The organism is Haloarcula sp. K1, from assembly GCF_001647155.1.
GTDB lineage: Archaea > Halobacteriota > Halobacteria > Halobacteriales > Haloarculaceae > Haloarcula > Haloarcula hispanica.
Genome location: NZ_LRHL01000034.1, coordinates 1 through 54,808 on the forward strand (window position 1 = coordinate 1; position 54,808 = coordinate 54,808).

The window sequence follows — 54,808 nt, forward strand, 5'->3', positions numbered from 1 at the left end:
AAACCGCCGTGCCTCACTCTTCAATCCTTATCTGAACACTACGCACAGGCCTTGACGAACATTTATATTCAGGACGAAGTAAATGAGTAAAAATGGGGTCAAACTCCGACTCCCCCTGCTATCAGGCGACTCCGGAGGACCAGATCGGGGAGCTGTACGCGGCGACACGCCGGCTGATGACAGCCGAGAACCGGTCCGAAGTCGCGACTATCGCAGTCGAGACTGCGACAGCGATTCTCGACTTCCCGTTCAGTGTCTTCTGGGAGGCCACTGACAGCGGACTCAAAGCCGAGGCGATCTCTGAGCCGCTTCGAGAGCACGTCGAGGTCCCGGCCGAGCCGGGACGGAGAATGCGACACGAACGCGGGAGTTGGCTGTGGGACCATTACGAGAGTGACGAGACACAGCGGGTCCTCGTTGATGAAGAGAAAGCGGCGTCCGATGCACCCCTTCACGGCTGTATCTCCGTTCCACTCCCGGAGTACGGGCTCTTGACAGCCGGGACGGATGAACGAGCCGAACCGACCGAGCGGGAGACGCAGTTGGCCGACATCCTCGGGAAGAACGTGCTCTCGACCCTCGAACGGATCGAGCGCGAGCGGGAGCTGAAACGGCAGCGTGACAACCTCGATCTCTTGAACCAGATCGTTCGTCACGACCTTACGAACCACCTGCAGACCATCAGCGGCCGGGCGGAACTGCTCCGGGACCAGTGTAGCGGTGACGCCCTGGAACACGCCGACGGTATTCAGGAAAGTAGCCAGGCAGCCGCGGAACTGCTCGAAACGGCTGGAAACCTTGCGACGGTAATGCGACAGACGGACTGGGAGACCGAGCCGGTCGCCCTCGGACCAGTACTGTCCTCGGTGTCCGAGGATATCGCAGCGACGTACAGCGACGCACAGGTCACTGTCCCGGACGAGTCCCCGTCGGTACGGGTGCGGGCCGACGAACTCCTGTCCTCTGTGTTTCGGAACGTCCTCACCAACGCCATCCAGCACAACGACTCGGCAGTGCCGTCGGTCGTCATCGACGTGATCGACGATGGCGACGTGGTCCACGTCACTGTCGCCGACGACGGACCGGGAATCCCGGACGAGCAGAAACAGGCGGTGTTCGAGCGCGGGGAGAAACGCCTGGACAGTGACGGTACCGGGGTCGGCCTCTACCTCGTCCGAACGCTGGTCGACGCGTACGGCGGTGACGTGTGGGTCGAAGACAACGAGCCGACGGGGACGGTAGTCGGAGTCACGCTGCGGAAGGCAGCGGGCGACGCCTGAGGCGGTTTTTCCACCGGGCGGTCACGCTACTGCTCTACCAGCCCGTCCAGTAGATGTATCGCGCCGTGTTTGTCCAGTGGGTCGTTTGCATTCCCGCAGTGGGGCGACTGCACGCAGGCCGGACAGCCGTCGGCACAGTCACACGAAGTCAGCATCGACAGCGTGGTGTCCATCAGCGGCCCGATGTCGTGGTAGCCGGCCCGCGTCAGACCGATGCCGCCGGGGTAGCCGTCGTAGATGAAGATGGTCGGCTCGCCGGTGTGGGGATGACGCGGCGTCGACAGCCCGCCGATGTCGCCACGGTCACAGAGGTACTCGAAGGGGAACATCGAAATCATGGCGTGCTCGGCGGCGTGGATGGATCCCGGGAAGTCACCGGGTTCGCTGCCGCCGTCGGTCGCTGCATCGCCGTGTTGACCGCCGCCCCCGCCACCGCTTCCGCTCTCGCTCCCGCCACCGGAGTCGCTTTCGGCTCCGTACGCACCCTGCCGAATCTCGCTTTCTATGTCCGATGGCACCGTATGGTACAGCGCCTTCGTCTCCAGCGTCGTCTCTGGTAGGTCGAGCGAGCGCTGTCCGAGGACCTCCCCTGAGGAGCCGTCGCGGCGCTCGTAGCCGGTAATCTGCTTGCGCATCGTCACGGACGCGAAGCGGACCGGCACGTCTTCGCGGGTCGGCAGTCGCCGCTCCGCCAGGTCCGCCTCGACGGTGATGGTCTTGTCGTGCAGGACGCGGGTGAAGTAGTCGGCCCACGTCCGGTCGAGTTCTGCCACACCCGCGTTGAGGTCGAGGTCCGTCACCTCGTAGCGCCGGCCCTGATGATGGTAAATCGCGCCGGGGTGGGCGTCCCGCAATGCGTCCTCGACGGAGAGTTTCGCTATCACGTCGCCTTTCGCCACCAGTTTCACCTCGCCGTCGTCGACGGTCCGCAGGTTCATCTCGTGGTGCGGGCTGCCGTTGCCGAGCCAGCGCATCCCCTGGTCGGTCTGGCGGCGGTCGAGCTTTCCGGCAGATTCGAGATCGCTGACCACGTCGGGGAACGGCTCGCCGAAGTGGCGGTCGTCGTCCGGCGAGAGCCAGTTCTCGCAGGCGGCCGCGTGGACGTGATTCGGAAGCAGTTGCTCGTTTTCGGGGTTTGTCACGGCCTGCTCGGCTCCCGTCTCGAACAGCGCGTCGGGGTTGCGCAGGACGTACTGATCTAGCTGGTCCTCGCCGCCGACGAGCGCGACCAGGGCGGGGTCCGTGCCGCGACCGGCCCGCCCGGCCTGCTGGAAAGCCCGCATCCGCGTCCCGGGGTAGCCGTCCAGCAACACGGCGTCTAAGCCGCCCACGTCGACGCCCAGTTCGAGCGCGCTGGTCGACCAGACGCCCCGCAGGTCGCCAGATTGGAGGCCCTGCTCCAGTTCGCGCCGTCGGTCGTCGGTCAGTGCGGCCTGGTACGCGCCGACGCTGTCGGCGAGGGCGTGCTCGCCGCGGCTCCGGAGTTCGTCCGCGCTGTCGCTGGCGTAGCGTTCGGCCGTCTGGCGCGACCCGGCAAAGACGACCGTCTGGAGGCCCCGCTCGACGAGGTCCACGAACAGCTGTTTCGTCTCGACGTGATTCGACTTCCGGCGGCCGCTCCCCCAGCCGTCGCCCTCGTACTCCGGCGGATTCCACAGCAGCCAGTGCCGCGGCCCGCTGGCGCTCGCGTCCTCGTCGACCAGTGCGAACGACGGCTCGGGCTGGCCGGTGACGGCCGCCGCGTGTTCGACCGGATTGCCGATGGTCGCCGAGCAGCAGACCCACTCAGGGCCGCCCGCTGTTGCGCTGTCGCCCCTTCTGCCGTTGCTTTCGCTGCTATCGCCGCCGGCGTCGAACCGCTCGGCGATACGCTGGAGGCGGCGCATCACCAGCGAGACGTGGCTGCCGAACACGCCGCGGTAGCCGTGGACCTCGTCGACGACGACGGTTTCGAGCCGCTGGAAGAACCAGTCCCACAGCCGGTGGGCGTGGGGGAGGATGCCGTAGTGGAGCATGTCCGGCGTGGTCAGCAACACGGTGGGCTGGCGCTCCCGGATGGCCTCTTTCTCCGACTTCGACTGCCGGCCGGTGTACTGGGCGACGGAGACCCCGGAGGCGAAGCCCAGCCCCTGCGCGAGTTCCGACAGCGTCTCGGTCTGGTCGTTGATGAGCGCGACCTGTGGCGCGACGTACAGCGTCGTCGCCCGGCGGTCCAGCGCCCGCTCGAAGGCCGGCACGGTGTAGGCGAGGCTCTTGCCGCTTGCCGTCTCGGTCGCGAGGACGACGTTCTCGCCGCCGCGGACCGCCTCGATAGCGTCCACCTGATGGGTGTAGAGGTCAGTGATGCTTTGATCTTCGAGGACGCCAGCGAGGCGGTCCGCAATCTCGCAGTCCGCGGTCCGTGCGTCCCGACCGGGTACCGTCCGCTGGTCGACGATCTGTCCCTCGTAGTACGGCCGGTCCCGGAGCCACGAAATCGTGTCGTCCACGGGCGACGTACGGGAGCAAAAAGTATCGGTGTTGCTGTTCTCGGCTGGAGATACATCAGCCGACGGTGGACTCAGTCAGTGGTCGACTGATTGAGTGGCGGTGTCGCGTCGGGCTCCGCCGCGGACGGCAGGGACGCGACTGCCGCAGGGAGCGCAGCCAGCGGCACGGTGTCGTGACCGTTGCTGGTGTAGGCGCTCTCGTCTGTCTCGACGGCGAGACGGGGGCTACCTGCCTCAATAACCGCACTGTTTCCGTCACCGGTTTCGCCCGCTATCACGACGGCATCGGCCGCAGCGGCGAGGTCGGCGGCGCGCTGGCGTGCCGCGTCGTCGATGCCGGCGAAGGCCGGGACCGTGACCGCCTCGCAGTCGAGATCGGCGGCCCGCTCGGCAGCTGTGTCACCGGCGGGGACGACGCCGATGCTGACCCGACAGCCGGCCCCGACGAGCTTCGAGACGGCGGCAGCCGCTGGCGTGCCGGTCCCGACGACGTGGACGCGACGGGCGACCGACTCTTGTTCGGCCAGCGGGGTCACGAGCGGCGCGTCGGTGCCGGGCTGGGTCGTCACCAGCGTCTCCGCGTCGAAAGCGTCACGGAGCGTGTCGCTCGTGAGCACGTCCGCGGGGCGGCCCGCGGCGCGGACCCCGCCGCCGGCGAGCAACACCAGTTCGTCGCAGTACCGCGCGGCCAGGTTGAGGTCGTGAATCGCGGCGACGGCCGTCTTCCCGTCGTCGACGAGCGCTCGGACCAGTTCGAGCGTGCGGACGGCGTGGTTGATGTCGAGGCTCGCCGTCGGCTCGTCGAGCAGGAGGGCCGGCGTTTCCTGTGCAAGCGCCCGGGCGAGGAGGACCCGCTGGCGCTCGCCGCCCGAGAGCGAGGTGAACGGCCGGTCGGCGAACTGGGTGACGCTCGCACGCTCCATCGCTGTTTCGACGGCGTTCCGGTCGCTCTCGTCCATTCGGTCGAACCGGCCGAGATGTGGCGTCCGGCCCATCTCCACGGTCTGCCTGACGCTGAAATCGAACGATAGTGCAGTGCCCTGTGGCGTGCTCGCGACGAGGCGGCTCACCGCTTTCGCGGACTTCCTGTGGATGGGGTCGCCGTCGACACGGACTGTGCCGGCGTCCGGGTCGAGCGTCCCTTTCACCGTCCGCAGGACAGTCGTCTTGCCCGCGCCGTTGGGACCGACGAGACCGACGAGCGACCCGCGGTCGACGCTGAACTCGACGCCCGAGACGACAGACTGGTCGCCGAAGGACACCGCGAGGTCGGACACGTCGAGCATCGGCCCGGAGCGGTCCCGTCCCGGGTCCCCACCGTTCGATGTAGCCGGCCCGCTCACAGCTCGTGCACCTCCCGCTTCCGGAGCAAGTACAGGAAGAACGGCGCGCCGAGGACGGCGGTGACGATGCCGACTGGGACCTCGGCGCTGCCCGAGCGTGCTAGCGTGTCCGTCGCGACGAGGAACGACGCGCCGGCGAGCGCCGCCGTCGGGAGCAGTATCCGGTGGTCCGGCCCGACGAGCAGCCGCATCACATGGGGGACGATGAGGCCGACGAAGCCGACGATGCCGGCGACGGCGACGCCCGCCGCCGTGATGACTGCCGACAGCGCGAGCAGGACCCGCTTGGTCCGTTCGACCTCGATACCGAGGCTCTGAGCGTCCTCCTCACCGAGTAGCATGACGTTCAGATCGCGTGCGTAGGCGAGCAACACGACGAACGGGATGGCGACGAGCACGACGCTGCTGGTCACTTCGGGCCACGACGCGCCCTTGAGATGGCCCATCAGCCAGTACAGCGCCCGGCGGATGCTCTCGCCGCTGTGGAGCAACAGGAAGGAGACGACAGCGCCCAGAAACGTCTGTATCGCCACGCCGGCCAGCAACAGCGTCGCGACCGGCGTGCGGCCGTTCCGCGTCGCGATGAGATAGACGCCGAAGGCCGCGACCAGCGCACCCACGAAGGCCGCGCCGCGGAGGCCGAGTCCGAACGGGATCACGACCGGCGCGACGATGAAGCCGACCGCGCCGACCGCCGCGCCGGAGGAGACGCCGATAATAGAGGGGTCGGCCATCGGGTTCCGGAAGATCCCCTGCATGATCGTCCCCGCGGCGGCGAGCGAGAAGCCGACGACCGCGCCCAGCAGTATCCGGGGGAGCCGGACCTGCATCACAATCTGTGTCTGGAGGTCGCTCACGGCGTAAGAAAACACATGGGCCGTAGTCACGTCGACGGCAGGGCCGGAAACCGAGATGCCAGTCGGGACGACGACGGCGTTGAGCAGCACTTTCCCGACGATTTCGGGTGGAATCCACACCGGGCCGATACCGGCGCTCGTCGTCACCACGGCACAGAGGACGGCGACGAGCCCCGCCGACCACCCGACAGTCCGACCCGCGAAACGCATGTATGAAAGCCCAGTTGCAGTAGATAAGTATTTATTGCTCCTGACACCCGCCTAGAGCATGCGACAACTTTCTCTCGTCTGCGTCTTTGTCTTGCTCGTGGGCTCGTCCGCAGGTGTGACTTCGGCCGCAGCAACAGCCGACACGCAGGCGGACGACTGCTCGTTCCCGGTCACGATGACCGACGCGACCGGGACCGAGGTCACTATCGAGGAGCGCCCGGAACGGGTCACGACGACCAATCCCTCGGCCGCCCAGACGATGTGGGAGATCGACGGCCGCTCCCAGGTGGTCGGGCTCACCCAGTACGCGAGCTATCTCGACGGTGCTGAGAGCCGAACGAACGTCTCCGCGAGCTTCGGTGTCAACGTTGAGCGCGTCGTCGGTACGAACCCGGACCTGGTGATTGCACCGAACGCCAGCGCCGGTGATGTGGCCCCGCTTCGGCAGGCCGGGCTCACGGTGTATCACCTCCCCGCCGCGACAACTATTGAGGACATTCGAGCAAAGACGGCGACCATCGGTCGACTGACTGGTAACTGCGAGGGTGCGAGCGAAGCGAACGCCTGGATGGACGCGAACGTCGACGCCGTTCGGCAGGTCACTGCGGACGCCGAAGACCGACCGACGGCGCTGTACCCGCTTGGCGGGGGGTACGTGGCGGCGGGCAACACCTTCGTCACGTCGCTCATCGAACTCTCGGGCGCGGAGAACGTCGCGGCCCGCAACCACACCCAGTACCCACAGCTCAGCAACGAAGTCATCCTCCAGTTAGATCCGGACGTGCTCTTTGTCACCGAGAACACGGCGACCATCGCGGAGACCGAGCCCTACGCCAGCACGACCGCGGGCGAGACCAACTCGACGGTCGCCGTACAGGTGCGGAACATCAATCAGCCCGCCCCGCGGAGCGTGGTCTCGTTCGCACACAACGCCACCGCACAGCTCTATCCGGACCGCTACGACGCCGACAGCTACGTTCCCCGGTCGGCTGTGACGCCGGCCGAGACCAAAACGAGCGAGCCCACACCCGCGGACCACACGCCGAGTACTGACCAGTCCACGACCGACGCCAGCGGTCCCGGGTTCACCGCCGTCGGGGCGCTTGTCGCACTGCTGGCGCTGGTCTGCACACAGCAGTTCCGCCGCCGGAGGCCGTAGCGCCATGGACAAGCAAACTATCCGCGAAACGGTCTGGGACGCGCTGGAAGAGCAGGGTATCGCCCGGTTCCCGTTCCCGCCCCACGACCGGATTCCGAACTTCGAGGGCGCAAGCGAGGCTGCACAGCGCCTGACCGAGACGGCGGTCTGGGACGCCGCAGAGACGGTCAAGGCGAACCCAGACTCGCCACAGCTCCCGGTCCGACGGGCGGCGCTTCGGGCCGGCAAGACGGTATATATGGCCGTTCCTCGGCTCCGGGACGAGCGGTGCTTCTACGAACTCGACCCCGACGAACTCGACGACATCGAGGCGGCACCGGCGATCTCGAACGTCGCGGACCACGCCCGGCAAGTGGGCCCCGAGGCGGTCGGGAGCGTCGACCTCGTGGTGTCGGGGTCGGTCGCGGTCACCGAGGACGGCGCGCGAATCGGGAAGGGCGAGGGGTACAGCGACCTCGAATACGCCGTCCTCCGGGAACTGGGGCTGGTCGACAAGACGACGCCGGTCGTGACGACGGTCCACGAACTCCAGATTGTGGGCGGTCCAGAGGGCGTCGTCGATACTACCGTGCCCGTCGACGACCACGACGTGCCGATGGATTGGGTCGTGACGCCGGAGCGAACTGTCGAGACGGAGACCACGCACACGACACCAGCGGGCGTCGATTGGGATGCGCTTTCGACGGACCGCATCGACGAGATACCGGTACTTTCGACCCGCCGGCCCGACTGACCTCTCAGCCGCTATCGCGGGGTAGAACCCTGGTAATGAAAGCTTACCGGCGGTACAACTTTAGCCCCACATGCCTTGGGACGCATATGGATACGCCCGTGGCCACGTCGAACCGTCACGGGGTCGATGGACCTGCTGGGCGGCTACGCGTCCTCTACGTCGACTCGGAATGTGACGATATCACGGCGGTCAAGGAGACGCTGAGCGGTAGCACCGATGAATTCACTGTAACGGTGTGTGAGACGGCGGACGACGCGCTCAAAACCCTCGAAGACGCGTCGTACGACTGCGTCGTTAGCGAGTACCGACTCCCGGACCGAGACGGCATCGAACTGTTACGGGCCGTCCGGGACCAGTCGTTCGACCTCCCGTTTCTGCTCTTCACTGACGACGGCGACGAGAGCGTGGCCAGCAACGCTATCTCTGCCGGCGTCACAGACTACGTGACGAAAACGCCGCTTTCGGAGCAGACGGAACTGCTCCGACAGCGGATCACTTCGGCCGTCGCCCGCTCTCAGGAGGAGGCGGACATTCTCGACCGGATGACGGACGCGTTCTTCGCGCTCAACGAGGACTGGGAGTTCACGTATGCCAACGAACGCGGCAGACGTGTCATCGGCCGTGCGATGGACGTTGACGGAGATACCACTGACCTGCTGGGACGGAACATCTGGGAGGCGATTCCGTCCCTGGAAGGAACGGAGTTCAGCAAGCAGTACCGGCAGGCGATGACACAGCAGGAGCCAACCTCCTTCGAGGCGTACTTCGAACCGCTGCAGACGTGGTTCGAGGTGTCCGTCTATCCGTCGCCAACCGGGATTTCGGTGTACTTCCGCGATATCACTGAGCGCCACAAGCACGAGAAGGAGATCAGGGGCAGAGAGCGGACGCTCCGAGAGATTTACCGGGTCATCTCCCGCAAGGACCTCGATTTCGAGGACAAGGTCGAGCGCCTGCTCGAAATCGGGCAGCACGCCCTCGGGACCGAAACGGCCGCCCTCTCGCGCATCGATGGCGACATGTACGTCTTCGAAATCGTTCGCGACCGGACGGGGGCCATCGAGGCGGGCGATGCAGTCCCGCTGGACGCGACGAACTGCGAGCGGGCCGTCGTCGAGGAGAAGACGCTGGTGCTCGCTGATATCGCTGAAGACCGGCCAGAACTGACCGACAGAGCGGGTTACACCGAGATGGGCGTCTCCTGTTACCTCGGAACGCCCGTTGTCGTCGACGGCTCGGTGTACGGCACGTTCTGCTTCTACGGCACGGAGCCCCGCGATTCCTTTTCGGAGTGGGAAGTCACGCTCGTGGAGTTGATGGGGAACTGGGTCAGCTACGAACAGGAGCGCGAACGGCGCGAGCAGGAACTCACACGCGAGCGAAATCGTCTAGAAGAGTTCGCCAGCGTCGTCAGCCACGACCTCCGAAACCCGCTCAACGTCGCGTTCGGCCGGCTCACGCTCGTCGAAGAGGCGTACGACGGGGACCCGGAGCACGTCGAGGCGCTCCGGCGGTCGCTCGAACGGATGGACGAACTCATCGACGACGTGCTCGCGCTCGCCCGTGGCGGTCACAAGGTCATCGACGCGACCGAAGCGTCGTTAGACGATATCATCACGGCCGCCTGGGATACCGTCGAGAGTTCGGACGCGACGCTGGAACGGCGCGACACGGACGTGCGAATCACGGGCGACCAGACCCGCCTCCAGCAACTGTTCGAGAACCTCTTCCGAAACAGTGTGGAACATGGTTCCACAAGCAGTCGGACGGAGTCCGACGACAGCGTGGAACACGGGCACAGTCTGACGGGGGCCGACGACAGCGACAGCGACGAACATGTGACCGTCCGGGTCGGGACGCTCTCGGACGGACGGGGCTTCTACGTCGCCGACGACGGCCCTGGTATTCCCGAGGACGAGCGCGACGAGATGTTCGAACGCGGCTACACCACGAGCGACGACGGGACCGGGTTCGGGCTGGCCATCGTCTCCGAGATCGTCGACGCGCACGGCGCTCGGATCACCGTCTCGGAAAGCGAGGACGGCGGCGCGCGCTTCGACGTGACCGGTATTCAGGTCGAGTGACTACAGCTGGTCGACGCAGTCCCGGATGAGGCCGTCGACGTTTTCGGGGAGCGTCGGGTGGTAGGCCCGGTCCGGCAGGTCACGCACGTCGAGTCCCAGCTCGACGATAATCTGGAACGCCTTGGCGAAGCTGTCCGCGTGGTAGTGCATCCCCTGCCAGCCGAGCACTGTCCCGTCGTCGGCGTCGACGACGAGCTTCGCCAGCCCCTCGGGCACGTCCTTCGATTTGAACACGCCGTCGTCGCTGGCCTGTCGCGTCGCCGTGACGACGTCGTAGCCAGCCTCTTTCGCCGTCTCCTCGTTGTGGCCGACGCGGGCGAACGGGTAGACCCCCAGCCCGGAGAAGATGACGTGGTGGTGGACGTTCCGGTAGTCCTTGAGCGAGCCTCCGGCCTCCTGCCGGACGATGTTCTCGGCCGCGGTGAAGCCCTGCTCCTTGGCGACGTGGAGAATCGGCTCCTTGCCGTTGACATCGCCGACGGCGTAGATGTGGTCGGCGTCGCGGGTCTGCATCGTATCCTTTGCCCAGTCGCCCTCGACCGAGACGGACGTGTTCTCCAGGCCCAAACCGTTGACAGTCGGCCGGCGACCGGTAAAGAGGAACAGCTGGTCGGCCTCGAACGTCTCCTCGCCCCCGTCGTCGTACTCGACGGTGAGGCGGACGCCGCCGTCCTCGGTCTCTTCGAGTTCCTGCTCGTAGCAGTTTGTCGGGATGGTCACGTCCCAGTTGTCCTCGTAGATGTCGAGTGCCGCGTCGCCAAACTCGGGGTCGCCTTCGTCAATTGGCCGGTCGTCGTGCTCGATAACTGTGAGTTCCATCCCGCCAGCCTCCGCCAGATACGGGACCATCTCCATCCCAATGTATCCGAAGCCCATCACGATACCGGAGTCGGGGAACTCCGTGGCGTCGAGCACCTGGTCGCTGGTCATGAAGTCGACTTCGTCAATGCCGGGCGTGTCCGGGACGTTCACGCTGGACCCGGTCGCGATGACGACGTAGTCGGCCTCGTGCTCCTCGCCGCCGGCCCGGACCGTGTGCTCGTCGACGAACGTGGCAGTGTCGTGGATGAACGTCACGTCGTCGCGCTCGGCCATCTCGTGGATGGAGTCCCGCCGGTGGCCGGCCCAGTCGAGTACATGGTCGTCCTTGCGCTCGACGACGGCTTCCAGGTCAACCTCGGGCACGTCACCGACGAGCCGTTCGTCGTGGCGCGCCTGGAAGCGGTGGGCTCCCGCCGAGAGGACTTCTTTGGACGGCATACAGCCACGAAGAATACAGAGGCCGCCGCCGGGCTCGCCGTTGTCGACGAGCGTGAGTTCGATGTCTTCCTCCTCGACGAGGTCGCCGGCGACTGCGGCCCCGGCACTCCCATACGCGCCGATAATAACGACGTGAGTCATACCAGTGCTAGGACGATGCCCGCAAATAAAGGCTTCAGTGGCGTGTTTTGCTCGAACACGACCGGCGGTAGTTCTGCCGCCAGGGCCGCAGACTCAATCGTCGCCTTCGACGGGCGCGGGCGGACGCGACCGCCCAAACCCGAGTAGGCCACGAACCGACCAGTCAGCGTTGAACACCCGGTCCCAGACGACGAGGGCGGAGGGAATCACCAGGAGGGACGCGAGGAAGGCGTACCCGATTGATAACGCTGTCAGAATGCCAAACTGGCCGATCGCAGGGAACACAGCCAGGCCGAGCACACCGATGCCGAACGTCGTGGTGAGCATACTGCCAAACAGCGCGCCGCCGGTCCCGCGGACGGTCCGGTCCAGCGCCGTTTCGAGGTCGTTTTCGTCGAACTCGTCGGCGAACCGGTGGGTGACGTGGACCGAGTAGTCGACCCCCAGCCCGATAGTTATCGCCAGCATCGTCGCTGTGAGCGCGTTGAACGGGATGCTGAGCAGCCGCATTGTCCCGCCGAGCCACGCCACTGTGACGACGACGGGGATGATGTTCACGAGACCGAGCGACGGCCGCCCCTCCAGCATATTGTAGATGAGGACCAGAAACACTGACGCGCCGATAAGCGCAATCGCCAGGGACTGGATTGCGGACTCCAGAATCAGGTCCGAGACGGCCTGGAACACGACGACCGAGCCGGTTGCCGTCGCCTCGTACCGGAAGTCGTCGGCAACGTTTCTCGTATCGGCGGTCACCTCTGCGTCGGTTGCGTCCGATTCGACTGTGTAGACGACACGCGCGCTCCGGTAGTCCTCGGTGATGTACTCTAGCGCCGTACTACGGGCCGGCGAGTCGAGCAGATACTCGTAGATCTCTTCGAGGTTATCATCCGGGACGCCGTTGTCGTTCTGGTCATTGCGCTCGACCATCCGACGGAACTCGGGGTCGCGTTCCGCCTGGTCCTGAATGACTGTCACGATGGATGTCGAATCGGCGCGTCCGTCCTCGCGGACAAACGAGTCCGGCGGGTTGTTACCCGCCCGATACATCTGTTCGAGCGCCGCATCGTTCCGCATTGGCCCCTCTACGTACACCGTCGCCTGACTGGACTGGGTCGTGTCGAATCGCTCATCGAGGAAGTTCGTCACCTCCGTTACGGTGTATTCGCTTGGGGCGAACGGCTCCGGCAGGGCCTCGACGAAGTCCGGGTTCTCCTCGGGCGGCAGGAAGTCCTCCTGACTAAACGACGTCGAGACGCCGGTGGCGTAGTAGCTGGCACCGACCGTGGACACGAGGATGAGAACGAGGAAGATGATCGGGGCGCGGTTCGCGATGACGACGCCGCCGCGCAACACGTCACTGAGTGCGGAATCCTCTGCACCCAGCGGCGTCTCGCTGAACGTCGGGATGGGGTAGGACTGTCTGAGCCGGTCCAGCTCCACCTTCGCGGCGGGCAGGAACACCCCGAAGATGAGGAACGTGAAGGTGATACCGACAGAGGCCACGTAGCCGAAGTCCTGAATCGGCGGCAGCGCGCTGGTGAGGTTCGCGGCGAACCCGATGACTGTCGTCCCAGTAACGATGAAGAAGGCGACAAGCAACTGGTCGGTCGTGATTCGCATCGACTTCTGGATGGACGCCCCGGTCTCGCGCTCCTCGCGATACCGGTTGACGGCGTGAATACCGAAGTCGATCCCGACCGCCAGCAACAGCGGTGGCACGGCGATGAGCATCTGCGAGAAGGGGATACCGGCAAGCCCCATGAAGCCGAACGTCCAGACGACGGCCATAAACAGCGCGAGTAGGCCAAGCGCCATGTCCGCGAGGTCGCGGTAGGCAATCGTCAGGAAAAACAGGATGAACAGCACTGCCGCGGGCACGGTCAGGATGAGCGAGTCGCCGACGACGTTCGAGAACTCGTCTGCGACGATACCGCTGCCGAACAGGGTGATGCCACCGTGGTCAGCGCTGGAGACAGTGAACCCGGCCTGTTTCTGGATGCTCGTCAGCGGACTCGAACCGCCCTGGCCTGACCCGGAGGAGATTCCGGCCGGGACCTCGTGCGTGACGACCCCGATGGTCGCCGACGCCGAGGCGGCTTTGCGGTTGAAATCCTTGCTCAGTAACGATTTGAACCGGGGGCTCTGCTCGGCCGCGCGCCCGACAGCGGAATCGATCTCACCCGGCGTCGCTGATTCGACAGCGTAGATCTGTTGTTCAGTCGTCGTCGCTTCCGGGTCTAGCTGCTGGGCGACAATGCTGGCGGCGCTTGCGGTCGACGTGACACGGAGTGCTCCGTGCTGTTCCAGCCGATGCTGTGACCTGAGCATCCGGAGCAGCGCCGGCTTCGAGAGCACGTTCGTCTCCTGCTGGATGAGCTGTGTGCTCCCTGTATCCGGCGAGAAGGTCGGCGAGAACTTGTCGTTGACCTCCTGCAGTGCCTCCTCGGCCGGAAGCCCGGTCGTAAACTGTGACGTCCCGGAGTTGGTCGAGACGCTCCCGAGGCCGGCGCTGAAGACCACCGTCACGATTAGGAAGAGGAGCACCACCTTCCGTGAATCGTGGACGATGCGGTCGTCCGCCCAATCGATGTAGCGCTGGTAGTCCATGCGTTAGCGGAACCTGAAGTAGCCGCCGATGGCCAGGGCGGCCACGAGTGCGACGCCGATAATCGCCGTCAGCGGCGAACTGCCACCGCCGGAGTTAGTCACGGAGACCGGGAGGCGGTAGGTGTCGGACACCGGCGTATCTCCGTCCGGCTCCTCGTACTGGAAGTCCACCGAGACGGGGTAGTTTTTCGTCATCGCGGCACCGCTTGCGCTGATACCGAACTCGATGGTCGTCGACTCGCCCTCGTCGAGGCTGTCGACGTACGCTTGGTCGTCCGACACGGAAATCGGGGACTCGGCGAACAGCTTTGCCTCGATATCGGTCAGTCGCTCGCCGGCGTCGTTGGTGATCGTCACTTCGAGTGTGCTGGATCCGCCAACGTCGACGGACGCGTTCGTCGTCTCGACGATGAACTCGTCAGCGCTGCCGTCGACGCTCTGCCGGATTTCGAGCGTGTCGCTCTCGCGCTGGTCGCCCTCGCTGTTGCGGTAGTTGGCGACGAAGTCGAACTGCCGCGGGCCGGAGTTCGCGTTGTCCGACACGTCGGCGTCGAACGAGACGGTCGTCGATTCGCCCGGTTCGAGGTTGCCGACCGCGTACTGGGTCTCCTTCGGCGAGATGTTGTCGTGGGTGCTCGCCCAGTTCAGGACGACGTTGCGGACTGTTCGGTCGCCGGTGTTGGTCAGTGACGCTTCGATGGTTCCGTCATCGCCCGCCTGGAGGGTCGACTCCACGTCGCCCATGGCGAAGGACTGTTCGGGCTCGGGCGTGAGTCCGAGCGAGATGTCGTCGGCGACGCCGGCATCGCCTTCGGGGTCGTCGTAGCTTACCGACGCCGACAGGGCGTAGCTCTGTGTCTTGGCGTCGTCGCTGGCGCTTGCGTCGACGCTCACCGTTCGCGTTTCACCGGGCTCCCAGGAGCCGACGAACTGCGACGTGGACTCGGACTGTCCGAACGTAATCGCGGTGTTCTGCGTGGCAAGCGACACTGTCGCGTCCGAGACCGTGACAGGACCGTCGTTACGCAGGGTCACGTTGTACGTCCCGGAATCGCCGACAGCGACGTCACTGTCGGTGCTTTCGACGGTGAACGTTTGCTCGGGGTCGGGCGTGATACCGAGCGAGGAGGCGGACGTGCTCTTTCGCACTCCGTCCGTGTTGTCGTAGTCGACCTGAAGGTCGAACTGGTATGGTTCGGCCCTGGCATCACCGCTCGCACCGACCCGGTACCGGAGAGTGCGCTGTTCACCAGCTTCCCACGTCTCAATGAACCTGGAGCTGCTGGTGTCACTGCCAACTGAGAGTTCAGAGTTCGTCGATTCCAGCGTCACCGAGGCTTCCCGGGCCGGTTCGTCGCCGGTGTTCTCGACGGTAACTGCGACCGTTCCGGTCGAATCCACCCGTGCACCGGAGTCGACGTTCACCACGTCAAAGGTCGCATCGTCGTCGATTTCGAGTTCGAGTTCGATTCGTTCGGTGGTGGTCTTTTCGTCACGCGACCCGTCAGCCTCGGAAATGTAGCTCGTGTATTCGTACTCGACGATGACAGGGATAGTGTAGTCCCCCGAGCTGGCGTCGTCATCGACGCTCACCTCGAAGGATATCGGTTCCGTCTTGCCTTCCGGGACGGAACCCACAGCCTGTTTGCTCGTTGTCACCGTAATCGGGGCGTCACCGTCGTTGACTTTGACTGTGGTCCCGCGGGCGGTCGTCACCTCGCTGCTCTGGACACCCTGGGTCGAAGACCCGGAGTCGATCGTTCCGCTGTTGACGAGGACGACGTCGAGTGTCGTCTCCTCACCGGGCGTGACGGTATTATCGACGAACGTTGCGTCGAAGTCGGGGCTCCCGGTTACGGCGGCGATCGCCGTTCCGGATGCCATGAGCAATGCGACAACTGCCAGCGTCAGTAATGTTCGTGGTTTCATGCGTAGGGACACTTCGGACATTCCTTGCCGTTGTTTCTGTCTGGAGCGGACGTCATGCTTGGGAGATCGGGATATGTACCCACATACGTCTGTGCAGACTCCCGCCCGAACCGTGTACATCGAACGAACGTTCGGTCGCCTATCAACGTTGTGGTTCCGTAACAGTGGGAAGATATTTACTGCCCGAACGAATATTCGGTCGGGATGACTGATGGAATTCCGTTCGCCGGGGAGCCAGCGGACTCGCACGAGGCGATAATGCGGGCCACGTTCCGTGCCCTCCGGGAATACGGGTACGCCGGACTTTCGATACAGCGAATCGCGGACGAGGCCGACCTCAGCAAATCGACGTTTTATCACCACTTCGACGGCAAGGAGGACCTCCTGCTGTCGTTCCAGGAGTTCATCCTCACGGAATTTAACCGCATCTTTCAGGTCGAATCGACCGGCGACCCCGAACAGGACATCAAGACGTTTGTCAGCCTCGTTCTCGACGATTTCCCGGACTGCGTCGAAACGCCGGACAAGAACGCCGTCCTCGGGTCGTACGTCGAGATGCGCGCCCAGGCGGTCCAGAACCCGGACTTCCGCGAGAAGTTCACTGAGACGGACGAGCTGTTCGCCCGGCAACTCGTACAGATCATCGAGGACGGCATCGAACAGGGCGTCTTCGCCGACGTCAACCCCGAGACGGTGTCGCGGTTCATGATTACGATACTCGACGGCGTGATTCTCCAGAGCGCAACTCGCAACGACAACCCTGTCGCCGAGGTTCGGGACACTATCGACGAGTATATCGAAGAGACGCTGATTCTCGGTACCTATAGTAGCCATTGAAAATCAATGCACACCTGATCGCGCGACGGCAGTGCGATCAGTGTGTACATCGTTTCAATTGTTACTATAGCTTCGGCTGATCGACTGGTACGTCTCTTTCAGCTCCTCGAAATCGTCGTTCTCGGCGTGCAACACCCACTCCAGTTCTCTGGCCCGCTCTTTCAGCCTGGTGTACTCGTCGCTCGCCTCCAGTTGTGACGTGGATTTCTCTCGTTCCAGCACGGAGAGTTTCGAGGAGATCCGGAAGTACTCGTCGAGCCTGTCGTCCTCGTCGGGCCTGTCGAGGTGCTGGTCGAGCGCCGACAGAAGCGTCGACTGGTCGACCGGCTTCTGGAGGTAATCGTCGAAGGGCATCTCCAGAATGTTCAGGTCGGCGTCGACCGCGGTCAGCATGATGATGATGCCGTCGTACCCCCGCTCGCGCAACCGCGAAAGCACGTCGTCACCGTGCACGTCGGGCATGCGCCGGTCGAGCAACACGGCGTCGAACTCCGGGCCGGCAGCGTCGAGCGCGGCCTGGCCACTGTACGCGACAGTCGTCTCGTAGCGCTCGCCGAGTTTCAGGGCCTGCGTGTCGGCGACGTCGTGCTCGTCGTCGACGACGAGCACCCGCGGCGGGCCGCCTGTAGTTCTTGACACGGTATTACACCGTTCTAGGGCTGGCAACTGTATATGTTTTATCGGCAGCCGCCTCTCGAAAAGCGTTAACCGATGGCCCATCGAGTGTGTACTGATGAGCAAGTCGTCGGCGGGCACAGGCGGTCGACATCGCCTTGGGAGCCTCGCGGCCGTGGTCGGTTGGATAGGGGCAGGAGCGGTCGTGCTCGCCACCGTCGCGCTGGTGGTGCAGTCGGTGTTCTCGCTCGGGCTCTCGGAACAGGTCACCGTGGGCCTCGGCCTGGCGCTCGGTGGAGGACTGGGTGGCGTCTCCTATCTCCTGGTGACTGATTCGCCCGGCGAGACGACCGACGAGACGATGACGGTGTCGGCAGATGTCGACCGAACACCGGAGCCACAACCGGTCGATCTCTTCGACGGTCATCCGGACCCGGTGTTGTACTTCGCCGACGAGGGCCACGGCCCGGTCGTGCGTGCGGCCAACGAGGCGTTCGGGACCACGTTCGACGTGCCGTCCGACCGCCTCGACGGAACGGCGCTCTCCGAGGCGCTGCTCGTGGCTGGTATCGACGAAGTGGACGCCGAGACAGTCAGTACAACTGACCTCGATGTCGTGGCCCTCTCGACGGCACTCGACGAACCGAGGCAGTTCCGGCTGCGGACGGCCGGCGTCCCATCGACCGGCTACCTCCTGCTCACACCATTGGGGACGGCGAGCGATTGAACGGTCGAACGCCGCCCGCAGGTCGGCGGCGTAACGGAACTTTAAAGATTCCATCCCGGCGAAATTCTGGATAGGAATGCTCGCGTCACCGCTGCAACTCATCGATAGTTTCCTGCTGAACTACACCATCGGTGATGTCCTGCTACTCGGCTTTGTCGGTGGGCTCGTCGCAATTCTCCCGCAACGGTCGCTCCGGATGCTGGGGCTGCATACGATTGCGCTGGGCGCACTGCTCGTGATTACGCCGGCGTCGGCGATGGAACCAAGCAGTGCGAGCGTCCTCGCGTCGTCGTTCCAGTACAAACTGTTCGGCCTGGTGCTGCTCGTCCTCGCACCGGTGCTGTACGCCGTCGGTCGGCGTTAGGCTAGCTTGTCCAGTGCGGTGAAGAAGTCAAGCGGCGGCCCGGCGAGCCGGACCGGTTCGCTCGCACGCGAGACCGTAATTCGCTCCGGCGGGACCACGTCTTCTCTGACCCGTCCGTCGCTGACGACGACGCCGCTGTCGGCGTCCGTGAGTTCGACGACGATTTCGCTGTCGACGTCGACGACCAGCGGCGGCGTCCCCATTTCGTCTGCCATCCCGGTGATGATGAGGCCGGCCACGTCGGGATGGACGAGCGGGCCGCGTTCGCTGAGGTTGTACGCCGTCGAGCCGGTGGGTGTCGCCACCAGCACGCCGTCGGCGTGACCGGACGTGTACAGCGAGTCGTCGATGTACACGTCGAGCGTCGCCCCGCCGCCGTGACCGCGGCGCTCGCCCTGGACGACGACTTCGTTCAGCGCCGGCGATAGCTCCCAGTCGTCGCCGCTGGCCTGGAGCCGCGGCTTGGCCCGCGTTCTGGCGCTGCCGGTCTTCTGGATGTGTTCGACCTCCGCGACGACTGTCTCGACGGCTTCTTCGGGTGCGATAGCGTTCAGAAAGCCGACCTCGCCGAGATTGACGCCCAGGATCGGCGTCGACCCCGCGCCGCGGGCCGCGTACAGAAACGTCCCGTCGCCGCCGATGCTCACGACGAGGTCACAGGCGGACATCTCATCGACCGGGGCCGAATCGGGTACGGCGGCCTCCCACGCGTCGTGGTCTCCCAGCGCCCCGGCGGTCGTTTCGTCCACGACGACGGCCGCCGACGTGGCGCGCAGTCGGTCACACAGTGTACTCGCAAGCGACATGGCCCGGTCGTTGTCCCGCTGCGCGACGATACCGACAGTCATTGCCGGACGTTCCCGCCGGCCGCATATAAACCCTCTACGACGGCAATTATATCCGTCCCGACGCGTATCCACTTCCATGAGCCGTTCGTGTGGCTGGTGGTCGTGCGTATGAGCGGGGACGACGGGTCCGACGACGACTGGTTCGAAAGTGCGCTGGACGACGAGGACGGCGACAGCGAACAGACGGATACCGACGATACTTCGGCGATACAACCCGAAAGCGACGCAGCGGAGTCCACATCCGCGGACACTGGGCCGTTCGACGCCGACGGCGACGACGGGCAATCCAAGCGCAGTGGTGGCGACAGCCCCTTCGACGACGATGGGGGCACTCCCTTTAGCGAGGAGAGTGACAGCAGCCCGTTCGACGACGGCGGCGATGACCCCTTCAGTAGCGAGAGTGGTGCCTCCGATACCGACGCCGGGTCCTCCGGTGACGACGGCGGCGGTGGACTCTTCGACGACGACTTCGCCACCGCGTTCGAGTCTGCCGGCAGCGGTGACGGTGACAGCGGTAGCGACTTCGAGGAGGAGTTCGAGTCCGACATCCCGCGGGTCGACATCGGTATCGAGGGGCTCGACCAGATGATTCAGGGCGGGATTCCACAGCGCCATCTCATCGTCACTATCGGCTCGGCTGGAACCGGGAAGACGACGTTCGGGCTGCAGTTCCTTCACCACGGCCTCCGGAACGGCGAGAACGCGGTGTTTCTGACGCTCGAACAGTCCCACGACGCGATACTGGACACTGCCAGTGAACGCGGCTGGGGGTTCGAGGAGTACGAGGAACAGGGCCAGCTAGCGATTGTCGACCTCGACCCGGTCGAGATGGCGAACAGCCTCGACAACATCCGGGGCGAACTGCCGGCGCTCATCGAGAAGTTCGGCGCCGACCGGCTGGTGCTTGACTCCGTCTCCCTGCTAGAGATGATGTACGACGACCAGTCCCGGAGACGCACCGAAGTGTTCGATTTCACCCGGTCACTGAAACAGGCCGGCGTGACGACGATGCTCGTCTCCGAAGCCAGCGAGAACAACCCCTTCGCGTCCAGACACGGTATCATCGAATACCTGACTGACGCGGTGTTCATCCTTCAGTACGTCCGGTCGGACACCGGCGAGACGCGACTCGCCGTCGAGATTCAGAAGATACGGAACGCGAACCACTCGCGGGAGACGAAACCCTACGAGATAACGAACGACGGTATCTCGGTCTACCAGCAGGCCAACATCTTCTAAGCCGTCGCCGTCCCGACCGACTCCGGTTCGTCCCGCTCGTCGAGTGCGGCGTTGTAGCCGCCGGCCCAGAGGTCCGTCGCGACGACCAGCACGTAGAAGGTGGCGAACGGGCTGAGAATCACGGCGAGGAGCGAACCGAGGAACGGTATCACATTGAGCAAGTTCACCACGACGTTGACGGCGATGAACAGCGCAATCGAGACCAGCCACGGCGTCGCGTACTTCGGGGACAGGACTAACTTCCGTAGCGTCCCGAAATCGAACCCAGCACCGAACTCGCCGGTACAGGCGAAGTGGATGATGGCGGCCGTCGCCACGTAGCCGAACACCAGCGACAGGACGAACGAGATCACCAGCCCGCCGAAGAGGCCGGCCAGGCCGGCACCCGCTCCGGCGCGGGTCCCCGTCGCCATCGCGAACAGGCTGCCGCCGACGGTCACCCCGAACACGACGAGCGGGACGAGCATGTACACGATGCCGATGACCCAGGCCTTGAGGCCGCCGACGAACAGTTCGCCCCAGTCCTCGAACGCCGGCGGCTCTGTCGCCCCGTCTGCCCGTTCGCGGACTGCCTGAACGAGATAGCCGTACACGAGGATACCGGGTACGAGGAGAAAGGCGAGGAGGCTGAGAACGCCGCCGATGAGAACGGTCACGGTCCAGTCGTCGTCTTCCATGGGATATCTGAGTGTCTCTTCGAGTGATTCCATGTGTCTTGGTCACGCCCTACATAATTAGTTACAGACACCTTGCCGGGTTATTCGCTCGGCTTACCGCAGGACTGCGATGTGTCGATTCCAACACGATTCCACTCAAATCGCGCCAGCTTGCGGAACCAATAAATCACAACCGGGCGACAGGAGGGATATGGTACTACTCGTGCCCTTCGACGGTTCGGACCTGTCGAAAGCCGCGCTAACGCGGGCGATGGAGTTCGCGGACTATCGCGACGAGGACATCACTGTGCTGTCCGTTATCCCGGACGATGCGGCGTACGCGCGGGAACGCGGCTGGATCGATGCGGACGAGGTGTTCGATACTGGGACCGTCGCCGACCGAATGCGAGAGCAAGCCGAGTCGGTCGCCCCGACGGCGTCGTTCCGCTACGAGGTCCCGGAAGACGTGAGCTCGATGGCATCGACGACGACGGACATCACCCGGACCATCAGAGAAGTCGCTCACGAATCGGGGGCCTCAATCGTGTTTATCGGCAGTGAGAACGCCGGACGGGTGTCGACGCCGGTCTGTAGCGTCGGCTCACCGGTGTCGGAAGATCCCGAGTACGACGTCCATATCGTCCGGCACCCGTAGCGCTATCTGACGACGGTTACGGGGACGGACGCTCGTCTGACGACGATTTCGGCGACGCTGCCCAGCAGGATGCGGGACATCCCCGAGCGGCCGTGGCTTCCCATGACGATCTGGTTGATGTCGTGTTCGTCCGCGTACTCCACGATGACCTTCGTCGGTCGCCCGACCTCGATGACGCGTTCGACGGACTCGACACCGGACTCGGCCACTTCAGCTTCGAGTTCGTCGAGCAGGTCCTCCGCTGTGGCTTTCTGTTTTTCGTACCACTCCTCGGAAAAGGATGGAATCGAGGCCTCCGCGCTGTAGCCGGCCTCTGCGGGGTTGATGACGTGCAGGAGAACGACCGTCGCGTCCGGATACTCCTCGGCCGCGAATTCACAGGCTACTGTTGCTTGATCTGAACTGTCGACCGGAACGAGGATTCGCTTTGCCATATGCCCACTTCCGCTGGGGCCGGTTTGAATCTTCGGCCCGCTGCAATCGGTGAGCGGGCCGTCGGTTTGTCAGTCTCGCCCGTGACGGGTCACACACGTCGACAGACCGATCAGTTCGACCGGTTCGGAGTTATCCGGCGAGTAGACGACCCGCTGGCCCTTCTCCATATAGGGAACCTTCGATTCGAGGTTGCTGGGAATGTTTACCGCCGAGATGGCGTCTTCGTCGCCGAGATTGAGCACCATCGTCGTGTTGATCTGCTTGAACACCGGGTCGGCGATGTCCTGGGGGTCCTGCGTGATGAGGTACAGGCCGAGGCGCTCCTTCCGGCCCTGTTTGGCGGCCTCGGTGAACTTCCCGATGACCTTGCGGCCCTGGACGCTGTCGGCGTCGGTGAGGAAGTTGTGGGCCTCGTCCATCCCGAGCACGAGCGGCGTCTCCTTGATGCGGTCGTAGTCCGGGTCGTTCGAGAGCTTCTGATCGATGAGCAGGCTGGAGACGGCCAGCACGATGGTCGATGCGGTCCGGGAGTCCGTGATGTGGTACGTCGGGATGACCGTCAGCCCGCCGTCGCGGACGAACTGCGATATCTGGTCGGTGATGGGGCGGGCGTCCTGGTCGAAGACTGCGCCGAAGCCCTGGACGCGGCGCTTGATGGCGTCGAACGTGGCCTCGTGCACGTCGCCCGCCTCGTCCAGTTCCTCCTTGAGCGCGGGGTCGCCGAGGAACGTCCGGAAGTCGCTGTAGGTCCCACCGGTTCCGTATTCGCGCTCGAACCGCGGGAGCAGCGTATTGACGAGCGCGCCGTACTGGTTGTCGTTCAGGCTGGACCCGGCGATGAGCCAGGGGTTGTCGTGGACGAGCGAGAACGGGATGGTGAACTCCACCTGCTCGGCGCGGTGGTGGCTGGCGTTGTAATCCGCGCCGGCCACCTTCGGGACGAAGGCGATGGTGTCGTCGTGCCCGCCGTAGGCGACGCCCTCCCGCTCGCAGCGGCGCTCAAACTCGTCCGTCATCGCGGGGTTGTCGTCGTGCATCTGGGCGTACTCGTCCTGGGGGTCGAACTGGACGACGGCGAGTTCGGGCGTGCGGCCGTCGCCCATCTCGTAGGTCCGGCCGAGATACTGCCGCAGGACGTTCTTGGAACTGTGGGTCTTCCCGGAGCCGGTCCCGCCGGCGACGAGGGTGTGGCGGAACACGAGCGGGTCGCCGGCGTCGTAGTCGTCTTTCAGCCGGTAGTCGATGGTCGGTGGTTCGGCGGCCGTTCGGACCTTCTCGCCGCCGACGGCGAGATGGCCCAGGAAGACGCCGTCCTCGGGAATCTTCAGGCCGGTCTTGATCTCGGATTTGTCGGTGGCCTCCCGGACGACGGTTTCGGGTTTGGGCACCCGGTCAGTCATCCGCCGCTTGAGTTCGCCACCGTCGCTGTACAGCACTGCAACCGGCTCAAGCTCGGCGATGAATTTGAAATCCCGCTCGTCGATGCCCCGCTCGCGCATCGCTCGCCGGGCGTGGATTTCGGTCGCGTCGTCGGCGTGGAACTCCTGTGCGTACTCCAGGGCCTTGATGCGACAGAACAGGCGCTCACCCCCAGGGTAGGGGACGAGCAGATAGGTCCCGATGCGCAGGCGCGAGCGGTTCCGCGCGGTGACGTACGCCCGGAGGACCGTTTCCTCCGCTTCCTCGCTGATTCGGAGGCCGTTCGCCGCCGAGAGGACACCGAGGCCGGTGTCTGTGCCGGCCGGTGTCACGTCCATATCTTCGAAGTCGTCGTCTGTCGATTGTGTTGTCGGGTCGGTGCTCCCCGACGCGTCGACAGCCCGGTCGCTGTCGTCGGTCGTCTCGGCAGAATCGGCGGCCTCGTCGTCGGCCGCCGCATCGTCGCCGTCGAAATCAGTGAAATCCCCGAGGTCGGACATACCCCACTCCAGGGTAGCCGGGGATTAACACCTTTCCCCAGCAGCATGAATGTGAAACCTTACCCGGATGGCTGTCAACGAACGCATATGAAGCCGACGCGGGTGATGTCTTTCAATGTGCGGTACGACACCGCCGGGGATGGGGTAGACGGGTGGCCTCACAGGCGGCGGCTGGTGGCGGGGATAATCCAGTACCACAACCCCGATATTATCGGGGTTCAGGAAGCGATGGCCCACCAGCTCCGGGAGCTAGAGGTGTTGCTGGACGGCTACGAGTGGGTCGGTGACCCACGGGAATCCGTCGATGCCGGTGGGGAGCACACGGCCATCGGCTACCGGGCCGAGCGCTTCGACTGCGCGGCCACGAACACGTTCTGGCTCTCCGAACAGCCCGCCGAGCCGAGCAGCGTCGGCTGGGACGCCGCCTACCCCCGCGTAGCGACCTGGGCGCGCCTCCGTGACCGCGACACCGACGACGACCTGCTGTGTCTGAACACGCATCTGGACCACCAGGGGGCTGACGCGCGGGTCGAGGGCATCGAACTGGTACTCGACCACCTCGATTCCATCGCCCGCGAGGCCCCCGCAGTCGTGACCGGCGATTTCAACTGTATCGTCGGCGAGCCGGCCTACGAGCGGGCCGAGGGCCACGAACTCCCGGACGGCCGCACGCTCGTCGACGCCCGCGACACAGCGACCGTCACTCACGGCCCGACGACGAGCCGGACCGATTTCCACGCTCTGCTCCCCGAGATGGGGATCGACCATGTGTTCGTCAGCGAGGACGTGGCCGTCGACACCAGAGCGGTCATCGCCGACCGCGACGACGACCACTACGGCTCCGACCACCTGCCCGTCGTGGTCGACTGCGAGCCCTGACCTGGGGGAGAATCTTTTGCCTGTGTGGCCCCTACAGTGAGCTATGTTGCTTATTCGGGGGACAGCAGGCGGGACGGCGCTGACCGGGACGCTGTACGAACCGGGCGAGGAGCCGCCCGAGTTCAACGGCGCGCCGGACGAGGGGACGCCCTACGTCTGGCTCTGTGACGCCTTCTACGAGGTCGAAAGCGGCGGTCAGGTCCAGTCTATCGGCGACCGCGAGATCCGGATTGCTTTCGAGTCCCCGATGCCCCGCGGCTTCGAGACGCGCGATGCGGCCATCGACGCGGCCAAGGAACACGTCCGGACGCAGTTCGCCCGGCTCGGCGTGGCCGGCGAGACGGTCGACGTGACGGTGCAGCAGGCCGAAACGGCGTAGCTGCACGGGTCAGCCGTAATCGACCGTCCGTTTTCTGAGTCAGCGAACGACCGGGGCGTTATACCAATGTGACGGGTGAACCCACTGCGCGTGGCCGAGGACCCGTCCCCGACCGAGGTGTTCGCCCTCCTCGACGATGACTACGCTCGCGCGCTCCTTGCAGCCACGAGTCACAGACCGATGACTGCAACTGAACTCAGCAACGACTGCGACATGTCACTCTCGACCGTGTATCGCCGCCTCGACGCCCTCGAGGACTGCGGCCTCGTCGCCGCTCGAACGCAAATCGCGGACGATGGGCACCATGTAGACGTGTACGAGGCACAGATGGACGAACTCACCGTGTGTCTCACCGACGGGACCTTCGATGTCAGCCTCTCCGTCGAATCGACGACACACGAGTTCGCCGACGCGCTGGTGGATCTCTGGGAGGGGCTCTGATGGACGTTGCCGGCCTCTCCGCCGAAACGTGGGTTACCGTGAACACTGCTTTCCACCTCGCACAGACGGGGGTCGGGCTGCTCATTGCTGCATTGGCGCTCGTCGGCTACCGTCGACAGCGGACCCGCTCCATGCTCGCGCTGGCCGTCGGAATCAGCCTCCTCACCTTCGTCTCGTACCTCGTTACCCTTGGTGCCGTGCAGGTCTTCCCGCGAGTGGTGTTTCCCCTTCCGGGCACTATCACAGAACTCGTCGGGCTCCTCGTCCTCCTGTACGCCATCGTTCTGGCCCGCCGCGGATAGCACGCTTCAGAACGATTCTTCGACGGCTCCCCACCGGATATCGTTGAACTCCCGCTCGCGGTCGGTCTCGAAGGTCCGCTCGATGCGGCGGGTGAGTTCCTCGCTGCCCTGGCGGTCGATTTTGGCGAGTTCGTCAGCCTTCCCGATAGCCAGCGGCGGCCCCTGTTCCCGGGCCACGTCGTGGAGTATCTGTCGTGTGAGTTTGGCCCGACACTCCGGGTCTTTGGTGAACGCGTACGGGGCCTCGACGCGGAACACGAGGTCCGAGCGCGGGTCGTAGAGAACGAAAAACGTCACCTCGTAGGCCTCGGGGTCGAGCGACCGCTCGATGCCTAGCGCGTCGCCGTCGGCGGCCATGATGCCGTCGGTGCCGCCCCGCGAGCGGAACCAGTTCGTCGCGGTGAGACAGTCGGTCTGCCGCTCACCATCGTCGTCGCGACGCTCCAGGATTCGGCGGAAGAAGGCGGTGTCGTTCACCCACGGCGCGTTGGTCTTGCGCCGGAGCGCCCGCGTGAGGGCCTTCGTTGAGGAGTTCTTGATGAACCCCACCATCGGGACGTCCCGCTCGACGAACCGCTCGACGAGGTCGACGTAGTTGTTCACGACCGTTTTGGGGCGGTCGTCCTCCGCGAGCAGGTCGGCCAGTTCGGTGTCGCGGTCGGCCCATCGGAGGACACCGGTCGGATAGATAGGGCCGTCGAGGATGAACAGGTCCTCGACCACGTCGGCGTTGGTCAGCGCGTGCTGGCTCTCGGCGAGGTATAGTGCCAGCGCGTGGACGACCCGCTGCTCGTAGCGGTCGACCTGGGGCACGTCGAGGACGCGCCGCTTGGCGTAGCCGCGGTCCCCGCCCTGCCACTCGCCGTCGAACCCCAGCGTCGCGTCGTTCGAGTGGACGGCCATGATGATCGTCCGGCCGCGATGCAGTTCGACGTCGGATGGCACGCTGCCCATCGCCGCCTGCGCCACGTCCAGCACCAGTCCGTTCTTGAATGTCGTGGGATTGATAGTCCCCGAATCCAGGCCGTGCTGGGTTGGAAACGGCGGGTCCGCCAGCGCGATGTCCTCGATGGGAACCTTCCGGCGGCGCTGCTCGCCTAGCGGTTCCAGAATCTTCGTCCCGTCCTGCCACAGCGGGTCGAGAAAACTGTCCCAGACTTCCTCGGCGGCCGCCTCCTGGTCGCTCGTCTCGACGGTCTCGCGCACCTGCCCGGCGAGCTTGGCGATGCCGTCGACGTGGACCGGGTCCAGCGTCATGCCCGTGCGTTCGCGGGGACGGGGATAACCCTTTGGTCACCTGCCGATTCGGTGGTTACTCCTTGCCCGACTCCTCGCGGAGCAGGCGTTCGATGGCCTCGGCGATCTCCTCGTAGGACTGCATCGTCAGGCCGTCCGTGGTGATGAGCACGCCCTGGCGCTCGGTCGTCGCCCGCAGGAGGTAGCCGTTAGAGAACGCGCGGACGGTGAAGCGGTAGTCGCCCAGTTCGGACTCCTGATATGCGTTTTTCGTTTGCTTGTACCCCTGCCATTCGTGGCCCACGAAGTCGTTGAGGTCGGCGTCCTGTTCAAGGTCCTCCCGCAGGTAGAGTTGCTCGAAGTTCGCACGCGTGAAATACGTCACTGAACGGAGCGAGTCACCCGTCGCTGTCCGGGCTGTCGTGACGATTGCGTCGGCCAGATCGTCCGAGAGAATGTTCCGAGTCATGCCAGACCGAAGGCGGGCCACCCTCTTAATTTCAGGGTTCCCGATACCGGCAGCGATAGCGGAGTAGCGACATGGAGTACCGACACCAGAGCCGCCGAATTTCGCATTATCGACCGTCACGTTCGGGACTGACCGACAGTGTATTAGGCCGGTCGCGTGACCCACCGGGTATGGACGTCGGACTTATCATCTTAGACGGCTGGGGCCTGAATCCGGACGACGATGTCCGGGATGCCGTCGCCGCCGCCGACACGCCGAACTTCGACCGCTACCGAGACGCGGGCGCAGCGTCGACGCTTGCCACCCACGGCCGCCGGGTCGGCCTCCCGGAGGGCCAGATGGGCAACTCCGAGGTCGGCCACCTCAACATCGGGGCCGGCCGCGTCGTCAAGCAGGACTCCGCTCGCGTCAGCGATAGTATCGCGCGCTACCGGGGCGAGTCGCCGCCCGATGACGCCGCACAGGACCCGCCATTCTTCGAGAACGAAACGATTCTGTCGGCCTTCGAGCACGCCGAGGACCACGGCGGTCGGGTCCACTTCATGGGCCTCGTGTCGGACGGCGGCGTCCACTCCTATCAGGACCACCTCCACGCGCTCATCGAACTCGCTGGCGAGCGTGGGACTGACGCCGTCTCGCACGCTTTCACCGACGGCCGCGACACCTCGCCGACCGGCGGCGAGGACTACCTCGCGGACCTACAAGCCCACGCCGAGGCGCACGGAACTGGCCACGTCGCCACCGTCTGCGGGCGCTACTACGCGATGGACCGCGACCAGAACTGGGAGCGGACCCGCCGGGCCTACGACGCCATCGTCCACCGCGAGGGCGACCACCACGCGGATGACGCCGTCACGGCCGCTACGGAGTCGTACGCCCGTGACACCACGGACGAGTTCATCGAGCCGACGACCGTCGGCGACCACGCCGGTCTCGAAGACGGCGACGCGGTCATCTTCTTCAACTTCCGCTCGGACCGCGCCCGACAACTCACCCGGATGCTCGGCGACATCCGCCCGGACGACTGGGGGGCCGACACCGAACCGCCGGACACCCGACTGGTGACGATGACGCAGTACGACGAGACGTTCGACCTGCCGGTCGCCTTCCCGCCGAACCAGCCCGAGGACGTACTCGGCGAGGTGCTTTCTGAAGCCGGGAAGACACAGATTCGGCTGGCCGAAACGGAGAAGTACCCCCACGTCACCTACTTCCTCAACGGCGGCCGTGAGGTCGCGTTCGACGGCGAGAGCCGCGAAATCGTCGATAGCCCTGACGTGGCGACCTACGACCTCCAGCCAGAGATGAGCGCGCCGGAACTGGCCGACACCGCTATCGAGTTCATCGAGACTGAGGACCCCAGCGCGATGGTCCTGAACTTCGCCAACCCCGACATGGTCGGCCACACCGGCGACTTCGACGCGGCGGTGACTGCCGTCGAGGCCGTCGACGAACAGCTCGGCCGGCTGGTCGCGGCGATTGGGGCCGCCGGCGGCCACGTCCTCATCTGCGCCGACCACGGTAACGCCGACGATATGGGGACCGAAGACGACCCGCACACAGCCCACACGACCAACCCCGTCCCGTTCATCTACCTCGCCGCCGACGGGACCGCCAGTGGCCGGACCGCCCGCGACGGCGGGACGCTGGCCGACCTCGCGCCGACGATGCTCATGCTCATGGGCATCGACCAGCCGGAGGCGATGACCGGCACGCCGCTTGTCGAGTAGGCGGCGGCGCAATCGCGCTATTTTTCCAGCAGCGAGAGGTACTGCGGCGGCACGCGGTCAGTCGTGTACGTCTCGATCCCGCGCTTGACGATTCGGCGGTCGTCGGCTTGCATCGCCGCGGCGTCGACGACGAACACGACGGGGTCGGCGGCGTGGCGACGTCCCACCTCGCGGGCCGCCGCGACGGAGTCCGAGAGGTGGACCGTCTGTCGCCCCATCGGCTTCAGTCCCGTTTCGCGTATCGACGCGACGTTTCGCGGTACAGTTCCGTGATACAGCGTCGCCGGGATGGGGTCGTCGGTCGCATCCAAGGTTACGTCGACAGAGTGCCCGTAGGCCGCCCGAACGCGGCCGCCAGCGGCCACTGTACTTGACTCGTCACTGGTTCCTGTCCGCTCGAACCGCCCTTTCGGGTCCGTGGCGATGACTCCAGCCAGCGCCTCGCCGTCGGCCCAGTCGTACTTCCGCTCGACTGCGGCCTGGAGGGACGCGAACGCCGTCCACCCCGCTTCGTCTACCTCGATACCGGCGTCCTCGGGAAAGTGTCTGAGCGCTCCCGAGGTGAATTTCGAGAGCTGTCGCCGCTGTTCGCCGTCGAGAACGAGGGTCCCCTCTCTGTCACAGACCGGGCACGCATCCCCCTCGAAAAAGCCGTCCTCGGAACAGCGACGGACCGCGTCTGGCATGGTCGAGAATGAGCCACGACCATACAAAAGCATCACGCGGACGTGACGACGGCCCGCGTATCGACAGCTGCCAGACGCTTTCACCGGCGGCCACGGCATCGCTGCTGGCAAGTCGACATAAGCTCTCAGACTAACTTCTCGGGAATTTTCAAGTGGATACAGGCATCAGTGAGCCATAGCGAAATGCCGTCCCCAACAGACCTCGAACTCGGCGGTGAGCGGTCCGACGTGTATCGGTTCGTGGAGCGGAACGGCCCCGTCGCGCCCGCCGAGGTGGCCGAAGCCATCAGCGTCGATCCCGAGCGGTTCCAGCACCATGTCTCCATTCTCAAACGGGACGACCTCATCGAGTCCACCGAGGACGGGAAGCTGACCGTGGCGCTCCACCACGGCGAGACGGCCGAACACTACGAGGCCGGCGTCAGCTACGAGATACGGCCTTCCCGGCCGTCGGACCTCTCCGGCGTCGTCGGGACGATACGCGACGTGACCAGCGAGGCACCGTACATCATCGCGGCCGGTGTCGCCGAGCAACTGGCCTACGAGGACACGCTCGTCCGCTGGGGCCCAAACCGCTGTCGCGTCGTGTTCGTCGCCACGGTCGACGACGACGTCGTCGGCTGGGTCCACGTCGCCATGTCCGAGGTGGCCGAACTCGCGTCGACGGCCGAACTCACGCTCGGAGTAATGGAGACGTACCGCCGCCACGGTATCGGCAGCCACCTGCTCCACCGCGGGGTCGAATGGGCCGCGAGCCGCGGCTGTCGAAAGGTGTACAACAGCCTGCCGGCCACAAACGAGCGGGCCATCGACTTCCTGAAGGAGACCGGCTGGACGGTCGAGGCTGTCCGCGATGGCCACTACGAGATCGACGGCGAACTGGTCGACGAGGTGATGCTGGCGCGCCGGCTGGACTGAGACGGACTGACGGCAAGGGCCACCCTTGTGAGCGGAGAACCCGGGGCTAGCGCCCTATGGCTTTATGATTATCTACCGACAAGTGACGACATGACAGTTACCGAACTAGAAGACTACGGAATGCTCCGGATGAACGTCGAGGACATCGAAAAGACCCTCGAACGGAAGAGCATTGGCGTGCTTGGCGTCCCGACCGATTCCGCGCCGCTACTGCGCCCGCTTGGTTTCTGGTACGACGGCGAGTCCGCGCTCTACTTCGTCTACGTTCTCGGTGCCGACAGCCGGAAAGTGACGGCAAGCGACCACGCGGACGTTGCCCGGTTTCTCATCTACGACGTCGAAACGACGTTCAACTGGCGCAGCGTCCTGCTGACGGGGACCATCGAACGAGTCCCTGACGACGAACGCAGGGCAATCGAAGAACAGATAGACACTTCCTGGACGCCCGACGTGTTCGAACGGGCGGCCGAGACGGAAGCCACAGCGCTGTATCGGTTCCGGATCGACGACCGGGTTGGTATCAAGCAACTCGAACTCCCGCCGGAACTCAGAACCGAATTCTCGACGAGCGGGCCGGATTGACCGGTACCTAGCCCGTGCGGAAAGAGAAATCCAGCGTCGGCGCGGAGTGGGTCAGCGATCCCATCGAGATGATGTCCACGCCCGTTTCGGCGTAGGCCGGCACGTCCGCAACTGTGATACCGCCGCTAGCCTCGGTGAGCGCGTCGGAAGTGGACGCTGCCACCCTGTCGACGGCCCGCTCAGTTTCCGCGGGAGTCATATTGTCCAGCAGGACGATATCCGCGCCGGCCTCGGCGGCCCGCGGGGCGTCCTCCGGAGCTTCGACCTCGACGTCGAGTTTCGTCGCGAAGGAGGCCCGCTCGCGGAAGTGCTCGATGGCGTCGACCAGTCCCATCTCGGCGATGTGGTTGTCCTTGACCATCACCATGTGCGAGAGGTCCAGTCGATGGGTGTCGCCGCCGCCGGCCGCTACCGCCCGCTTCTCGATGCCGCGCAGGCCGGGAGTCGTCTTGCGCGTGCCGGCGATACGAGGGGTGGAATCTGTCGCAGCCGATTCCGCCGCATCGACGGCGGCCCGTGTCTTCGTCGCCACGCCCGAGGCATGGCCGGTGATGTTCACGGCGACGCGCTCGCCGCGGAGGACCGACTGCGCGGGGCCGTCGACGCGAAGCACTACGTCGTCGGCGTCGATGGCCGCCCCCGAGTCGACCGGTGTCTCAACCGCACAGTCCAGATACTCGAACACCGCGGTGGCGGCGTCAAGGCCGGCGACGACGCCGGACTCTTTCGCTACCAGTCGCCCCTCGGTCGTGCCGGGCACGTCGTTGGTCACGTCGTGGTGGCCCACGTCCTCGCGGAGCCACCGCTCGATGTCGCTGTCGGCGAGCATCAGTCAGCCGTGGACTCCGGTGGTTCCTCGCTCGCATCCACGAGATTGTGCGTGCCGACGCTCTCCTCGTTCTCGGCGGCGTGGCGCGCGATCAACAGGGCGGTGACGCTGGCGTGGCGGAGTTCGTACAGCGAGCGACTGGTCCGCGTGCGGACGTAGGCGTCGACCTCGCCCTTGAGCCGGCGGAGGACGGCCATCGCCCGCTGGAGGTCGGCCGGGTCGCGCTCGACGCCGACGTTCTCGTCCATCACGCGGGTCAGCCGCTGGAACTTGTCGCGGGCGAACCGCTCGGGCAGGTCCGGGTCGCGTTCGAGCAGTTCCGGCGCTTCGATTGGTTCGGGTTCGGCCCCGGCGGCGTCTTCGCCGGCGCGTAGACCCCAGACCAGCCCTTCGAGCAGGGAGGTGCTGGCGAGGCGGTTCGCGCCGTGGACGCCGGTTCGGGAGCACTCGCCGACGGCGTACAGTCGGTCCAGCGTCGTCCGGCCGCGGTCGTCGACGCTAACGCCGCCACAGAGGAAGTGCTCGGCGGGCGCGACCGGAATGCCCTCAGTCCAGTCGATGCCGTGCTCTTTACAGCGGTCTGCGAGGTTCGGGAACTCGTCGGCGAAGTCAAGCGGCGAGACATCCAGCGTCACCTCACCGGTCGCCTCTCGCTCCGCCTTGACTGCCCGGGCCACCACGTCGCGGGGCGCGAGTTCGGCGTCCGCGTGGTAGTCGGGCATGAACCGCTCTCCCTTGCCGTTGCGCAGCAGGCCGCCCTCGCCGCGGACGGCTTCGCTGACGAGGAAGGCCACGTCGCCCGCTCCGGCGGTTCCACCGCCTCCGTCCGAGCCACGGGGTGGCTCGCTATCGAGCGTACAGGCCGTGGGGTGGAACTGCACGTACTCCATATCCTCGACCTCGGCTCCGGCGAGCGCGGCCATGCCGATGCCGTCCCCGGTCGTGTTGTCGGGGTTCGTCGTCCGCGGGTAGAGGTCGCCGATACCGCCCGTCGCCAGCACGACACTGCCGGCGAAGTATGGAGTTACCTCGCCGTCGGATTCGAGCATCGCGCCGTGGACACGGCCCTCGTGACGGATGAGTTCGAGCGCGGCGGTGTCGTCCAGAATCCCCACGCCGTCGTGGTCGTCGATGTAGTTCAGGAACGGGACGTGGATGTGTTTGCCCGTCGAGGCGTCGACGTGGAGGATGCGGTCCTCGCTGTGGGCGGCCTCGCGGGTGAAGTCGTGGCCGGACCCGTTCTGGTCGAAGTCAACATCGAGGGTCTCCAGCAGCACGTCCTCGACGGCCGCGTTTGCGTTCTCGACCAGCACGTCGACGGCGTCGGGGTCGGCGGTGCCGTCGGAGGCGGCCATGATGTCGTCTTTGAATTCTTCGGGCGTATCTCGGGAGATGGCGATGCCGCCCTGAGCCCACCAGGATGAGGAGCCTTCCGGACGGGTCGCCTTCGTGGCGAGCGTCACGTCGTCGCCTTCACGGGCCGCGGCGAGCGCCGCCGCCAGCCCGGCGATGCCGGAGCCGACGACCAGCACGTCCGTCGTAATCGGGTCGTCCGTCATGGTTAGATCTCCAGCATTCGGTCCATTGCGACCTGTGCCAGTTCCTTCTCCTCGGGCGCGACCTCGATGACGTTGCGCTCGCGACCTTCGACCAGTTCCTCAAGCACCCACGCGAGGTAGTTCGGGTCGATCTGGCGCATGGCATTGCAGTCCATGCAGGCGTCGCCACACAGCGGGACGACATCCACCTCGGGGTGCCACCGCTGGAGGTGGTGGGTGAGGTGAATCTCGGTGCCGATGGCCCACGTTTCGCCGGGATCAGCCTCGGCGACGGACTCACAGATAGTCGACGTAGAGCCGGCCACGTCGGCGGCCTCGACGACCTCGCGGCGACACTCGGGGTGAACGATGACGTTCGCGTCGGGGTAGTCCTCGCGGATCGATTCGATGTGGTGCTCGCGGAAGCGTTCGTGAACCTGACAGTACCCCTCCCAGAGAATGACGTCGTTTTCGACGGCGTCAGCGGCGTCGGTGCCCTCGGCGTCCCACGGGTCCCACTCGACGGTTTCGTCGGCCATGCCGAGCCGGTGGGCCGTGTTCTCGCCGAGGTGCTTGTCGGGCAGGAAGAGTACTTTGTCGCCCTTCTCGAAGGCGTACTCGAAGGCCTTGTGGGCGTTGGAGGACGTACACACCAGGCCGCCCTGCTCGGCACAGAAGGCCTTCAGGTCGGCGTAGCTGTTCATGTACGTGATGGGGATAATCTCTTCGTCGTCGTCGAGCGCCGCGGTCAGTTCTGCCCACGCGGCGTCGACCTGCAGCGCCTCGGCCATGCCCGCCATCGGGCAGGACGCCTCCATCGACGGGAGGATCACGGACTGGTCGTCGTCCGTGATGATGTCCGCGGATTCGGCCATGAACGTCACGCCGCCGAAAATCACGTAGTCGGCGTCGGACTCGGCGGCCTCCTTCGAGAGCTGGTAGGAATCGCCGATGAAGTCGGCGTGTTCGACGATCTCCCGGCGCTGGTAGTTGTGGCCGAGGATGACCACGTCGTCGCCGAGGGTATCGAGCGCGCTCTCGATGCGCTCGGTCCGCTCGTCCGCCTCGAGGTCCCGGTACGCCGGCGGGAGTTGCTCGAGGTTGTCGTACTTGAAGAGGCTGAGGTCCGTCTCGAACGCGGCGGTTTCCATTTCGGGCACGATGTATCCACCTGTCGGTACTCACACTTCAGAACTCCTTCGTGAAAAGATTTTATCTTCAAAGTCGAGGGTTGGTGGGCAAGGAAATTGTATACCTGATATTGGAGGTAACTACAGTTCTGTTTCAGGTGTTGGTGGCCTATCGGGTTTTATATCCGGGTTTGGCGATCTAACTGCTTCTATATCCCGTACTGTCGAATTATGTTGTTTGTTACCGAGAAACAGGAAACGTGACGCGTCGATACTGCCGTCTGTCGGACTTACTCGCCGGAATCGAACACGACCTCGCCGTCGCTGACGGTCAGCGTGACGGCTACGTCCGAGATATCACCATCCGGTACGCTCCACGGAGAGGCCGATAGCACGGCGAAATCCGCAACCGATCCCGGCGTAATCGTGCCCATCCGGTCCTCGTCGAAGCCCGCGTACGCGGCACCGCTGGTGTACGCTCGGAGCGCCTCGTCGACTGTCAGGCGCTGGTTCGACTCCGGCGCGGTGACGGCCTGCTGGACGCCATACAGCGGGGAAAGCGGCATACAGTCGCTCCCGAAGGCCAGTTGTGCGCCGGCATCCACGAGGTCGCGGAACCGGTTCGTCAGCGCGCGGCGCTCGCCGAGTCGCTCGTCGTACAGGCCGCCCGGCACCGCCCAGCGGTGGAAGTTCGGCTGCGCCGAAACGACCAGTGGCGACGCCGCCAGTCGCTCCGCCAGGTCGCCGGTGAGCACCTCGGCGTGTTCGACGCGATGGCGCTCGTCCGCGGCGTCGACTGATTCGATAGCCGAAAGCAGCGCGTCGATAGCCGCGTCGCCGATGGCGTGAGCGGCGAACTGGAGGCCCGCGTCGTCGACCGCTGACACGAGTTCCCGGAGGGCATCTGGGTCCGTTCGCCACTCGCCGACGCTGTCGCTGTCGGCGTACGGCTCCCGGAGCCGCGCGGTGCCGGCCCCGAGCGACCCGTCGATGTACGTCTTGATCGCGCCCGTTTGCACTCGGTCGCTCCCGTGGTTCGTCACCAGGCCAAGCTCCCTGACTGCGTCGAGGTGGTCTGCCCAGTAGTTGAGCCGCACTCGCAGGGAGAGTGCGTCCTCGGTGTCTAGGTCGCGGTACACTCGCGGGGCGTGAGACTGCCGCACCATGTCGTGGACGGCGGTAATTCCTTCCGAGAGCGCCACCTCCTGTGCAGCCAGCAGATACTCCCGTGTCTGTGTGTAGTCGGGCGCGATGGCGTCGAAGACGGCCTCAGCGGCTTCCTCGACGAGCACGCCGGTCGGCGCTCCGTCCTCGGTCCGAACGCCGTCGCCGGGCAGGTCCAGTACGTCCAGCGCGGCGTGGTTTACCGACACCGTGTGGATATCCTCGCGCGCGGCCGCGACCGGGCGATCAGCGCTCACCCGGTCCAGCGTCGCCGCTTGCAGCAAGTCTCCGTCCCAGTCGCTCTCGTCGTAGCCAAACCCCAGAATCCAGCCCTCGCCGTCGTCGGCCGCCAGCAGCCGGTCGATGCAGTCGTCCGGGCCGTCTGCCCCGGCGAGGTCTGCCTCGACTGCACGGCGGCCGACGATGTCCAGATGCGTGTGAGCGTCGACGAAGCCGGGCAGCAAGACGCCGCCGCGACAGTCGACGGTCTCGGCACCCGCGGTCGAGAGGTCATCCGGGTCGCCGACGGCTGTGACAGTTCCGTTCGTCACTGCGACCGCCGATGCCGGACCGTCGCCGGACAGCGGCCGCACCTCACAGTTCGTGAATACGCGGTCGACCATACGGAACCCCCGAACGGCGACTGCAAAACGCTTGGCCTGCCAAGAGCAACTGTTAGGAGTCCCGAAGCCACACCGGTCAGTATGACCGACTCCGACGCTACGGCGCTCGCGGAGCGCGTTCGTGACGGTGAGTTGCGGCTCTACGAACTGGAAGACCACGCCGACCCCGACACTGCGGCGGCGGCCCGTAGACACCTGCTGGCCGAGGAGACCGGCGCGGACCTCTCAGCGGTCGGCGACTACACCTTCGACGCTGCCGACGCCGAGAGCAACATCGAGAACATGGTCGGCGCGGCGCAGGTCCCGATGGGTGTGGTCGGCCCGCTGCCCGTCGACGGCGGGGCCGCCGAGGGCGACCACCACCTCCCGCTGGCGACCAGCGAGGGCGCGCTGCTGGCCTCCGTCAACCGCGGCGTCTCGACGATTCGCAACGCCGGCGGTGCAACCGCTCGCGTGCTCAAATCCGGGATGACCCGCGCCCCGGTGTTCCGCGTCGAAGACGTGGCCGAGGCGGGTGAGGTGTCGGCCTGGGTCCGCGAACACGTCGACGTACTCGCCGATGCCGCCGAGTCGACGACCAGCCACGGCGAACTGCAGGACGTGACACCCTACGTCGTCGGCGACAGCGTCTTCCTGCGGTTCTCCTACGACACCAAGGATGCGATGGGGATGAACATGGCCACCATCGCGACGGAGGCGGCCTGCGACGTTGTCGAGTCCGAAACCCCGGCCGACCTCGTGGCGCTGTCGGGCAACCTCTGTTCGGATAAGAAGCCCGCCGCCATCAACGCCGTTGAGGGCCGCGGCCGGACCGTCGCCGCGGACGTGCTCATCCCCCACGAGCAGGTGGAGGAGCGACTCGATACGACTTCCGACGCTATCGTCGAGGCCAACACCCGCAAGAACCTCGTCGGCTCGGCGAAGGCCGGCGCGCTGGGGTTCAACGCCCACGCTGCCAACGTCGTCGCCGCCGCCTTCCTCGCGCTCGGGCAGGACATCGCGCAGGTGGTCGAGGGGAGCAACGCTATCACGACCGTCGACGCCCGCGAGGACGGTCTGTACGCATCGGTCACTATCGCGTCGCTGGAGGTCGGCACTGTCGGCGGCGGGACGGGTCTCCCCACGCAGTCCGAGGCGCTTGACGTGCTGGGCTACGGCGGCGGCGGCGACCCCGCCGGCAGCAACGCCGACGCGCTCGCGGAGGTCATCGCCGCCGGCGCACTGGCTGGCGAACTCTCTTTACTTGCGGCGCTGTCCTCGCGCCACCTCTCTTCGGCGCACGCCGACCTCGGGCGGTAGCGCCGCTCCTGTGTCAGTGCGCTACCGCTGCCGGCGCTGACTCACCAGAAATCCCGCTCCGGCCACCAGCACGACGACGCCGGCGAGCAGGAGTGCTTCCTGCCCAAGCAGTGGACCCAACACCAGCAACGCCCACGCGACGGCGAAGACACCGTGTGCGATGGCGAACAGCCGTCGACCGCGCCGGGCGAACACGACCGTCCCCAGCGCGAACCCGAGCGTGAGAACGACCGCCGAGAGCGCGACGGTGCTCACCTGCAGTGAGCCGACTGCGACGGGGTCAACGACCGGTGTGAGGAGAAACAGCAGTCCCGAGAGACCGACAAGAAACCCGACTACGACCGGTCCGGGCTCCAGATCTAACGTCGCGGTCATAGCAGCCGGTACTGCCCCCGACTCTCCGATGCCTTGCCGGCACGAACCAGCTTTGTCAGTGCCTTCCGGGTGTACGACGCCGGGACGCCGCGTTCCTCGGCGTAGGCCACGATGTCGTCCTCGGTCGGCTCGTCGAGGTTCCGGAGCGCGTTCGTGACCGTCTCCTTACGGCTCGACCCTCTTGTCGCCCCTTGCTCGGCGCGGTCGGCGGCCGCCGACACGGCGTCTGTATCCACCCCCGAATCTTCGAGGTACGTCTCGTCGTCCACGCCTGCGCCGTCGACCTGGCGCTCCATTTCGGCGTAGGAATCCAACTCCGCGAAGGCGTCACCCTCCCCCTGCCGGTTCGCCAGCATCGACGCCCGGACCTCACGGGCGTGGGCCTCGTCGTCCGTTTCGACGAACTTCCGCCGCTTCTCGTGTTTGCGGCGCGTGCCACACCGCGGGCACTGTGTTGTCTCCGGTCGCCCCTCAGTGACCCACAGCGCGCTGCAATCACTACACCCGACGACCGCGTACATACCTCTCTGTCAGGGCCGGACGGTACTGAATCCACCGACGTCCGATGCCGGGGGACGAAGGCTTAGGTGCGGTGGACATGACATAGCTGAGCATGGAAGAAGTACCACAGGCGGCCTGTGAGACAGTCGAAGCAGTCGACGGCGTTCACCTGACACAGTTGGCGGTCGGAGAGCAGATGAGCGTCCAGCAGTTTCATATCGAACCCGGCGCGGCCGTCCCGGAGCACAGCCACCGCCACGAGCAGGTCGGCTACGTTGTGAAAGGGACCTTTACCTTCCACGTCAACGGCGAGGAGTACGTCATCGGCCCCGGGGACTCCTACGTGGTCCCGAGTGAGGAGCCACACGAAGCGCGCAACGACGGCGAGGAACCGGTCCGGGGTATCGACGTGTTCAGTCCGCCCAGATCGAACCCGGACTGGCAGGACTAGCCACAACTGTTTGGGGCCGGCGGCCGTAGCGCAATCAATGACGCGAGCAGTGGCTGCTGTCGTGACGCTCGCGCTCGTACTCGCCGGGTGCTCGGGCTTCGTCCAGCAGGACAGCCCCGAAACAGTCACGCCGGCAGCGGTGCCGACCGATGGGGTCGGGTATCCGCCGGGCGTGAGCGACGAGGCAGTGGTGCCGCCAGTGCTGGCCAGCGCCCACGCGCGGACGCTCGCGACGACAAACTACACGCTGGTCTCCCGCCAGCGGGTCACCGACAGCAACGGGACGGTACTCCGGCGGTCCGACCACACACGCCACGTCGCGGCGAACAAGACGACGTACGCCGGGCAGTTCCGCCAGAACGGCACCGAACTGAACACTTTTACGACCCGCATTGATTACTGGACCAACGGCTCCATCGTCGCGGCCCGGTACGACGAGCGATCGAACGGGCCCCAGCGGGTCAAGTGGACTGTCCGCGACGACGGCCCGGTCTCAGACCTCTCGGAGCGGCGGATGATACGCGGTATCGGGGAAGCCGTCGATCTCTCCGTTGCCGACCGGAGCGACGGCGGCGTCGTCCTCGTCGGCACCCGTTTCACGGACCCTGACAGGCTCAGTACACCCCTGTTCGTGAGCGCCCCTCGCAATGTCTCTGTCCGGCTCCGCGTCAGTCACGACGGTACCGTCTCGGCGCTTCGGCTGGCATTCGATGCCGAACGGAGCGACCAGCAGGTCCGTGTCACGCAATACCTGCGGCTACGAAACGTCGGGTCTACGACAGTGACACAGCCGGTGTGGGTCGCGAACACGACCCAGCGGTCGCTTCAGGAATAACCGCCCGCAACGAACGAATTCAGGCGCTACCGAGCGCGGGCAGGACTCGGCGGGAGGCGAGCATATAGCCGGCGTACAGGAGGACCAGCCCCATATATACTTCCCACGCAGCGAACGCGGAGATGCCGCCGGACAGGTCGGCGAGAGCGGCCTGTTCGGTGAGTGCTCCTCCCACAGTTAGCCCGGCCGCGAGAACCGTCGAGAGAAGGAGTTCAAGTAGCTCCGGAAGCGATTCTGAAACCATGTATGCGCAGATATCAGTGTCAACCCGCTTGTAGCTCTTTCGATCCGAGAGAGCTTTGTAGGCTCGCGAGAACGGACCTGTATGAGCCAAAACTGGAACGCGGACTACGCGACACTCGCAAAGCGCGGGTTCATGCTTGGGGCGGGGCTGTTCCTCCTCGGCATCGCGGGGGAAGTCGCCGGAAGCGCCGTTCTCGGGACGCTCCCCGCCTGGGGCGACACGCTGCTGGTCGACATGGAAATGCTCGGTATTCTCGTCGGTCTCCTCTCACCGCTCGTGTTCGGTGTGGTCCTTCCGCTGACGGAGTAACCCTTCTCTGACGGATACGCTCGATAAAACGACTCCCGAGCTACGGCCCCGTTCTCCCGACAGCACGACCGCTCGTCTCGCCAGTCCCGGCTGTTGTGCGCAATAAAAATGTAGAGTTTGGGTGATCAGCGCGACTCGCTTACGCGAGCTTCTCTATATTCTCGACGACCTTCTCGGCGAACTCGCTGGTGGCGAGCTTGTTGCCGCCCTCGATCTGGCGTTCGAGGTCGTAGGTGACGTCGCCCGAGGAGATGGTCTCCTCGACGGCGTCACGAACGAGCTGGCCGGCGTCCTTCCAGCCCATGTATTCGAGCATGAGTCGGCCGGAGAGAATCATCGCGGTTGGGTTGACCTTGTCCTCGCCGGCGTACTTCGGCGCGGAGCCGTGGACCGGTTCGGCGAGACAGCGGGCCGAGCCGAAGTTCGCACCGGGGGCGATGCCGAGCCCGCCGATCTGTGCGCCGGCGGCGTCGGACATGTAGTCCCCGTTGAGGTTCATCGTCGCGATGACGTCGTACTCGTCGGTACGGGTCAGGAGCTGCTGGAGCATGTTGTCGGCGATGCGGTCGTTGACGACCAGCGCGTCCTCGGGCGCTTCGCCGTCGTACTCGTCCCACAGCTCGTCCTCGGTGATGACGTGCTCGCCGTACTCCTCTTCGGCGACCTCGTAGCCCCAGTCGCGGAAGGCACCCTCGGTGAACTTCATGATGTTGCCCTTGTGGACCAGCGTAACGGAGTCGCGGTCCTCTTCGAGGGCGTAGTCGATGGCCTCGCGGACGAGGCGCTTAGTCCCGAACTCGGTGATCGGCTTGACGCCGATGCCGACCGGGCCGTCGTGGATGGTCTCGTCGAAGTCCATCTCGTCCTCGACGAACTCCTTGACTTCCTCGACTTCGTCGGTGCCGGCCTCCCACTCGATGCCGGCGTAGACGTCCTCGGTGTTCTCCCGGAAGGTGACCATGTCCATCTCCTCGGGGTCCTTGACCGGTGACGGGACGCCCTCGATGTGGTAGGTCGGGCGGACGTTCGCGTAGAGGTCGAGCGTCTTCCGGAGCGCGACGTTCAGCGAGCGGAAGCCGGCGCCGACCGGCGTCGTCAGCGGCCCCTTGATAGCGACGTTGAACTCTTTGATGGCTTCGACGGTGTCATCAGGGAGGTTCTCGTCGTACTTGTCTCGGGCGGACTGGCCGGCGTAGATGCGCATCCAAGAGATGTCACGACCGGTTGCGTTCGCGGCGGCTTCGAGCACCTTCTGTGCGGCCGGACCGACGTCCGTCCCGATACCGTCCCCGTGGATGATGGGGATGATCGGGTTCTCCGGAACGTCGAGTTCGTCGTCCTCCGTGACCTGAATCTGCTGTCCCTCGTCGGGAACCTCCACTTTATCGTAATCGTAGCCCATATTCCGCCAATTGACAGTCGCCCCTAAAGGCGTGCCGCTTTCCCTCAGACATGGTAACACAGTCCGTAAAGAAAGGGCTTCGACCGAACGTCGGGACGACACTAACGTCATAGCCGGAGGTGATATGCCGTTCGTGTGTCAACGGGGTTGCATGCACGTCATCGTCCACGGCGGCGCGGGCAGTCCACCGGAGTCACCGGCCACTCGGCAGGAAACACTCACCGACGCCGCTGAACGGGCAACGGCGGCGGAGGGTCCGATGGACGCAGTGCTAGCCGCGCTTCGACCGCTCGAATCCGATCCGGCGTTCAACGCCGGCGTCGGTGGGGCCGTCCAGAGCGACGGCGAGGTCCGGACCGACGCTGGACTGATGACCGACGCCGGCCAGGTCGGGGCGGCGTGTGCAATGTCTGGCGTTGTACACGCCACCGATGTGGCCCACAGTGTGGGAACCGAGACGCCACACGTCTTGCTGGCCGGTGACGAGGCCGTCGATTTCGCGGCAGGCATGGGTGTCGAAACCGGTCGCGACCTCACGACTGCGGAGACACGACAGCGATACGAGGCCGCTGACCCTCCTGATGGCGGACCCGCAGATCATCTTGAATGGGTCCGTGAGCATTTCAGCGGCACTGACACCGTCGGCGCGGTCGCGACCGACGGGGGCCGGCTCGCGGCGGCGACATCGACCGCCGGGCGCTGGTTCGCGCTGGCCGGTCGGGTCGGCGACGTACCGCAGATCGGCGCTGGCTTCTACGCGGACGACCGCGGTGGCGCGAGCGCGACCGGCGAAGGGGAGGCTATTGCCCGGTTCGGCCTAGCCCGCCGCGCCGTCGAACTGCTCGACACGTACGGCCCGCGACAGGCCGCCGAGGAGGCGATTGCGGCGTTCGAGGACGCTACTGGCAGGCGCGCCGGCGTAATCGTCCTCGACCACGCCGGCCACACCGGAGCCGAACGCAACACCGCCGCGATGCAGACCGCGACGAGATAGCCAGAGGGAAACCCCTTTGGCCGCCACCGACTAACCGGCGTGCATGACTGACGTGGACTTCGATTCCGAGCAGTACGAGAAATGCCGTGAAGCAGGCGAGATTCTAGCACAGGTACGTGACGAGGCAGCCGAACGCGTCGAGGTGGGCGTCTCCCATCTCGAAGTCGCCCAGTGGGCCGAGGACAAAATCAAGGAGTTGGGCGGCAAGCCGGCGTTTCCGGTGAACATCTCCATCGACGAGGAGGCGGCCCACGCCACGCCCGAGCGCGACGACGACGCAACATTCGGCGAGGAGATGGTCAACCTCGACATCGGCGTCCACGTCGACGGGTGGCTCGCCGACACCGCCGTGACGGTCGACCTCTCCGGGCAGGACGAACTCGCCGAAGCGCCCGCCGAGGCCCTGGACGCCGCGCTGGACGTTGCCGGCCCCGGTGTCGATGTAGGCCAGATCGGCGCGGCCGTCGAGGAGGTCATCGAGGGGTACGGCTACAACCCCGTCGTGAACCTCACCGGCCACGGACTGGGCCACTGGGAGCAGCACACGTCGCCGAACATCCCGAACCGCGAGGTGGCACAGGGTGCAACGCTCGACGTGGGCGACGTGGTCGCCATCGAGCCGTTCGCCACCGATGGCCGCGGTAAGGTGCAGGAAGGGGCCGACGAGGAGATTTTCGCCCTCGAACGGGAAGGGTCAGTTCGGAACCGGCAGGCTCGACAGGTCCTCGAACAGATTACCGAGGAGTATCGGACCCTCCCCTTCGCGGCCCGCTGGCTCGATTCGCCGCGAGCGGAGATGGCGCTTCGCCGCCTGAAACAGCAGGATATCGTCCACGGTTATCCAGTTCTTAAGGAGCAGGACGGGGCCTACGTCAGTCAGAAGGAACACACCGTTATCATCACCGAGGACGGCTGTGAAGTGACGACCCGTTCGCGGTAGCGTGAACACCGGCTTCGAACCCGCTGGACTGACACCGGACTCCGCTTCTTGAGCATCCACAGCGACATCTCTCTGTGGCCGGTGTGAAAGGGTGTGATGGGTGGGGGGTGTGGCCACACAGTCAGAGACCGCGCGGCGTATGGAAACGGTGGGGTGGGGGGTGTGTGGCCACGCAGTCAGAGACCGCGTGGCGTATGGAAACGGTGGGGTGGGGGGTGTGTGGCCACGCAGTCAAAGACCGCGTGGCGTATGGAAACGGTGGGGTGGGGGTGGGGTGTGTGGGATGGTCAGGCGTTGTTCATCCGCGTTGACGTGGTTGTACCACAGATCTGACACTCGCTGACCCGATACGGCTCTCGGGAGAACGCCGCGTTCTCGCGTTTATCGGACTCTGTCTGTATCTGGACACGCACGGCGTGCGGTGTCTCGCGGTCACACGTCGAACAGTGTTCAGCCATGTCAACGCCGTCGTTTATCGCTGCCATCCCGCCTGATACAAGCCGGGTACGGAGTATAAAAACCACCTTCAGTTCTGGTCCGTTCAGCACTGTTTATCGCCAGATAGCGGCCGATTTTTTCGGATTGCTGCCTTAGAGAGGACAAGAATGTTTAAAAGCCCATCTAAGGCTATAGAATCCGGTCTACGACCGTGAACGGCCAACACTTTTATATAGGGCTTCTGCGGCAACAGTCACGTTGTTTTTGCTGGTGGGTCGACAACTGGCGGTATGGACAAGGTGTTCGCGCCGTGGCGCATCGAGTGGGTCGAACGCGAGGAGACGAACCCCGATGTCGACTGCGTGTTCTGTGCGTTTCAAGCGGGGGAGGACGACCGGGCGAACAACCTCGTGGCACGAAGCGACCACGCCTTCGTCCTCCTGAACAACTACCCCTACAACCCCGGGCATGTGATGGTCATTCCCCACACCCACACCGGCGAGTACGGCGACCTCGACGACGAAACCCTGCTCGATCACGCCCGACTGAAACAGCGGACCTTCGATGCTCTCGAAACGGCGCTGTCCCCGGACGCGTTCAACGCGGGGCTGAACCTCGGTGGCTCCGCGGCCGGCGGGTCGATTGACGACCACCTCCATACTCACGTCGTCCCGCGGTGGAACGGCGACACCAATTTCATGCCGGTCATCAGTGACACGAAAGTCATCGTCGAGGCCGTCGAAGAGACGTACGACCGGCTCTACGCTGCGTTCGCATCACAGGACGGGACAACCGCTCCTGACGACGGGGCTGTCCGAATCGAGTAGTTCGGCCGGCCGGCCGTACCGACAGAGACGCGGTCTTCGTCCGTGGGACTGTGGTGAAACGGCCGATTTCCGGTAGCTGAAAAGCATCGGGTGGGCCTTTTTCAGTAGACGCCAAACTGTCGTATGGTCCCATGACGCAAGAAGCCCCTCCAAATCACGGCCAGCGTGATAAGTACCCAGCCCCGTCCGGTCGCCGCCGCTTCGTCAAAGGACTGGTCGGTGCCAGTGCATTGTCGGGAGTGACGACTGTCGGCGGCTTCGCAGTCGACGCAGCGACTGACCAAGGCGGTGTCGGTGGTGGTACCGTGTCCTATATCGGCATCCAGAACATCGCTGGCCCGGCGAACCGACCGATGCCGCTCGTTCCGCTGGAGATATCCGATGGCGCACTCCGCGGAAAGTGGCCGTCCGTCTCGGAAGTGACCACGGGCGGTGATACTTTCCGTATCGCCAAAGCGGAGTTGGGCGGCGTGACGTATTCCCAGCAGTGGTTCCAGTACTGCGGGCTCGAAGTCGCCGCGGGACTCGAGCCAGACCCCGAGCGTGACGGGTTCCTCAGGTCGAAGGCGGCATATGACTGGCAATCACAGCTGAATGACGGAGATAAACTCCGTGTCGAGCACTTCGAGGACTACGAGTCTTGGGGAAACGATATCGGTAGCGACGGTCTCGGCAAGCCAGCGGTCGCGACCTGGCGTTCACAGGGCGAGGACGTCAAAGAGATACAGGTGCAAGTGTTCCGGACACCTGCTGTCTCGAAGATGGTCGCCGGTGACGACGAGTATGCCGACCTCGCCGGTGAGATACGCGAGTTCCTGGACGCGGCCACTGCTAAGGATTTCATCGCATGGGTGAACCGCTGTACGCACCTCTGCTGTAATCCCGGGTATAAGACGATGCCCGGAAGCGCGAAGTTCGAGGCTGCCGACAAGGTGTACTGTAACTGCCACCAGTCGGTATACGATCCGTTCTCGCCGACGACGGCAACTTTTGCGTCGCGGCCTCGGCCACAGGGATAGCTCAGTGTCGAAGCGGCTTTGACGGCGGCCCGACAACGGGGGAGCAATGTCACGCCGCGCGACGCTCAGGCGGGTCGGCCTGCTCGTTCTCGGCGTCAATCTCCTCCTCGTGCTGCTGAAAGCCAGCGTCTGGCTCACCACCGGGAGCTTCGCTGTCCAGTCCGAGGCGGTCAACAGCGCCGCCGACACCGCCTACTCGCTGGTCATCGTCGCTGGGCTGTACCTGACGACGCGCCCGCCGGACTTCGAGCATCCCCACGGCCACGAACGTATCGAGCCGTTCGTCTCGCTGTTCGTCGCCGCGGGTATCTTTTCCGCTGGCGGGTTCGTCCTCTGGAACGCCGGTACTGCCCTGCTGACCGGGAACATCTCGGTAACACAGGGGCCAGCCGCCGTGCTCGTGCTCGCCTTCTCGGCCGTCGCGAAGTACGCCCTCTACCGCTACTGTCTCCGCGCGGGCACGGACCGTAACTCCCCGGCGCTCATTGCGACGGCGAAGGACAACCGCAACGACATCCTCACCGCGGGAGCGGCGCTGGTCGGCGTCGGTGGTGCGATGGCCGGTTACCCCATTGCCGACCCGCTGGCTGCGCTCGTCGTCGCCATCGGCATCATCTACACCGGCATCGAGGTCGTACAGGAAAACGTCACCTATCTCGTTGGCGGCGCACCACCGGAGGACCTCCGGCGCGAAATTCTTCGCCGCGCGCTGGACCACCCGCAGGTCCGAGGCGCACACGACGTTATCGCCCACTACGTCGGCCCCGAAATCGACGTGAGCCTCCACATCGAGGTGGAAGGCGACCTGACGCTGTTCGAGGCCCACGACATCGAGACGGCGGTCATCAAGTCCATCGAGGAACTCCCGGAGGTCGACGACGCGTTCATCCACGTCGACCCGAAGGAACTCGGCGAGTGGAAAGACGACGAGGAAGTGGAACGACTCGCTGACCTGGAGTGACGTTTTAGTAGCTTCCGTGCCATGCCGTAGCATATGAGTGACGACTCATCACGTAGCTGGCTCGCGCTTGGACGACTGTTGTTCGGCCTCGGTGTGGCCCTCCAGGCCGCTGAGGACTTCCGCGATATGGAGGACGCAATCGAGTACGCTGAGTCTGCGGGTGTCCCCGCGCCGGACCTGCTGGCCCCGCTGGCCTCGGGGATGATGCTGGTCGGCGGGCTGGGGACGGCATTCTGGCGGCTCCCGCGCGTTTCGACCGGTGCCGTCGCCACGTTCCTCGCCGTCGTTACCCCGACGATGCACGACTTCTGGAACGCCGACCCGGACGACAAGAGTGGTGAGCGCCTGGCTTTCTTCGGCAACCTCGCGATGTTCGGCGGAGCGATAGCGTACCTTCGTGAAGCCTACAGCGGTGACTGACGGCTCGGTCGATTCCGACTGAAAATTCGGGCTGCCGACCCGCTCAGTCCGCGACCTGCGCCCGCTCGATCGGCTCGCCGAAGGCGTAGACGGTGTTGTGGCTCGTGATCTCCACGTCGACCGTGTCGCCGATTTCGAGGCCGCGCTCCTGTGCGTCGGCGATGACGACCTGTCGGTAGGCCTCGTCGTAGCCCACCAGCGACTCGTCGGTACCGTCCTCGACGAGCAACACCGAGGACGTGTGGCCGACCATCTCCTCGTAGGCCTCGGCCATCAGCTCCATCTTCGCCTCGCTCATCTCCTTCGAGCGGTCCTTCTTCGTCTGGCCGCCCAGGCCTTTCATGTCGGCGGCGTCGGTGCCGGGCCGCTTGGAGAAGCGCGTGACGTTGATCTTCTCGGGCCGGGTCTCGCGCAGCAGCGCCATCGACTCCTCGTGGTCGGCCGGCTCCTCGGTCGGGAAGCCGACGATGAAGTCCGTCGACAGCGTCCAGTAGTCCAGGTGGTCGTCCAGCGTCTCGACGACCTCCAGATACTCCGAGACGGCGTGTTGCCGGCGCATATCGGCCAGCACGTCGTCGCTGCCGGACTGGACCGGCGCGTGGATGAAGTTGTACAGTTCGTCGTGCTCGGCGAACACCGCCGCGAGTTCCTCGCGGACGCCGTGGAGGCCCTTCGGGTTCGCCATGCCGACGCGTACCCGGAAGTCACCGTCGATGTCGGAGCAGATGCGGTCGAGTAGCTCCGGCAGCAGGCTCGTCCCCTTGTTCGTGTCCCAGCCGTAGACGCCGGTGTCCTGGCCCGTGATGCGGATTTCCTTCGCGCCGGCGTGAACGAGCGCGCGGGCCTTCTCGACGTTCTCCTCGACCGACGGCGACTCGATTCGCCCGGTCGCCTGCTTGGTGATGCAGTAGGAGCAGTCCGACATACACCCCCGTGCGATGGGAAGGATACCAACGACGCCGTTGAGCACCGTTTCGGTGTCCGGCGTGATTGTCGGGCACTCGCCGTTGAGGACGTACTGGGGCACGTCGTCCCAGTGGAGTACCTCCGCGTCGACGTCGGCGCTCTGGAACTCCTCGCCCTGTGCGAGCGCCATACAGCCCGTGATGACGAGGTCGGCCGGCGTTTCTTTGTCGAGTTCTTTGGCCCGTGCGAGCATGTTCCGCTCGGTTTTCTCAAGCACCGTACAGGTGTTGAGAATCGCTACGTCAGCCGACTCCGGCCCGTCGGCGGGATGGTGCCCGCCCTCCCGGAGCGCCTGCTCGATCTGCTGGGTCTCACCTCTGTTCGAGGTGCACCCGTACGTCTCGATATGATACCGGGCCATTCATCCAGACACTATCGCCAGGACGGCAAAAGGGCGACGGATTAGACCGGTCAGTAGCCGTCGGTTGTGTCCGCGTCGTCTCGGTCTGTCTCCGGTTTGGTTGGAGTTTCGCCCTGCGTTTCGGCCTGCCACTCTCGGACGATAGTATCGCCGCTAGAGGCCCCGATACGCTCGGCCCCGGCCTCGAACATCGCCTCGGCGTCGGCCCACGACCCGACGCCGCCGCTGGCTTTCACCGGGAGGTACTTGCTGAGGATCTCCACGTCGTGGACTGTCGCGCCGCCCTCGCTGAACCCCGTCGCGGTCTTGAGATACGCGGCATCAGCGTCTGCGACCAGTTGGCCGACCCGTTCGAGTTCGTCGTCAGAGAGCAGCGGCGCTTCGACGATGACCTTCACGGGAACCGGGACGCTGGCGACGACCTCGGTGATGTGGTCCCGGACGGCGTCGTCCTCGCCGGCCTTGAGTAGGCCGATGTTACACACCATATCCAGTTCGTCGGCCCCGGCGTCCCAGGCCAGTTTGGCCGCCTGACAGACGCTGTCGGTCTGACCCTGACCGTGTGGGAAGTCGATGACGGCCGTGAGCGGGACGTTTGCGTATTCAGTCGCCAGCGGGACCGCCCACGGGGGGATGCACGCCCGCATTCCGTACTGTAGCGCCTCGTCGAGGCAAGTTCGCACGTCGGCCGGTGTCGTCGTCGGTCCGAGGATCGTATGTTCGATGCGGTCTGGAATGTCGTCCATACCGCGGGGTGACACGCGGTGTCTACGTAAAGACGGCGGGCGGCGGACGGTGCGGGCCGGGTGTCCCGCTGTAGTGGCTGTCCGCGATAGCCGCTCGTACCGGTGTGCCCTCCGTCGGTCTCGTTCGGAAGGTTTTCCCTCGTCGGCGTCGGCGTGAGGGACATGGTACTGCCTTCGGGGTTAGCGCTCCCGCCGCTTGAGTACACCGTGGCGCTGCTTGCGGGCACACTCGTGGTGACAGCGCTGTTGTACGCCCTCGAACCACCGATCGACCAGCGGACCGTGGTCGCCCTGACGCCGTGGATGGCACTCGGCGGCGCGCTCCACGCGTTCCACCAGCCACCGATTGAAGCGTACAGGCCCGTGGTCGCACCGCTGTTCGGCGCACCGGCGGTGTACCTCACGACGTTCGTCACACTGGGTGTCGTCTGGATCACGCTGACGCTGTTCAGCGTCCGGCGCGGCCACAGCGAGACGATATCGCGCAATCTGGGGTACATCGGTATCGGACTCCTGACTGTGTTGCTCGTCATCGCCGTCGTGGTGGCACTGGAGTCCGGCCTGCTGGGGCTCATCTGGCCGACTGTCGCCGTCGTCGTCGCGACTGTTGTCACCGCTGTAACGGTGCTTGCGGTCGCGCTGTGGCGGACGCCGGTCGTGGTTCGGATGCGCTATGCGGCCCCGACTGTCGTGTTCGCGCATATGCTCGACGGCGTCTCGACGGCGGTCGGCGCTGACGTTATCGGTATCACGGAGCGAACGCCGATCCCCGCCCGTATCATGGAGTTTGCCGGGACACTCCCGACAGCGCCGTATCTCGGCAAAGGCTGGCTGTTCGTGTTCGTCAAACTGCTCGTGGCGATTGCGGTCGTCTTCCTGCTCGATGACTACCTCGAAGAGGACCCGGTCGAAGCGAGCCTCCTGCTCGCGCTCGTGACCGCCGTCGGTATCGGCCCGGCCACGAACAACATCGTCCTGTTCCTGTTCAGCCCGGTCTGAGGGCGGCGTTATTCTGCCACCGAATCGCTGCGTCGCTCCTGCCGTTCCTGTTCGAGCCGCTGACACCCGAACACGAGCGGCTCCGGCATGTCCGTCGCGTTCGACTGCAGCGATTCGAGCACGACGGCCACCTCCTCGAACCGTGGTCCGCGACCGGCGACCAGTGGCTCTGTATCCCACGTAATGAACTCGTGGTCGGACAGCATCGGCAGGTGACAATGGTACAGTTCCTGTCGAAGGACCGCCGGGTCGCGCGGGACGTTGGGGTTTACGGCACTTTCGGGGAGTGGGACTGTCTCGTCGGGGTGGGCGTCTGACAACGAGATGACGAGCTGCCGCCGCGGCTCGGCCGTAACGGCCTTGAAAACCTCGTCCCAGCGTCTAATCACCTGCTTCCCGTTCTGGTAGCGTTGCTGTGTCATAGTATAACTTACCACATATAACTGGCCGGCGACATATATATCACCGTGGTGTAATATATTGAGTGAATTGAACGGCGAGGACAGCCGTCCCCGATTGACCCGAAACGACACAGCTGAGGGTGTTGAAACGGGTGTGATAACACCTGGGTCCGCATACCGTACTGTCTCATCACTCTATGTACCCTGCCAGACTCTGCGGTACTACACTCGACAGTGCCAGAGCCGTCGGTGATATCTCGGGAGGGTATCCTCGCAACGGACTATCCCGCCACCAGACCTGTCGTTTCTGCTCTCCCCAGCCGCATGACACAATGCTCATTGGCACTGCGAACAAGGGACGATACGTGCTTGACTACCCCCTCACGCAGTGGGCGTTCGTCTGTGTCGTCGCCGGTGCGGTCGTCGGTCTGTTGTTGAACATCCCGATGATGACACAGGACCAGGGGTACCTGCCGGCGCACGTCGCCGCGGCCGGCCTCACTCGTGCTGACCCGGCCGCAGTGGGCCGTCCGCTCGCCGCCGTCGTGCATCACGGCACCGCCCTCGTTGCGGCACTGCTCTACGGCGCGGTCGTTGCAGGCCTCTCGTCCGTGCTTCCGACGGCAGTCTCGCTCAACGGCGTCCCGCTGCTACCGCACATTATCGGCGTTGCGGGCGTCACCGCGTTCATCTACTACTTTTTCGCCCGCATCGCCATGCCTCGCTTCGGCGGTAGCGTCCGGGACGATGCCGACGAGATCATTCGACAGTGGGCGCTCACGGCGTTCATCTTCGGGACGGCGCTCGCGCTGTTCGTCCCGGTGCTCGTCACCTGGCTGTAAGCTACGTATCCTCGACCCGCTTCGAGAGGTTTCTGTAGGCTCCGAGATACAGGAATACGCTGGCAAGGAGCGCGAACGGGACGACGAGGGTCCACGAGGGGCCGTCCGGCGTTCCCGCGCCGACGGTGTAGCCGGTCAGCAGTCCGAGGACGACTCCGGCGGCGAGAGCGATACCCGCCGGTCCTCGCATCCGCCTGTCGAACAGCGAGAGATCGTCTGCCATACGTCCGCTCTCGCGGCCGTCCTACCTCACTGTTGTGAACGACGGGAATCCACTGACTACTAAATAGTTCCGTGCGACTGGCCTGTATGGCGAAACAACCGCATCTACTCGTCGAACCGGGTGACCTGACAGACATCGCGCTCGTGCCGGGTGACCCCGGGCGTGTCGACCGCATTGCGGGCCTCTGTGACGACCACGAGGTCGTCGCGGAGAACCGCGAGTACAAACTCGTCAATGCGACCTACGACGGCCGCGAACTGACGATCTGTTCGACCGGCATCGGGTCGCCCTCGACGGCCATCGCCGTCGAGGAACTGGAAGCTGTCGGCGTCGAGACGCTCATCCGCGTCGGCACGACCGGCGCGCTTCAGGAAGGCATCGAAATCGGCGACATGGTCGTCGCTAACGGCGCTGCCAAGGACGAAGGAACGTCCCAGCGCTACGAATCGAAGTCCGTCCCGGCCGTCCCGGATTACGACGTGCTCTCGTCGCTGGTCGACGCCGCCGAGGCGAACGACGAGGACGTCCACGTCGGCCCCATCGCCACGGACGACGCCTTCTACGCCGAGACGGACGAGTACATCAACGACTGGGAGGCCGCTGGCCTGCTGGCCGTCGAGATGGAGGCCGCCGCGCTGTTCTCGCTGTGTCGTCGCAAGGGCCTGCGCTCGGGCGCTATCTGTACCGTCGACGGAAACCTCGTCGAGGGGACACAGAAGGGCGAAACTGAGGACGAGGAACTCCCCGAGAAAGCCAAGAACAACGTCGAACGCGCCATCGAAATCAGTCTGACGGCGACCACGTCGCTGTAAGCGTCGGAACCGCTGGGTTCTGCGAGCGCCCGTCGGGGGTGTCCCGTGTGATCGGTCGGTCGCGCCGCTTCCCGGCGGAGGGCTTAACAGACGTTCTCCCGTGGGAAACTGTATGCTCGACCAGTTCCGGAAGCGACTCAACGCGGCGGTCAGACGGCTCCGGCGGGTCGAGCGCCGCGAACTACAGGACTTCAGACGGTGGGCCGAGGTGACCGAAAACCTCGTCCACCTCTCCATGCTGGTGTTCGTCCCGCTGGCTATCGTGCTGGTGACGACGCTGGCGAACGCCGTCCCACAACTAAGCTTCCTGCTGTTCCCGCCGCTTGCAGCGGGGTCGTACACGCTCTTCGTCGATCCGACGAGCAAGTACTCCGACCCGAAGCGGTTCGTCGCGGGACTCACCATCGGTGCGGTCTGCGGGCTGGGCGCGCTCGCCGTCTCGAACAGCTACCTCACAGCCCCGGGCGGCCAGTTCGGCGTCAGCGCGCTCGGTGCCGGTCTCGCCGTCTTCGCGACCGGCGTGGTCACCTGGCCGCTCGACATCGAGGAGCCGTCGTCGTACTCCACCGCCCTGCTGGCGCTGCTGGTCGAACCGAGCCAGCGGGCGGCGTTCGTTGTCAGCATCTTCCTCGCGAGTTCGCTCGTGGCAGCCCTCTTCGTCGTCTGGCGCGAGGAGTTCTACGAGCAGCGGGCGACGTACCTGTACGAGTCGATGTCCGGCGACGACCACGTCCTCGTCCCGATGCGCGGCGACTCGGCTGGCCAGACAGCGATGCTGGGCGCGCGGCTCGCGGCTGCCCACGAAGCCGGGAAAGTCGTCTTGCTGGACATGGTTTCGGACAGCGACGCCGCCACAACCCAGCAGTCGCTCATGCGGGACACGATACAGATGGACATCCGGTCGGAGAACGGGTCCGGCTCGCCATCGGCCCGGACTCGTCCCGTCGCTGACGGCGGTAACCCAGCCAACGCGTCGGTATCACCCGACCAGACTGACCTCGAAGCGGAGGTCGACTGGCTAGAGACCCACGCCGACCGCATCGAGACGCGAACGGGCGTTTCCTGTCAAGTCGTCGTCGCGAGCGACGACGGGTCACCGGCGCAGACGACGCTGCAAACCGCGGCCGAAACCAACTGCGACCTCATC

General features: G+C 65.1%; 57 protein-coding genes (1 of these 57 cut by a window edge). 30 read left to right on the forward strand and 27 right to left on the reverse strand.

Annotation, left to right across the window (positions count from 1 at the left end; genetic code table 11):
- Positions 1–92: 92 nt before the first annotated feature.
- A complete protein-coding gene (locus AV929_RS10595) occupies positions 93–1,280 on the forward strand; it encodes a sensor histidine kinase KdpD (protein ID WP_014039568.1) in 1,188 nt (395 codons plus the stop codon).
- A 26-nt stretch (positions 1,281–1,306) separates the two neighbouring features.
- Here AV929_RS10595 and AV929_RS10600 read toward each other — a convergent pair whose 3' ends face one another.
- The 3 genes from AV929_RS10600 to btuC all read right to left on the reverse strand — a co-directional run bounded on the left by AV929_RS10600 (position 1,307) and on the right by btuC (position 6,179).
- A complete protein-coding gene (locus AV929_RS10600) occupies positions 1,307–3,769 on the reverse strand; it encodes a DEAD/DEAH box helicase (protein WP_064288235.1) in 2,463 nt (820 codons plus the stop codon).
- Positions 3,770–3,840: 71 nt separating this feature from the next.
- A complete protein-coding gene (locus AV929_RS10605; RefSeq protein WP_064288236.1) occupies positions 3,841–5,055 on the reverse strand; it encodes an ATP-binding cassette domain-containing protein in 1,215 nt (404 codons plus the stop codon).
- 53 nt (positions 5,056–5,108) lie between these two features.
- Positions 5,109–6,179 carry a vitamin B12 ABC transporter permease BtuC gene (btuC, locus tag AV929_RS10610; RefSeq protein ID WP_064288237.1) on the reverse strand — a complete coding sequence of 357 codons (1,071 nt, stop codon included), beginning with the start codon at positions 6,177–6,179 and terminating at the stop codon, positions 5,109–5,111.
- Between the two features lie 58 nt (positions 6,180–6,237).
- On the opposite strand from btuC, the gene AV929_RS10615 reads away from it, so the two are divergent.
- From AV929_RS10615 to AV929_RS10625, 3 genes are all read left to right on the forward strand, one after another.
- Positions 6,238–7,338 (forward strand): PGF-CTERM-anchored ABC transporter substrate-binding protein, encoded by a 1,101-nt coding sequence (locus AV929_RS10615; protein WP_064288238.1) that lies wholly within the window; start codon positions 6,238–6,240, stop codon positions 7,336–7,338.
- Between the two features lie 4 nt (positions 7,339–7,342).
- On the forward strand, positions 7,343–8,071 hold the full coding sequence (locus AV929_RS10620) for a 5-formyltetrahydrofolate cyclo-ligase (protein ID WP_050037574.1): 729 nt from the start codon (positions 7,343–7,345) through the stop codon (positions 8,069–8,071).
- 86 nt (positions 8,072–8,157) lie between these two features.
- Positions 8,158–10,155, forward strand: coding sequence for an ATP-binding protein (locus AV929_RS10625; RefSeq protein WP_064288239.1), 1,998 nt, complete (start codon positions 8,158–8,160; stop codon positions 10,153–10,155).
- Here the strand turns inward: AV929_RS10625 and AV929_RS10630 are convergent, their stop codons facing one another.
- From AV929_RS10630 to AV929_RS10640, 3 genes are all read right to left on the reverse strand, one after another.
- Entirely contained in the window at positions 10,156–11,556 is a 1,401-nt protein-coding gene (locus AV929_RS10630; protein WP_014039575.1) for an NAD(P)/FAD-dependent oxidoreductase, read from the reverse strand.
- 93 nt (positions 11,557–11,649) lie between these two features.
- Positions 11,650–14,166, reverse strand: coding sequence for an RND family transporter (locus tag AV929_RS10635; protein WP_064288240.1), 2,517 nt, complete (start codon positions 14,164–14,166; stop codon positions 11,650–11,652).
- Positions 14,167–14,169: 3 nt separating this feature from the next.
- A complete protein-coding gene (locus AV929_RS10640; RefSeq protein ID WP_064288241.1) occupies positions 14,170–16,095 on the reverse strand; it encodes a COG1361 S-layer family protein in 1,926 nt (641 codons plus the stop codon).
- 204 nt (positions 16,096–16,299) lie between these two features.
- On the opposite strand from AV929_RS10640, the gene AV929_RS10645 reads away from it, so the two are divergent.
- Positions 16,300–16,932 (forward strand): TetR/AcrR family transcriptional regulator, encoded by a 633-nt coding sequence (locus AV929_RS10645; RefSeq protein ID WP_014039578.1) that lies wholly within the window; start codon positions 16,300–16,302, stop codon positions 16,930–16,932.
- Positions 16,933–16,986: 54 nt separating this feature from the next.
- On the opposite strand, the gene AV929_RS10650 is transcribed toward AV929_RS10645, so the two are convergent.
- Complete coding sequence (locus AV929_RS10650) at positions 16,987–17,541, reverse strand: response regulator (RefSeq protein ID WP_014039579.1); 555 nt, start codon at positions 17,539–17,541, stop codon at positions 16,987–16,989.
- 124 nt (positions 17,542–17,665) lie between these two features.
- Here AV929_RS10650 and AV929_RS10655 point away from each other — a divergent pair, with 124 nt between their 5' ends.
- On the forward strand, positions 17,666–18,274 hold the full coding sequence (locus AV929_RS10655; RefSeq protein ID WP_023843132.1) for a hypothetical protein: 609 nt from the start codon (positions 17,666–17,668) through the stop codon (positions 18,272–18,274).
- Between the two features lie 76 nt (positions 18,275–18,350).
- A complete protein-coding gene (locus AV929_RS10660) occupies positions 18,351–18,638 on the forward strand; it encodes a hypothetical protein (protein ID WP_008310747.1) in 288 nt (95 codons plus the stop codon).
- Here the strand turns inward: AV929_RS10660 and AV929_RS10665 are convergent.
- Complete coding sequence (locus AV929_RS10665; RefSeq protein WP_050007553.1) at positions 18,635–19,486, reverse strand: NAD(+)/NADH kinase; 852 nt, start codon at positions 19,484–19,486, stop codon at positions 18,635–18,637. The genes AV929_RS10660 and AV929_RS10665 overlap by 4 nt on opposite strands.
- 108 nt (positions 19,487–19,594) lie before the next feature.
- Between AV929_RS10665 and AV929_RS10670 the strand changes: the two genes are divergently transcribed.
- Positions 19,595–20,725, forward strand: coding sequence for a KaiC domain-containing protein (locus AV929_RS10670; RefSeq protein WP_050037579.1), 1,131 nt, complete (start codon positions 19,595–19,597; stop codon positions 20,723–20,725).
- Here the strand turns inward: AV929_RS10670 and AV929_RS10675 are convergent.
- Entirely contained in the window at positions 20,722–21,435 is a 714-nt protein-coding gene (locus AV929_RS10675; protein ID WP_014039582.1) for a DUF4013 domain-containing protein, read from the reverse strand. The two genes, AV929_RS10670 and AV929_RS10675, sit on opposite strands and share 4 nt — an antisense overlap.
- Positions 21,436–21,592: 157 nt before the next feature.
- Here AV929_RS10675 and AV929_RS10680 point away from each other — a divergent pair, with 157 nt between their 5' ends.
- The gene (locus AV929_RS10680; RefSeq protein WP_064288242.1) at positions 21,593–22,036 is read left to right on the forward strand and encodes a universal stress protein; all 444 of its coding nucleotides are present in this window, start codon (positions 21,593–21,595) and stop codon (positions 22,034–22,036) included.
- A gap of 2 nt (positions 22,037–22,038) precedes the next feature.
- Here the strand turns inward: AV929_RS10680 and AV929_RS10685 are convergent, their stop codons facing one another.
- Positions 22,039–22,470: a universal stress protein gene (locus AV929_RS10685; protein WP_014039584.1), complete on the reverse strand. Its 432-nt coding sequence runs from the start codon at positions 22,468–22,470 to the stop codon at positions 22,039–22,041.
- A 69-nt stretch (positions 22,471–22,539) separates the two neighbouring features.
- Positions 22,540–24,390, reverse strand: a complete 1,851-nt coding sequence (locus AV929_RS10690; protein WP_014039585.1) for an ATP-binding protein — start codon at positions 24,388–24,390, stop codon at positions 22,540–22,542.
- Positions 24,391–24,477: 87 nt separating this feature from the next.
- On the opposite strand from AV929_RS10690, the gene AV929_RS10695 reads away from it, so the two are divergent.
- The 4 genes from AV929_RS10695 to AV929_RS10710 all read left to right on the forward strand — a co-directional run bounded on the left by AV929_RS10695 (position 24,478) and on the right by AV929_RS10710 (position 26,391).
- Entirely contained in the window at positions 24,478–25,269 is a 792-nt protein-coding gene (locus tag AV929_RS10695; RefSeq protein WP_080510076.1) for an endonuclease/exonuclease/phosphatase family protein, read from the forward strand.
- Positions 25,270–25,312: 43 nt separating this feature from the next.
- Positions 25,313–25,648, forward strand: coding sequence for a hypothetical protein (locus AV929_RS10700; protein ID WP_014039587.1), 336 nt, complete (start codon positions 25,313–25,315; stop codon positions 25,646–25,648).
- Between the two features lie 90 nt (positions 25,649–25,738).
- The gene (locus tag AV929_RS10705) at positions 25,739–26,089 is read left to right on the forward strand and encodes a winged helix-turn-helix domain-containing protein (protein ID WP_044951683.1); all 351 of its coding nucleotides are present in this window, start codon (positions 25,739–25,741) and stop codon (positions 26,087–26,089) included.
- A complete protein-coding gene (locus AV929_RS10710) occupies positions 26,089–26,391 on the forward strand; it encodes a hypothetical protein (RefSeq protein ID WP_014039589.1) in 303 nt (100 codons plus the stop codon). The genes AV929_RS10705 and AV929_RS10710 overlap by 1 nt, the downstream gene beginning before the upstream one ends.
- A gap of 6 nt (positions 26,392–26,397) precedes the next feature.
- On the opposite strand, the gene AV929_RS10715 is transcribed toward AV929_RS10710, so the two are convergent.
- Together AV929_RS10715 and AV929_RS10720 are read right to left on the reverse strand one after the other, a co-directional pair.
- Positions 26,398–27,648, reverse strand: a complete 1,251-nt coding sequence (locus AV929_RS10715) for a DNA double-strand break repair nuclease NurA (protein ID WP_014039590.1) — start codon at positions 27,646–27,648, stop codon at positions 26,398–26,400.
- A 55-nt stretch (positions 27,649–27,703) separates the two neighbouring features.
- A complete protein-coding gene (locus tag AV929_RS10720; RefSeq protein ID WP_004593761.1) occupies positions 27,704–28,096 on the reverse strand; it encodes a hypothetical protein in 393 nt (130 codons plus the stop codon).
- 170 nt (positions 28,097–28,266) lie between these two features.
- Here AV929_RS10720 and gpmI point away from each other — a divergent pair, with 170 nt between their 5' ends.
- Positions 28,267–29,826: a 2,3-bisphosphoglycerate-independent phosphoglycerate mutase gene (gene gpmI / locus AV929_RS10725; protein WP_064288243.1), complete on the forward strand. Its 1,560-nt coding sequence runs from the start codon at positions 28,267–28,269 to the stop codon at positions 29,824–29,826.
- A 17-nt stretch (positions 29,827–29,843) separates the two neighbouring features.
- Here the strand turns inward: gpmI and AV929_RS10730 are convergent, their stop codons facing one another.
- Entirely contained in the window at positions 29,844–30,512 is a 669-nt protein-coding gene (locus AV929_RS10730; protein ID WP_064288244.1) for an RNA 2'-phosphotransferase, read from the reverse strand.
- A 183-nt stretch (positions 30,513–30,695) separates the two neighbouring features.
- Here AV929_RS10730 and AV929_RS10735 point away from each other — a divergent pair, with 183 nt between their 5' ends.
- Positions 30,696–31,430 (forward strand): bifunctional helix-turn-helix transcriptional regulator/GNAT family N-acetyltransferase, encoded by a 735-nt coding sequence (locus AV929_RS10735; protein WP_014039593.1) that lies wholly within the window; start codon positions 30,696–30,698, stop codon positions 31,428–31,430.
- A gap of 90 nt (positions 31,431–31,520) precedes the next feature.
- Complete coding sequence (locus AV929_RS10740) at positions 31,521–32,012, forward strand: pyridoxamine 5'-phosphate oxidase family protein (protein WP_023843134.1); 492 nt, start codon at positions 31,521–31,523, stop codon at positions 32,010–32,012.
- Positions 32,013–32,019: 7 nt separating this feature from the next.
- Here the strand turns inward: AV929_RS10740 and nadC are convergent, their stop codons facing one another.
- The 4 genes from nadC to AV929_RS10760 all read right to left on the reverse strand — a co-directional run bounded on the left by nadC (position 32,020) and on the right by AV929_RS10760 (position 37,296).
- Entirely contained in the window at positions 32,020–32,841 is an 822-nt protein-coding gene (gene nadC / locus AV929_RS10745; protein ID WP_064288245.1) for a carboxylating nicotinate-nucleotide diphosphorylase, read from the reverse strand.
- A complete protein-coding gene (locus tag AV929_RS10750) occupies positions 32,841–34,400 on the reverse strand; it encodes an L-aspartate oxidase (protein ID WP_064288246.1) in 1,560 nt (519 codons plus the stop codon). The genes nadC and AV929_RS10750 overlap by 1 nt, the downstream gene beginning before the upstream one ends.
- A gap of 2 nt (positions 34,401–34,402) precedes the next feature.
- Complete coding sequence (gene nadA, locus AV929_RS10755; RefSeq protein ID WP_196219990.1) at positions 34,403–35,530, reverse strand: quinolinate synthase NadA; 1,128 nt, start codon at positions 35,528–35,530, stop codon at positions 34,403–34,405.
- Between the two features lie 269 nt (positions 35,531–35,799).
- The gene (locus AV929_RS10760) at positions 35,800–37,296 is read right to left on the reverse strand and encodes an amidohydrolase (RefSeq protein WP_064288248.1); all 1,497 of its coding nucleotides are present in this window, start codon (positions 37,294–37,296) and stop codon (positions 35,800–35,802) included.
- 81 nt (positions 37,297–37,377) lie between these two features.
- Here AV929_RS10760 and hmgA point away from each other — a divergent pair, with 81 nt between their 5' ends.
- Entirely contained in the window at positions 37,378–38,595 is a 1,218-nt protein-coding gene (gene hmgA / locus AV929_RS10765; RefSeq protein WP_050007558.1) for a hydroxymethylglutaryl-CoA reductase (NADPH), read from the forward strand.
- 21 nt (positions 38,596–38,616) lie between these two features.
- Here the strand turns inward: hmgA and AV929_RS10770 are convergent, their stop codons facing one another.
- A complete protein-coding gene (locus AV929_RS10770; RefSeq protein WP_064288249.1) occupies positions 38,617–38,970 on the reverse strand; it encodes a hypothetical protein in 354 nt (117 codons plus the stop codon).
- Positions 38,967–39,491: a DUF5817 domain-containing protein gene (locus AV929_RS10775; protein WP_014039601.1), complete on the reverse strand. Its 525-nt coding sequence runs from the start codon at positions 39,489–39,491 to the stop codon at positions 38,967–38,969. The genes AV929_RS10770 and AV929_RS10775 overlap by 4 nt, the downstream gene beginning before the upstream one ends.
- Positions 39,492–39,583: 92 nt before the next feature.
- On the opposite strand from AV929_RS10775, the gene AV929_RS10780 reads away from it, so the two are divergent.
- Positions 39,584–39,922 (forward strand): cupin domain-containing protein, encoded by a 339-nt coding sequence (locus tag AV929_RS10780; RefSeq protein WP_064288250.1) that lies wholly within the window; start codon positions 39,584–39,586, stop codon positions 39,920–39,922.
- A 37-nt stretch (positions 39,923–39,959) separates the two neighbouring features.
- Entirely contained in the window at positions 39,960–40,757 is a 798-nt protein-coding gene (locus AV929_RS10785; protein WP_064288251.1) for a hypothetical protein, read from the forward strand.
- A 19-nt stretch (positions 40,758–40,776) separates the two neighbouring features.
- Here AV929_RS10785 and AV929_RS10790 read toward each other — a convergent pair whose 3' ends face one another.
- On the reverse strand, positions 40,777–41,001 hold the full coding sequence (locus AV929_RS10790; RefSeq protein ID WP_014039604.1) for a hypothetical protein: 225 nt from the start codon (positions 40,999–41,001) through the stop codon (positions 40,777–40,779).
- 81 nt (positions 41,002–41,082) lie between these two features.
- On the opposite strand from AV929_RS10790, the gene AV929_RS10795 reads away from it, so the two are divergent.
- Positions 41,083–41,310, forward strand: a complete 228-nt coding sequence (locus AV929_RS10795) for a hypothetical protein (RefSeq protein WP_008310699.1) — start codon at positions 41,083–41,085, stop codon at positions 41,308–41,310.
- Between the two features lie 139 nt (positions 41,311–41,449).
- Here the strand turns inward: AV929_RS10795 and icd are convergent, their stop codons facing one another.
- Positions 41,450–42,712, reverse strand: a complete 1,263-nt coding sequence (gene icd / locus AV929_RS10800) for an isocitrate dehydrogenase (NADP(+)) (protein ID WP_064288252.1) — start codon at positions 42,710–42,712, stop codon at positions 41,450–41,452.
- Positions 42,713–42,863: 151 nt separating this feature from the next.
- On the opposite strand from icd, the gene AV929_RS10805 reads away from it, so the two are divergent.
- Positions 42,864–43,706 (forward strand): isoaspartyl peptidase/L-asparaginase, encoded by an 843-nt coding sequence (locus AV929_RS10805; protein ID WP_064288253.1) that lies wholly within the window; start codon positions 42,864–42,866, stop codon positions 43,704–43,706.
- A gap of 43 nt (positions 43,707–43,749) precedes the next feature.
- A complete protein-coding gene (gene map, locus AV929_RS10810) occupies positions 43,750–44,646 on the forward strand; it encodes a type II methionyl aminopeptidase (protein ID WP_014039607.1) in 897 nt (298 codons plus the stop codon).
- 287 nt (positions 44,647–44,933) lie between these two features.
- On the opposite strand, the gene AV929_RS10815 is transcribed toward map, so the two are convergent.
- Positions 44,934–45,131: a hypothetical protein gene (locus AV929_RS10815; protein WP_004518623.1), complete on the reverse strand. Its 198-nt coding sequence runs from the start codon at positions 45,129–45,131 to the stop codon at positions 44,934–44,936.
- A gap of 243 nt (positions 45,132–45,374) precedes the next feature.
- Between AV929_RS10815 and AV929_RS10820 the strand changes: the two genes are divergently transcribed.
- From AV929_RS10820 to AV929_RS10835, 4 genes are all read left to right on the forward strand, one after another.
- Positions 45,375–45,911, forward strand: coding sequence for an HIT domain-containing protein (locus tag AV929_RS10820; protein ID WP_064288254.1), 537 nt, complete (start codon positions 45,375–45,377; stop codon positions 45,909–45,911).
- 131 nt (positions 45,912–46,042) lie between these two features.
- Positions 46,043–46,930: a Rieske 2Fe-2S domain-containing protein gene (locus tag AV929_RS10825; protein WP_014039609.1), complete on the forward strand. Its 888-nt coding sequence runs from the start codon at positions 46,043–46,045 to the stop codon at positions 46,928–46,930.
- Positions 46,931–46,976: 46 nt separating this feature from the next.
- Complete coding sequence (locus AV929_RS10830; protein ID WP_014039610.1) at positions 46,977–47,891, forward strand: cation diffusion facilitator family transporter; 915 nt, start codon at positions 46,977–46,979, stop codon at positions 47,889–47,891.
- Between the two features lie 33 nt (positions 47,892–47,924).
- The gene (locus AV929_RS10835; protein ID WP_014039611.1) at positions 47,925–48,311 is read left to right on the forward strand and encodes a DoxX family protein; all 387 of its coding nucleotides are present in this window, start codon (positions 47,925–47,927) and stop codon (positions 48,309–48,311) included.
- Positions 48,312–48,354: 43 nt separating this feature from the next.
- Here the strand turns inward: AV929_RS10835 and AV929_RS10840 are convergent, their stop codons facing one another.
- Together AV929_RS10840 and deoC are read right to left on the reverse strand one after the other, a co-directional pair.
- Positions 48,355–49,638: a tRNA (N(6)-L-threonylcarbamoyladenosine(37)-C(2))-methylthiotransferase gene (locus tag AV929_RS10840; RefSeq protein ID WP_014039612.1), complete on the reverse strand. Its 1,284-nt coding sequence runs from the start codon at positions 49,636–49,638 to the stop codon at positions 48,355–48,357.
- A gap of 50 nt (positions 49,639–49,688) precedes the next feature.
- The gene (gene deoC / locus AV929_RS10845) at positions 49,689–50,384 is read right to left on the reverse strand and encodes a deoxyribose-phosphate aldolase (RefSeq protein WP_064288255.1); all 696 of its coding nucleotides are present in this window, start codon (positions 50,382–50,384) and stop codon (positions 49,689–49,691) included.
- Positions 50,385–50,546: 162 nt separating this feature from the next.
- On the opposite strand from deoC, the gene AV929_RS10850 reads away from it, so the two are divergent.
- Positions 50,547–51,383, forward strand: coding sequence for a DUF63 family protein (locus tag AV929_RS10850; RefSeq protein WP_064288256.1), 837 nt, complete (start codon positions 50,547–50,549; stop codon positions 51,381–51,383).
- An 8-nt stretch (positions 51,384–51,391) separates the two neighbouring features.
- Here AV929_RS10850 and AV929_RS10855 read toward each other — a convergent pair whose 3' ends face one another.
- On the reverse strand, positions 51,392–51,805 hold the full coding sequence (locus AV929_RS10855; protein ID WP_044951686.1) for a hypothetical protein: 414 nt from the start codon (positions 51,803–51,805) through the stop codon (positions 51,392–51,394).
- Between the two features lie 311 nt (positions 51,806–52,116).
- Between AV929_RS10855 and AV929_RS10860 the strand changes: the two genes are divergently transcribed.
- Positions 52,117–52,626 (forward strand): hypothetical protein, encoded by a 510-nt coding sequence (locus AV929_RS10860; protein WP_014039616.1) that lies wholly within the window; start codon positions 52,117–52,119, stop codon positions 52,624–52,626.
- 1 nt (position 52,627) lies between these two features.
- On the opposite strand, the gene AV929_RS10865 is transcribed toward AV929_RS10860, so the two are convergent.
- Complete coding sequence (locus AV929_RS10865) at positions 52,628–52,849, reverse strand: hypothetical protein (RefSeq protein ID WP_014039617.1); 222 nt, start codon at positions 52,847–52,849, stop codon at positions 52,628–52,630.
- Between the two features lie 86 nt (positions 52,850–52,935).
- On the opposite strand from AV929_RS10865, the gene AV929_RS10870 reads away from it, so the two are divergent.
- Positions 52,936–53,661 carry a nucleoside phosphorylase gene (locus AV929_RS10870; RefSeq protein ID WP_004518634.1) on the forward strand — a complete coding sequence of 242 codons (726 nt, stop codon included), beginning with the start codon at positions 52,936–52,938 and terminating at the stop codon, positions 53,659–53,661.
- 112 nt (positions 53,662–53,773) lie between these two features.
- A protein-coding gene (locus AV929_RS10875) for an HPP family protein (RefSeq protein WP_064288257.1) crosses the window boundary here: on the forward strand, positions 53,774–54,808 show its 5' portion. Its footprint extends 480 nt past the window's final position; the window shows 1,035 of its 1,515 coding nt (coding positions 1–1,035); its start codon is at positions 53,774–53,776; its stop codon lies off the right edge, out of view.

Coding starts and splice junctions, on each gene's coding strand:
- AV929_RS10720 (WP_004593761.1), bottom strand. CDS start 28,096: ATGACTCGGAACATTCTCTCGGACGATCTGGCCGACGCAATCGTCACG.
- AV929_RS10605 (WP_064288236.1), bottom strand. CDS start 5,055: ATGCTCGACGTGTCCGACCTCGCGGTGTCCTTCGGCGACCAGTCTGTC.
- nadC (WP_064288245.1), bottom strand. CDS start 32,841: ATGCTCGCCGACAGCGACATCGAGCGGTGGCTCCGCGAGGACGTGGGC.
- hmgA (WP_050007558.1), top strand. CDS start 37,378: ATGACCGACTCCGACGCTACGGCGCTCGCGGAGCGCGTTCGTGACGGT.
- AV929_RS10670 (WP_050037579.1), top strand. CDS start 19,595: ATGAGCGGGGACGACGGGTCCGACGACGACTGGTTCGAAAGTGCGCTG.
- nadA (WP_196219990.1), bottom strand. CDS start 35,530: ATGGAAACCGCCGCGTTCGAGACGGACCTCAGCCTCTTCAAGTACGAC.
- AV929_RS10785 (WP_064288251.1), top strand. CDS start 39,960: ATGACGCGAGCAGTGGCTGCTGTCGTGACGCTCGCGCTCGTACTCGCC.
- AV929_RS10850 (WP_064288256.1), top strand. CDS start 50,547: ATGGTACTGCCTTCGGGGTTAGCGCTCCCGCCGCTTGAGTACACCGTG.
- AV929_RS10855 (WP_044951686.1), bottom strand. CDS start 51,805: ATGACACAGCAACGCTACCAGAACGGGAAGCAGGTGATTAGACGCTGG.
- AV929_RS10625 (WP_064288239.1), top strand. CDS start 8,158: ATGGATACGCCCGTGGCCACGTCGAACCGTCACGGGGTCGATGGACCT.
- AV929_RS10640 (WP_064288241.1), bottom strand. CDS start 16,095: ATGAAACCACGAACATTACTGACGCTGGCAGTTGTCGCATTGCTCATG.
- deoC (WP_064288255.1), bottom strand. CDS start 50,384: ATGGACGACATTCCAGACCGCATCGAACATACGATCCTCGGACCGACG.
- AV929_RS10865 (WP_014039617.1), bottom strand. CDS start 52,849: ATGGCAGACGATCTCTCGCTGTTCGACAGGCGGATGCGAGGACCGGCG.
- AV929_RS10825 (WP_014039609.1), top strand. CDS start 46,043: ATGACGCAAGAAGCCCCTCCAAATCACGGCCAGCGTGATAAGTACCCA.
- AV929_RS10860 (WP_014039616.1), top strand. CDS start 52,117: ATGCTCATTGGCACTGCGAACAAGGGACGATACGTGCTTGACTACCCC.
- gpmI (WP_064288243.1), top strand. CDS start 28,267: ATGGACGTCGGACTTATCATCTTAGACGGCTGGGGCCTGAATCCGGAC.
- AV929_RS10620 (WP_050037574.1), top strand. CDS start 7,343: ATGGACAAGCAAACTATCCGCGAAACGGTCTGGGACGCGCTGGAAGAG.
- AV929_RS10630 (WP_014039575.1), bottom strand. CDS start 11,556: ATGACTCACGTCGTTATTATCGGCGCGTATGGGAGTGCCGGGGCCGCA.
- AV929_RS10750 (WP_064288246.1), bottom strand. CDS start 34,400: ATGACGGACGACCCGATTACGACGGACGTGCTGGTCGTCGGCTCCGGC.
- AV929_RS10690 (WP_014039585.1), bottom strand. CDS start 24,390: ATGTCCGACCTCGGGGATTTCACTGATTTCGACGGCGACGATGCGGCG.
- map (WP_014039607.1), top strand. CDS start 43,750: ATGACTGACGTGGACTTCGATTCCGAGCAGTACGAGAAATGCCGTGAA.
- AV929_RS10680 (WP_064288242.1), top strand. CDS start 21,593: ATGGTACTACTCGTGCCCTTCGACGGTTCGGACCTGTCGAAAGCCGCG.
- AV929_RS10740 (WP_023843134.1), top strand. CDS start 31,521: ATGACAGTTACCGAACTAGAAGACTACGGAATGCTCCGGATGAACGTC.
- icd (WP_064288252.1), bottom strand. CDS start 42,712: ATGGGCTACGATTACGATAAAGTGGAGGTTCCCGACGAGGGACAGCAG.
- AV929_RS10830 (WP_014039610.1), top strand. CDS start 46,977: ATGTCACGCCGCGCGACGCTCAGGCGGGTCGGCCTGCTCGTTCTCGGC.
- AV929_RS10840 (WP_014039612.1), bottom strand. CDS start 49,638: ATGGCCCGGTATCATATCGAGACGTACGGGTGCACCTCGAACAGAGGT.
- AV929_RS10665 (WP_050007553.1), bottom strand. CDS start 19,486: ATGACTGTCGGTATCGTCGCGCAGCGGGACAACGACCGGGCCATGTCG.
- AV929_RS10635 (WP_064288240.1), bottom strand. CDS start 14,166: ATGGACTACCAGCGCTACATCGATTGGGCGGACGACCGCATCGTCCAC.
- AV929_RS10615 (WP_064288238.1), top strand. CDS start 6,238: ATGCGACAACTTTCTCTCGTCTGCGTCTTTGTCTTGCTCGTGGGCTCG.
- AV929_RS10780 (WP_064288250.1), top strand. CDS start 39,584: ATGGAAGAAGTACCACAGGCGGCCTGTGAGACAGTCGAAGCAGTCGAC.
- AV929_RS10715 (WP_014039590.1), bottom strand. CDS start 27,648: ATGACGCTGGACCCGGTCCACGTCGACGGCATCGCCAAGCTCGCCGGG.
- AV929_RS10655 (WP_023843132.1), top strand. CDS start 17,666: ATGAGCAAGTCGTCGGCGGGCACAGGCGGTCGACATCGCCTTGGGAGC.
- AV929_RS10730 (WP_064288244.1), bottom strand. CDS start 30,512: ATGCCAGACGCGGTCCGTCGCTGTTCCGAGGACGGCTTTTTCGAGGGG.
- AV929_RS10795 (WP_008310699.1), top strand. CDS start 41,083: ATGAGCCAAAACTGGAACGCGGACTACGCGACACTCGCAAAGCGCGGG.
- AV929_RS10760 (WP_064288248.1), bottom strand. CDS start 37,296: ATGGTCGACCGCGTATTCACGAACTGTGAGGTGCGGCCGCTGTCCGGC.
- AV929_RS10835 (WP_014039611.1), top strand. CDS start 47,925: ATGAGTGACGACTCATCACGTAGCTGGCTCGCGCTTGGACGACTGTTG.
- AV929_RS10770 (WP_064288249.1), bottom strand. CDS start 38,970: ATGACCGCGACGTTAGATCTGGAGCCCGGACCGGTCGTAGTCGGGTTT.
- AV929_RS10675 (WP_014039582.1), bottom strand. CDS start 21,435: ATGGAATCACTCGAAGAGACACTCAGATATCCCATGGAAGACGACGAC.
- AV929_RS10870 (WP_004518634.1), top strand. CDS start 52,936: ATGGCGAAACAACCGCATCTACTCGTCGAACCGGGTGACCTGACAGAC.
- AV929_RS10645 (WP_014039578.1), top strand. CDS start 16,300: ATGACTGATGGAATTCCGTTCGCCGGGGAGCCAGCGGACTCGCACGAG.
- AV929_RS10735 (WP_014039593.1), top strand. CDS start 30,696: ATGCCGTCCCCAACAGACCTCGAACTCGGCGGTGAGCGGTCCGACGTG.
- AV929_RS10805 (WP_064288253.1), top strand. CDS start 42,864: ATGCACGTCATCGTCCACGGCGGCGCGGGCAGTCCACCGGAGTCACCG.
- AV929_RS10775 (WP_014039601.1), bottom strand. CDS start 39,491: ATGTACGCGGTCGTCGGGTGTAGTGATTGCAGCGCGCTGTGGGTCACT.
- AV929_RS10695 (WP_080510076.1), top strand. CDS start 24,478: ATGAAGCCGACGCGGGTGATGTCTTTCAATGTGCGGTACGACACCGCC.
- AV929_RS10820 (WP_064288254.1), top strand. CDS start 45,375: ATGGACAAGGTGTTCGCGCCGTGGCGCATCGAGTGGGTCGAACGCGAG.
- AV929_RS10700 (WP_014039587.1), top strand. CDS start 25,313: ATGTTGCTTATTCGGGGGACAGCAGGCGGGACGGCGCTGACCGGGACG.
- AV929_RS10710 (WP_014039589.1), top strand. CDS start 26,089: ATGGACGTTGCCGGCCTCTCCGCCGAAACGTGGGTTACCGTGAACACT.
- AV929_RS10790 (WP_014039604.1), bottom strand. CDS start 41,001: ATGGTTTCAGAATCGCTTCCGGAGCTACTTGAACTCCTTCTCTCGACG.
- AV929_RS10685 (WP_014039584.1), bottom strand. CDS start 22,470: ATGGCAAAGCGAATCCTCGTTCCGGTCGACAGTTCAGATCAAGCAACA.
- btuC (WP_064288237.1), bottom strand. CDS start 6,179: ATGCGTTTCGCGGGTCGGACTGTCGGGTGGTCGGCGGGGCTCGTCGCC.
- AV929_RS10660 (WP_008310747.1), top strand. CDS start 18,351: ATGCTCGCGTCACCGCTGCAACTCATCGATAGTTTCCTGCTGAACTAC.
- AV929_RS10595 (WP_014039568.1), top strand. CDS start 93: ATGGGGTCAAACTCCGACTCCCCCTGCTATCAGGCGACTCCGGAGGAC.
- AV929_RS10815 (WP_004518623.1), bottom strand. CDS start 45,131: ATGGCAGCGATAAACGACGGCGTTGACATGGCTGAACACTGTTCGACG.